The following is a 56,467-nucleotide window of genomic DNA, read 5'->3' as shown; positions in this document are numbered from 1 at the left end:
CCGGATCACCGACACCGTCTGGGCGTCCGCTGTCGCCACGGCCTCCGCGTCCGGGAATGACCTGAAGGCGGAACTCGCGGCCCGCGGACTCATCGGACCGGAGGAGTTCGAAGTGGTCTGCGCCGCGACGGTCTTCGACGGTGCCTTCGCCCTGGCGCTCAACCCGCCCGGAGACTGGGAACTGACCGAGTCCGGTCCGTCCGTCGTCGCGGGCTTCGCCGTACGGCCGCAACGCCTCACCGCGGAGACCACCCGGCGTACGGCCCTGCTGACCGGCCTGTGGGGGCCGCCGTCGGAGTTCGCCCGGACCCGGATCCGTCAGGCGGGCGCCGCGGTCTCCCGTATACAGCCCCGCTACGTGGCGCTGCTGAGCGCGGTGAACGAGCGCCGCAACCCGCGTGACATCGCCTTCGCCGTGGGGCGTGGACTGTACGCGGTGATGCTGGACTTGAGCCGGATGCAGGCACTCGGACTCATCCGCCGCGATTCCCCCGCCCCCGTGGGCCGCCCCAGTACCGCGGCCCGCGCGGTGGGCCCGCGGAAGCCCCCGCCCGTCGCCCCCGCGTCACCGCTTCCCCGGCGTGCCCCGGGAAACCGCCGGCCGCCTCTCCCGGGCACCGCGTGAGTTCGCGACGACGCAGGACCGCCCGGCGGCGCCACCTCGCCATGGCCAGTGCTCTCAAGGCCCGCAAGCCGCCCCGGACTCTCCCACCACCGCTTCCCCGGCGCGACGGTGGAGGGACTCCGGCGCTTCCGCCCCTGGGCGATCTCAAGAAGGACCCTCCCGATCTGGACCTGCTGCGCCGGGTCCGGGCCGGCCTCGACGCACTGTCCTGCCCAGGCGGGCACGTTTCCGCGCACACCACGACCGGCAAGGAACAGCCATGGACGACACCCGCACATCCGACCCCCTCGTAGAGGTTCTGACCGCCCTGCGCGACACGGTCGCGGGGGTGAGCGAGACCGTCATCTCGACGGGCGACGGTCTCCTGGTCGCGGCGGACGCCGACGTGGTCCATCCCGAGTCCGTCGCCGCCCTGGCGGCTGCGGTCCTGGGCGTGGGCCGCCGGCTGGCCGAGCAGGCCAACACCGGCTCACTGCGGGATGTGGTCACCCGATGCGCCGGTGGCCACATCGTGGTTCTCGCGATCGGCGACCGCGCTTTGCTTACCTTGATCGGCGACGAGGGGCTGGACCTCGTCGGCCTCCAGCGCGTCATCCCCACGACGATCGAACAGTTGGAGAAACTGCTGGCCGCGGACGTGGTCTAGGTTCTGTTTCCTGGATCAGGTGCGGAGCCAGATCGTCAGGGCGGCGACGGTGACGGTGTCGAGGTAGACGTAAGCGCGTTTGTCGTAGCAGGTGGCCAAGGCCCGGAAGTTCTTCAGGCGGTTGATCGCCCGCTCGACGACGTTGCGTTTCTTGTACCGCTCCTTGTCGAAGCCGGTCGGCCGGCCACCGGCCGAGCCGCGCCTGCGGCGGTTGGCCCGCTGGTCCTTCGGCTCGGGAATGGTGTGCCGGATATTGCGTCTTCTCAGGTAGCGGCGGTTGCGGCGGGAGCTGTATGCCTTGTCCGCGCTGACACTGTCGGGCCGGGTGCGAGGCCGCCCCGGCCCGATGCGGGGGATGGAGATCTTCTCCATCACTGCCTCGAACTGAGGGCTGTCGCCGTCCTGTCCGGGCGTGAGAAGCAGGGAGAAGGGAGAGGGGACGGCATCGGCCGTCGGCCGACAGATAGATCTCGTGGTGAAACCGCCACGCGAGCGTCCTGAGCACTCGCCTGTCTGACCACCTCCGCCAGGCGGACCGACAGACTCCGAAGCGGAGGATCGGTCCGATTCGCCCTTCGGCGGGGCCCCTTTTGAGGAGCGACCAGAGGCGGGGCGGCGTTCCGCGCGCCGGCCGCGTACTGATGGGCCCGCGTCGTGGTGGAGTCCACCGAAACGTCCCAGTCGATCAGGCCCTGGGCATCCTCGGCTGTCTGAACCCGTGTCAGCAGCAGGTCCCCGGTACCGTCGGCCGACCAGCGGCGATGCCGTTTGCAGACCGTCTCCCAAGGCCCGAAACGCTCCGGCAGGTCCGCCACGGAACCCCTGTCCGCACCCGGAACAGAACGCCGTTGATGACCTTCCGGTGCTCGCTCCAGCGACGCGCGTACGCCCGTTCGTTGTCCGATGAAAGCATCGATCAACATTCCGCTTCCTCGCCGGAACCGGTGGACAGCCCGGAGGGTTTCGGGTACACGGGCGGTGGCTCCTGGCAGGTAATGCGGCGGCTGGTGGCGCATTACCTGCGCACGGCGGACCGGGCCGATCGGCTCGCCTATCCATTCCGTTCGCGGATCGATCTCGATGCGGATCACCTCCCTCGGATGTCACAGCCGGAGATGGGCGACGCACAGGCTGCCGAGCAATGGCTGGTGATCGAAAGCGCCAACTTGCTCAGCGCACTCGACTGGACTCGACAGCATGGTTCGGAACGTCAACTAGCTCTGGCTGCCCATGTGCTGGCCGGATTCCTGGATATGGAGGGTTATCTGGGCACGGCCGAACCGATCCTGCGCCGGGCGGTCGCGTACTGGCGCGCCGCAGGTGATGACGCGGCGCGGGCGCGGGCCCTGCTCGACCTGAGCGGGGTGTGTTCCCACAGTGGCGACTACGACGGGGGTCACGCGGCGGCGAGCGAGGCACTCGGTCTGGCACGGTCTCTCAGTGACTCCGAACTGGAAAGTGAGTCCATTCATCACCTTTGGATTCCGCTGTGGCACACCGGGCAGTTCGTACTCGCTCAGACCCTTCAGGAACGCGCGCTTTATTTGCGTAAGCAATCGGGGGACACTTTGCAGATCGCGCGTAGTCATAATTTACTGGGAATTACCCAACTTCACCTCGGTCGGGATCATGAAGCTCTCGATTTATTTGAGCAAGCGCTTTTGGGATTCGCTGAAGCTTCGGATAATCGCGGGCGCTATCGGCTGGTTCAGGAGGGGCATCGAGGGGGCTAGACTCCTCATCGCAAGCGCGCGGCGGTCAGCTCTCTCCGTGAATCCCGCCGCCCTTTGCCTTCCCCAAGAACTGAGATATAAGGGAAATCTACTGTGTCATAAATCGGTAACCGGGGCCCGCGCGAAGACACCCCGGGAACGGTCCGTCGCCTCCGTAAATTGCGCTTCGGCATTGCATTTGTTTGCATGCCGTGCCTAATATTCCAGGTGACGTCGAACTCGGTCGGGTCCGGCAGTATCTGAGTGAGTTCCGAAGCGGTGCCGGGTCATGGAAACGTGGCCCGGCGCCGTGCTGTCCGAGGCCGGTGAGGTCACGCCTCCCGCGCCGGGCGGCGGGGTCTCGCGGGGAAAGTCGCCGCCGTTGCCAGGGCCGTGAATGCCTCGCGGGTGTGGGTGGACAGCGGGTCCGTGGGGGTGGCGGACCAGGTCGTCAGGGCGCAGTGGAACGCCGCCACCACCATGTCGACCGCCAGTCGGGGGCGCAGGTCGGCCGGGTCGGCGATGTCGAGGCGGCGGTGCAGGGTTTCCATCGCCCTGCGCGTGGTGCGGTCGCAGAAGTGCAGGCCGTGCGCGTCCATCGAGGGGGTCAGTTCGGTCAGGTTGAGGCTGAGCAGTACGCGGTGGGCCCAGTCGTCCGAGGTCGTCCGGTCCAGTGCCGTGAGCAGGGTGTCCTGGATCAGGAGCAGCAGCGGGCGGTCGGCGGGGCCGAGGTCGGTCGTTTCGAGGACGTCGAGGAACGTGAGCCACAGGTCCTGCGTCGGAGCCATCGCCACGTCTTCCTTGCTGGTGAAGTAGCGGAAGAACGTGCGCTTGGAGACCTCTACGGAGTCGCAGAGCTCGTCGAGTGTCACCTTGCCGAAGCCGCGCTCCGTGAAGAGTGCCAGGGAGGTGTCCACCAGGAGCTGACGGGTGCGCCGCTTCTTGCGCTCGCGCAGCGGCAGGGGCGGGGATACGTCAGGGGGCCCGGGTGCGGTGCTCATGAGGCCACCGTACCCGAGAGCGTGCACTGAGGAGCTAATGCCGCTTGTGCGCGTGTGCCACTCAGTGGCACATTGGCGGTGAGCCTCCAGGAAACAGGAAAGGCGTTACTCCCATGCGTGCTCTGCTTGTCGACCGCTCCACGCCCGTCGGCCTCCGCCTCGGCGAGGCCCCCGACCCCGTACCCGCGCCGCACCAGGCCCTGGTCAGGGTGGCCGCGACCTCGCTCAATCACGGTGAGGTCCGATTCGTCCTGCGGGAAGCCGCCGACGGGGCCGTGCTCGGCTGGGACGCCGCCGGAGTCGTCGAACGCGCCGCCGCCGACGGCTCGGGTCCGCCCGTCGGTACGCCGGTGGTCACCCTCGGCCCCGACGGCGCCTGGGCCGAACTGCGCGCGGTTGACACCGACTTGATCGGTACGGTCCCGGCCGGCGCCGACCTCGGGGCCGTCAGCACCGTCCCCGTGGCGGGCGGCAGCGCCCTGCGCGCACTGGCGCGGATCGGGCCGATCCTCGGCAAGCGGATCCTGGTCACCGCCGCGACGGGCGGCACCGGGCGGTACGCCGTACAGCTCGCCCGGCTCGGCGGCGCCCATGTCATCGCCTCCACCGGCGACCCCGATGCCCACGGGGAGAGCCTTCGGGCGCTCGGCGCGCACGAGGTGGTCGCCGGGCCGGCCGGGCTGGGCGCGCCCGTCGACGGTGTGGTCGATCTGGTCGGCGGCGACCAACTCGTGCATGCCTTCGAGCGGTTGAGGCCCGGCGGGACCCTGGTCTCGGTCGGTCATGTCGCGGTCGACCAGGGTGAGAACTTCCCGTACGGCGCGCTCTTCGGCAACGAGGGACGGCACGACCGCTCGCTCGTCACCTTCTTTCTGCTGGACTGCCAGGACCTCGGGCCCGACCTCGGTGTGCTCGCGGCCAAGGTCGCCGCCGGCGAGCTGGACGCGAACGTCTCCTGGCGCGGCGGCTGGGACAAGGCGCCGGACGCGGTCGGGGCCCTTCTCGAACGCCGGCTCCACGGGAAAGCCGTCCTCGAACTGCTCTGAGGGGGGACGGGGATACGGCACCGGCCCCCGGGACAGGTCCCGGGGGCCGGCAGGTCGATCAGGGTGCGGCGGGGGTCAGTTGGCGTCGACCAGGTCGTGGGCCGGGACCTTCACCGTGCGCGCGCCCGGCTTGCCGCCCAGGACGACCTTGCGCAGCGCGCTGTTGTTGTCGAGGTTCGTCTCCTTGAGACGGTTCTCGGGGTTGGCCAGCACCTGGATGTAGTAGGTGCCGTTCGGCAGGTTGGTGATGTCGAAGGACTGGCCCGGCAGGTCCTGGGTGTACGTGTCGCCGGAGCCGACGTCCAGCACCTCGCGGACGGAGATCGAGTTCTCCTGGCCGCACGCGGTGGACAGATCGGTGTTGCCCGGGTGCCAGTTGGCGTTCTTCACTGTGTAGTCGACCGCGTCGGTGTTGGCCAGGCAGAACGCCTCCTTGCCGCTGCGCACCTGCTCCTTCTGGTCCGCCTTCAGGAGCCGGTAGCTGGCGAAGTCGGTGAAGTGCCAGTGCTCGTGGCCCGGCCGCGGGTCCCACTCCATGGTGCCGGTCGGGGTGTAGCCGACCTGCGTACCGTCCGCGTCGTAGAAGTACTGGTAGGCGTCCATCAGTTCCTTGCCGGGGCTGCGGAAGCCGTCCACGACGAGCTGAGCGGGGCCCGCGTTCCAGACGTTGGCGCTGAAGGCGAGGTAGTCCTTGCCCTTGACCTCCTGGCCGCCGTCGCTGATCTCGATGCCGTAGGCCGGCAGCGAACGCAGGTCGGGCTTCGGCACGTCCGGGACCGCCGCCTTGCCGGTCGGACGCTTGGCGTTGGGGCTGGCGGCGGGCGCCTGGCGGGAGCCGTCCGTGCGGCCGGGGCCGTCACCGACGGGTGCCACCGCTGCCTTGAGCGAGGCCTTCTTCAGCGCCCACGGCAGGGCGGGCGGGGCCGGGATGAGCGGACCGTGGCCCACGTTGTACGAGGGGCCGGCGCCGCTCGTCGGGGCCGCGGGGGCGTCGGGGCGCATCGAACCGTGCCCGGCCATACCCTTCATGGCCGCCATGTCGTGGCCGCTGTGGCCGGACATCGCCTTGTTGGCGCGCAGCCCGGCTCCGTCCTCGTCCTCCCAACTGCGCTCGCGCACCGTCAGGTTGATCAGCTGCGGCTTGCTGGAGATACCGAAGAGGTCGCGGTAGCGCTTGTTCACCGTCACCTTGGCGGTGTACTTGCCGGCGGCGAGCTTCACCGGCTCGGAGGAGTAGCCGGCGTACGTGTTGGACGCCCAGCCCTTCTCGACGCCCCACACCGAACCGAGGGTGAACGCGTTCTCCGGGCAGCTCTCCGGGTACTTCGACTTCGCGGGTCCGTCGGGGTCGATCCGGCCCGCCGCGTTGTTCGGGCAGTACTTCTCGGAGCGGTTGACCACGACCTTGCGGTTCGTGTCGGTGATGCTGATCTGGGCGAAGTCCGGCAGACCCGAGAAGTCCTTCACCAGGTCCGCGGGAAGGGCCTTGGTGGTGGTCTCGGTGCCGTTGTGGATGATCTGCTCGGCGACGACCGGGTCCTTGTACGACTTGCGGGTCACCTTGAGTTCGAACGGTCCGCCCTCGGACGTGAGGTAGGTCCCGAGGTCGAGGTAGACGCCCGGGTCCTCCTTCCACGAGTTGAGCGTCAGCGAGTTGGTCGCGGCGATCAGGCTGAGCTTCGGCGTGGTCTGCGCCGAGTCGCCGTCGGGTGCCGCGGCCACGACGCCGGCGGTGACGGCTAGCGCCGCACCGGCGGCCAACGCCGAACGCCGGAGCCGGGCTTGGTGCGTTCTGGTCATCGTTCCTCGTTCTCCGAGTTTCCGAGTGCTTTCCGAGTGCTTTCCGGATGTCTGCGTGGACGGTGGACGGACAGTCGGCGCGACGTACGGACTCGGAATCGCGGAACTGTCTTCCCCGTATCTGAGAGGCCGGGGGAGGGGCTGTGGGTTGTCTGTGAACCGCGGAGACATGGATCGTTGGCCGAAAGCCGCTTCTGGATGCCGTATCCGGCCATCTTTGTGCCGTTTTCGTCTGGCGTGCGTTCCGGCCGGGCCCGGTCCAGGCCGCGCTCGGTCCAGCCCGCGCTCGGGTGAGGTGGCCCACCGGTGGTCGAGCCGGTACACCGTCTCGTAGCCCAACTCGGCGCGAAGATTGGTGAGATGGACGTTGATGTCGGTCCCGGCTCGGTCTCCGCTCGGTTCCGGCGTCGTTCGGGGCGCTAGGCCGTGTCTGACAAATAGCGCCGTCCGCCCGCAGGGCGTCGCGCGCCAGCCGCTATTTGTCAGACACGGCCTAGCGCAGCCGTGCCGTCAGGCTGTGGCCGTGTACCTGGTGGGTGTTGACGTCGATGCGGGTGCCGCCGAGCACCTTGCGGACGCGGACCCCGTCGTCGGACGACACGGCACGCAGCCAACGGCCGTGCAGGGTCACCGAGACCGTGCTCCGTTCCATCGTCGGGTCCGCGACCGCGAGTGAGACCGTGTCGTCGTGCTCCGTCCGCAGCAGCACCGACGCGGCGCCCTCGATCGCGAGCCGGCCCGCGTGGTGGATGCCCGGCGTGAAGGTGTTGGCGGCGAGGAGGGACAGGCCGCGGTGTTCGACGGCCTGTACGCGTGTGCTGTTGGCCACCACGGACAGCGGCCCGCGCCCGTACGCGGTCAACTGCCCCTCCGTGGCGTTCGGTACGAGCGCGTGGGCCATCGACAGCCGCCGGGCGCCCGCCGGTTGGTCGACACGGAGTGAGAACACCCGCTTGGTGACCGGGGTGTCGGGGTTCGACGTACGCACGACGCGCCGACTCCTGGTGACCGTGTCCAGCGCGACGGTCGGCAGACTGCCACGGTCCGCGTCCAGGAAGACGTACCCGACCGAGACCCCCTGCCCGGCGTCCGCGTACCGCAGCCAGGACACCGGGCCCGGAGCCGTACCGCTCCCCGACCACGCCGCGCCGTTCCGGAGCCGCCCGTTGACCGTGACGGTGTCCGGCGCGGCGGCGATCCTGCTGTCCAGCGTGGTCGTCACCGCGCGTCCCGCCGGGTCGCCGACCCCGGCCGCCAGGACGACGATCTCCTCGTCGAACATGAACCACGACTTGGTGGCGACCGCGTTCCGGTAGGTGACGAAGTCGTCGGGCAGCTCGCCTGCCTGCTTCGCCGCGTACGCGACGTCGTCGCCGAGCACGAGTCCCACCGCGCCGTACGTGCCCAGACGGGCCCCGCCGGACAGGGTGTTGGTGCCGCGCGGGAAGTAGACGTACGTGTTCTGCGACTCGGAGGACGAGGTGAAGCCGCGCTCCGGGTTGTCGTACCAGGCCGTGCCGTACAGCCCGGGGATCGTCCCGCGCGTCTCCACCGGCGCGGTGACGCCCGCCAGTTGGTACGGCGACACCGTCGTGTAGTAGTCGACGCCGAAGGCGAGCGTCTGGTCCTGGCCCGCGAGATACAGATAGTGCGCGCCGTCGCCCTGGAACCACGGCATCAGGTTCTCGCCGCTCATGTACTCGTACTTGCTGATCCGGGCCGAGCTGCGGGCGAGCGCGAAAGCGTAACCGGGCCGCCGGTGCACGGTCTTGTCCATCGCGTTGAACGCGGTGTGGCTCTCCGCGTCCCCGAGGTCCCGCGCCGGCACGGACGTGTCGGCGAGGATGTCGGCGTAGCGCGCGACGCTGACCGGTGAGACGAAGACGGCCGGGTCGAGCGCGGCCTTCGACGTCTGCCGTACGAACTTCACATACCCCGCGAGCGCGCCGGCGTCGGTGCCCGTCGCGTGTCCCGAGAGATCGACCACGGCCTCGACGACGACCGCGACGTCCGTGTAGCCCGTCGCCGTCCGCGACACCCCGCGGCCCTTGACGACCTCCATCATCCAGCCCTCGAAGACGAGCGGCGCGAAACCGTCGGCCACCCACCCCCGCACGACGGCCACCAGATCGGCGGTGTCGATGTAGTCGGTGCCTTCGAGGATCTTGACGGTCCCCACGGCGCGGGTGAGCAGGACCTTGCCGTACGAGCCGGTGTACGCGACCGAGTCGTGCTGGATGAAGGAACCGTCGGCGTAGAAGCCGTCGGTGACGCCGTGTTGGGGCCGGTACGGATCGACTGTGGCGTACACGGTCAGCTGGTCGGCGACGGCCTTGGTGACGCGCGCGTCGTCGCCGGTGACGGCGCCCTGGAGGATCCGGTTGGTGGTGATGTCGGCGAGGTTCGCACCGGTGTGGAAGCGCGAGTCGAGGTCGACGTCGCCGTCCTTGCCGTTGCGCAGATAGGCATCCATCGAGGCGAGATACGTGGCGGCCAACTCAGGCCGGTACGCGGCGAGTTCGTCCTTCAGCAGGACGAGGGTCTTGCTGACGCTCGCGGAGATGCCGATCTCCCAGTTGAACCAGTTGCCGTAGTAGCCCTTCGACTGGTCCCCGTAGTACGTGTCGTGAAGCAGCGTCAGGCCGTCGATGACGCGCCGCTGGACGCTCACGTCGTCGCGCAGGTTGGAGGCGGCGGGGCCGGGGGTGCGGGTGGCGAGGGCGATCTCGTACAGGTACTGGTACGAGGTGTTGAGGTTCGCGTCGCTCGTGCCGAGGGGGAGGCCCTTGAAGAGTTCCCCGGCGCCCGCGCCGTCGAGCGCGGTGAGGCGGGTGCGGGCCGTCGACGCGATGGCCGCGAGCTTGGCGGCGACCTCGGGGCGGGCGTTGGACTCGGCGGTTCCGGCGAAGATCGCGAGGGCGTTGGCGAGGATCGCGGCATGGTTGGCGGCCGGGTCCGCCGAGTCGGCCGAGCCGACCCGGCCAACTGCCTGAGCGCGCAATGGCGCGGCCATGGCGAGCAGGGCGGACGCGGGCAACATCGTCAACAGGGTGCGGCGCGAGAGCTGCATGGGAGTGCTCCAAACTCGGCAAACTCGGCCAGAAAGCGCTTGCTGCATCCAAACAACCGGGATTACGCCTGTCAATGAACGGGGCGGGAGTCCGTGACGACCTCGCTATACACGTCATGTATACGTCGTGTGTAGAGTGTCCGCCATGTCAATCGGACACACGCTCCTCGGGCTCCTCGAATCCGGCCCCCAGCACGGCTACAACCTCAAACGCGCCTTCGACGAATCCTTCGGCCACGACCGCCCCCTGCACTACGGGCAGGTCTACTCGACCATGTCCCGGCTGCTGAAGAACGGGCTGGTCGAGGTCGACGGCATAGAGGCCGGCGGAGGCCCCGAGCGCAAGCGGTACGCGATCACCGAAGCCGGCATCACCGATGTCGAGCGCTGGCTCGCGCAGCCGGAGAAGCCCGAGCCGTATCTCCAGTCCACCCTCTATACGAAGGTCGTCATCTCGCTGCTTACCGGGCGCGGCGCGGCCGAACTGCTCGACACACAGCGGGCCGAGCATCTGCGGCTGATGCGCGTGCTGACCGAGCGCAAGCGGCAGGGCGACCTCTCGGACCAGCTGATCTGCGACCACGCGCTGTTCCATCTGGAAGCCGACCTGCGCTGGCTGGAACTGACCGCCGCCCGCCTGGACAAGCTCGCCGAGGAAGTACGCCGATGAGTGCCACGCCCCCCACACCCCCCACGCCCTCCTCCACCACTCCCGTGGCTCCCTCCACCACCCCCGCGGCGCCCGAGGGCTCGCTGCTCGCCGCGTACGACCTGCGTAAGTCGTACGGCGCCACCCCCGCTCTCGACGGGGCCTCCTTCTCGATCCACCCCGGCGAGATCGTCGCCGTCATGGGCCCCTCGGGATCCGGGAAGTCCACGCTGCTGCACTGCCTCGCCGGCATCGTGCCCGCCGACTCAGGGACCATCAGCTACCAGGGCCGCGACCTCACCGGACTGTCCGACAGGGCGCGCAGCGCGCTGCGCCGCACGGACTTCGGCTTCGTCTTCCAGTTCGGCCAGCTCGTGCCCGAGCTGACCTGCCTGGAGAACGTGGCGCTGCCGCTGCGTCTCAGCGGCACCCGCCGTAAGGAGGCGGAGCGGATCGCTCTGGAGTGGATGGAGCGCCTGGAGGTCACCGACGTGAAAGCCCAGCGGCCCGGTGAGGTCTCCGGCGGTCAGGGGCAGCGCATCGCCGTGGCCCGCTCGCTGGTCACCTCGCCCCGCCTGCTCTTCGCCGACGAGCCGACCGGCGCGCTCGACTCGCTCAACGGCGAGCGCGTGATGGAGCTGCTGACCGACGCGGCGCGGTCGGCGGGAACGGCCGTCGTCCTGGTGACGCACGAGGTGCGGGTCGCCGCGTACTCCGACCGCGAGGTCGTCGTACGGGACGGCCGGACGCGCGACATGGACGCCTACGTCAGCGGCGCCGGCTACAGCGGCCACAGCGGCCACAGCGGCGGCAGCGGCGCGGGCGGCGCGGGCGGCGCGGGCGGCCGGAACGGCAGCCACGACAGCGGCGTGGGGCACGCGGCATGACGGTCCTCGACCGGCAGGCGCCGCCGCTCTCCCCGCCCCCGCCACCGTCCCCGGCGACCGCCGCCGCCCCCACCGGTCTCCGCGCCTGGGCACGGGACCTCGCGCTCGGCGCGCGTTTCGCCGTCTCGGGCGGGCGCGAAGGCTGGACCCGTACGGCGCTGACCGCGCTCGGTGTCGGCCTCGGCGTCGCGCTGCTCCTCGCCGCCACCGCCGTACCGCGGATCCTCGACGCCCGTGACGCCCGGAGCCTGGCCCTCGGTATCCCGTCCGCCTCCTCGCAGTCCGCCGCCGACGGCGGTGCGGACACCTTCATCTGGGCCGACGCCGCCACCGAGTTCCGCGGCGACCCGGTGAGCGGCCGGCTGCTGCGCCCGGAGGGGGCCGACGCGCCCCCGCCGCCCGGTGTCACGAAGATCCCGGGCCCCGGCGAGATGGTCGTGTCGCCCGCGCTGCGCGATCTGCTCGCGTCGTCCGAAGGCGAGCTGCTGGCGCAGCGGCTGGACGACCGGATCGTCGGCACGATCGGGGATCCGGGTCTGGTCGACCCCGGCGATCTGCGCTACTACGCGGGCAGTTCGACGCTGAACGCCGAGACCGGCGGCATCCGGTCGTCCGGCTACGGCCGCGAGGCGTCCGGCACACCGTTCAATCCGCTGCTCGTGGTGCTGGTCATCCTTATGTGTGTCGTGCTGCTGGTGCCGGTGGGCATCTTCATCGCGACCGCCGTCCGCTTCGGCGGCGAGCGCAGGGACCGCAGGCTGGCGGCGCTGCGGCTGGTGGGCGCCGACGCCAGGACGGTACGGCGGATCGCGGCGGGGGAGGCCCTGTTCGGGACGGTGGCCGGGCTGGCCGTCGGTGCCGCGCTCTTTCTGATGGCCCGTCAACTGGTGGGCCACATAAGGCTCTGGGGGTTCAGCGCCTTCCCGTCCGACGTGGTCCCGGAGCCCGGACCGGCCCTGCTCATCGTGCTCGCTGTGCCGCTCGCCGCCGTCCTGGTCACCCAGACCGCGCTGAGTTCGGTGGCCATCGAGCCGCTCGGCGTCGTACGCGACACCCGTCCGCGCCGGCGCAGGCTCTGGTGGCGGCTGCTGCTGCCCCTCATCGGCATCGGCATCCTCGCGACGACCGCACGTGTGGACGAGGCGACGCGGTACGTCGGTCAGTTCCCGATCGCGGCCGGTGCCGCGTGCGTGCTGATCGGGCTCGCCGGACTGCTGCCGTGGCTCGTCGAAGCGGTCGTCTCGCGGCTGCGCGGCGGACCGGTGCCCTGGCAACTGGCCACCCGAAGGCTCCAGTTGAGCAGCGGCACGGCGGCGCGGGCGGTGAGCGGCATCACCGTCGCGGTGGCGGGTGCCATCGCGCTCCAGATGATGTTCGGCGTTATGCAGAAGGACTTCCTCCAGCTCACGGGGCAGGACACGGACCGGGCGGACTTCTACGTCTCCGCCGAGTACGGCGACTCCGCGCTCGCCGAGCGGATGATCCAGGACTTCCGCGACACCAAGGGGGTCTCGAAGGTGATCGGCACCGTCGAGACCTATGTGGTCGCCACCGGCGCCCCCACGGAGCAGGGCTGGCAGCCGACCACGAGTCTCACGGTGGGCACCTGCGCGACGCTGAGGGACATCGCCGAACTGCCCTCCTGCCGGGACGGGGACACCTTTGTCGCGCACCTCGACTCCAGGGCGGCGAAGCAGGTCGGCGCGGCCGGGGTGAAGGCGCAGAACTCCCGTACGGACGAGGCCGCCGTCCCCGGCAGGAAGATCGATCTGACCGGTAGCTACGGGGAGGGCAACGGTGAGCCCGTGCTGTGGACGCTGCCCGGGTCGGCCCGGACGGTGACCGCCTTCCCCGACCCGATGGGCGACGTGCACGACGGCATCCTCGTCACACCGGGCGCTCTCGGCTCCGCCGGGCTGCCCGGGGCCACGGCCATGGTCTCGATCAAGGTCGACCAGCGGGTGCCGGACGCCGCCGAGTACGTACGCGGAACGGCGGCGGACATCGACCCCACGCTGCGGGTCCGCGCGCTGAAGAACCTGGAACGGGACAAGCAGTACGCGAGCGTGCAGAGCGGCCTCCAGGTGGGCGGCACCCTCACGATGATGCTGATCGCCGCGAGCATGCTGGTCTCGCAGATCGAGCAACTGCGCGAGCGCAGGCGGCTGTTGTCCATCCTGGTGGCCTTCGGTACGCGGCGTGCGACGCTGGCCTGGTCGGTGCTGTGGCAGACGGCGCTGCCGGTGGTACTGGGCACGGCCCTCGCGATCGCCGGCGGGCTCGTCCTCGGCACGTTCATGCTGGGCATCATCGGGAAATCGGCGGGTGACTGGTGGGTCTTCGCCCCGTACGCGGCGGTCGGCGCGTCGGTGATCCTCCTGGTGACGCTGGCGAGCCTGCCACCACTGTGGCGGATGATGCGGCCGGAGGGGCTGCGTACGGAGTGACGGAGCGGGGGGCGGGCCGGGAGGGGTGGGTGGCGTCGGCCGGATCACTCCGGCGCCTAATTCGGTCGACGCGCCGGTGGCCGGTTCGGCAGGCTCCCGTCATGGACCCTCATCTCTGGCCCCTGTACGGCCTGCGGATCACCACCCCGCGCCTCGAACTCCGGCTCCCGGATCTGGACGCGCTGTCCGGCCTGGCGGCGGTCGCCGCCGCCGGGGTGCACCACGAGGACCGGATGCCGTTCAGCGTGCCGTGGACGGACGGGAGCCCCGAGGAACGGGGCCGGGCGGTCTTCCAGCATGTGCTCGGCACCGTCGCGGGCTGGACGCCGGGCGCCTGGACGCTGAGTCTGGCCGTCCGCCGGGAGGGAGAGATGGTCGGGCGCCAGGACGTGGGGGCCGACGACTTCGCGGTGACCCGCGAGGCGGTCACCGGCTCGTGGCTGGGCCTGAAGTACCAGGGGCGCGGCATCGGCACCGAGATGCGGGCGGCCGTGCTGCATCTGGCGTTCGAGGGGCTGGGGGCGCGGTACGCGACGTCGGGGGCGATGGTCGACAACGCGCCGTCGCTGCGGGTCTCGGAGAAGCTCGGCTACCGCCCGGACGGGCTGACGGTGGAGTCGGTACGGGGCGAGGCGCGCCTCCAGCGGCGGCTGCGGCTGGACCGTGCGGGGTGGGAGGAGCACCGTACCGTCCCGGTCGAACTGCACGGTCTGGAGCCGTCGTTGGCGCTCTTCGGGCTGTAACGGGCGGGTGCGGGCGGGGACGTACGCCCCCGGCCACACCCACCCGTACGTGGATCAGTCCGCCGTCGGCAGGCCCGCCCGGATCTCGCGGGCCGCCGCGACCAGGTGCTCCAGGGACGTACGGACCTCCGGCCAGCCTCGCGTCTTGAGACCGCAGTCCGGGTTCACCCACAGCCGTTCGGCCGGGATCGCCTCAAGTCCCTTGCGCAGAAGGCTCGTCGCCTCGGCCGTGCTCGGGACGCGCGGTGAGTGGATGTCGTACACGCCGGGTCCCGCCTCGCGCGGGTAGCCCTCGGCGGCGAGTTCACCGGCGACCCGCATATGGGAGCGTGCCGCCTCCAGGCTGATGACGTCGGCGTCGAGGTCGTCGATGGCCTCGACGATGTCGCCGAACTCCGCGTAGCACATATGGGTGTGGATCTGGGTGTCCGGACGTACGCCGGAGGTGGCGAGACGGAACGACTCGACCGCCCACCCCAGATACGCGGCCCGCCCGTCCGTACGCAGCGGCAGTGTCTCGCGCAGCGCAGGCTCGTCGACCTGGATGACCGAAGTGCCCGCCGCCTCAAGGTCGTTGACCTCGTCGCGCAGTGCCAGCGCGACCTGCCGCGCGGTGTCGCCGAGCGGCTGGTCGTCCCGGACGAAGGACCAGGCGAGCATCGTGACGGGCCCGGTGAGCATGCCCTTGACCGGGCGGGCGGTGAGCGACTGCGCGTACGACGTCCAGCGCACCGTCATCGGCTCGGGCCGTGAGATGTCACCCGCGAGGACCGGCGGGCGTACGTAACGGGTGCCGTACGACTGCACCCAGCCCTGCCGCGTGGCGACGTAACCGGTGAGCTGCTCGGCGAAGTACTGCACCATGTCGTTGCGTTCGGGCTCGCCGTGCACCAGGACGTCGAGCCCCGCCTTCTCCTGGAAGGCGAGGACGTCGCGGATCTCTTCCCTGATCCGCTCCTCGTATCCGGCGGTGCCGATCCGCCCGGCGCGCAGGTCGGCCCGTGCGGTGCGCAGTTCACCGGTCTGCGGGAACGAGCCGATGGTGGTCGTCGGCAGCGGCGGCAGACCCAGGTGCGCCCGCTGGGCCGCGGTCCGCACCTCGTACGGCTGCGAACGGCGGGCGTCCGCGCCGGTGACGGCCGCCGCGCGGGCGCGCACGGCCGGGTCGCGGGTGAGCGTCGAGCCCGCGCGGGAGGCGAGAGCGGCGCGGTTCGCGGCGAGTTCGGCGGTGATCGCTCCCGTGCCGTCGGTCAGGGCGCGGGCCAGGGTCGCGGCCTCGGCGCTCTTCTGGCGGGCGAACGCCAGCCAGCGCGCGACCTCCTGGTCGATGTCGTGCTCGGCGGTCGCGTCGAGCGGGACGTGCAGCAGGGAGCAGGACGGGGCGACGTCGACGCGGTCGGCGAGGCCGAGGAGCGTGCCGAGCGTGGCGAGGGACTTCTCGAAGTCGTTGATCCAGATGTTGCGTCCGTCGACCACGCCGGCGACCAGCCGCTTGCCGGGCAGCCCGCCGACGGCCGCGAGACCTTCGAGGTTGGCCGCGGCCGGGCCGGTGAAGTCGAGCGCGAGCCCTTCGACGGGCGACTTGGCGAGCACGGGCAGGGCTTCGCCGAGCCGGTCGAAGTAGGAGGCGACGAGCAGCTTCGGCCGGTCGGTGAGGCCGCCCAGGTCGTGGTACGCGCGGGCGGCGGCGGTCAGTTCGGCCGGGGTGCGGTCCTGTACGAGCGCGGGCTCGTCGAGCTGCACCCACTCGGCGCCGGCCGCGCGCAGGTCGGCCAGGATCTCCGCGTACACGGGAAGGAGCCGGTCGAGCAGCGTCAGCGGCTCGAAGTCGGCGGGCACACCGGGGGCGGGCCTGGCGAGCAGGAGATAGGTCACGGGGCCCACCAGGACCGGCCGGGGGGTGTGGCCGAGCGCGAGGGCTTCGGTGAGTTCGGCGACCTGCTTGGCGGAGTCGGCGGAGAAGGCGGTGCCGGGGCCGAGTTCGGGGACGAGGTAGTGGTAGTTGGTGTCGAACCACTTGGTCATCTCCAGCGGCGCCACGTCCTGTGTCCCGCGCGCCATCGCGAAGTACCGGTCCAGCGGGTCGGAGCCGACCGTCTCGGTGGCGGCCGTCTCGGAGTCGGCCGCTTCGGCGGCGACCGCCGCGCGGTACCGCGCGGGGATCGCGCCGACCATCACGCTGGTGTCCAGGACATGGTCGTAGTACGAGAAGTCGCCGGTCGGGACCTCATGGACACCGTCGGCTGTGAGCTGCTCCCAGTTGGCCCGGCGCAGCCCGGCGGCCGTGTCGCGCAGGGCGTCGGCGCCGACGGCGCCCCGCCAGTAGCCCTCGACGGCCTTCTTCAGTGCGCGGTGCGCGCCCTGGCGCGGGTAGCCGTACACGGTGGCGCGTGCTGCCGCGGCTGCGGACTTGTCTGTCACGGAACTCTCCTTCGCGAGTTGTCCTGCGATCCCGGGACGGATCGAGGACACGAAGGGGTACGGGATCGGAAGGGCCTTCGCGCGGATGCGGCTGTACGCCTCTGTTCGCGTCCGCGCCGTGTGTACGTATGCGCACGCCTGTGAAGGTGCGTGCACGCGTCACCACGACTGCCCGACCGATATGTACGCCGACCCGCCCACGAGGTCACCGGGATGTCCGTACCACGATCGGTCGCGTACGGGCAGCGGGCAGGTCTTCGGACTCGCGGGCACATCCGCCGGGTGCGGACACCCGGTGGACATCTACTGGCCGTCGCTTCCCAGGCCCGGCACGGGCCCAGTGCTGATGACGGCGGTCGTTCCCACTCACCGCTGCGGGGCAGTCCCGGATTCCCACCGGGTTCCCTCTTACGACGCTCCCGCCCTGCGGACGGGAACGAACCAGCTGCAAGCCCCAGCCTAGGCCCTGTCCCGCGAAGATCCACCGGACAGGACGTAGCCGTTGTCCATCCGCTCCCTCGAAGCCTCACCAAATATTCATGAACGGGCCAATCCACCAGCTTCCGGGGCGAGTTCGTACAACGCGACGGGCCGACACCTCCTTGACACGCCTATTGGTCTAAGCCAACATCCGATTGGCCTGTACCAAGTTCTATGGGCGGTTCGCTGAGCCGGCCGAGCGATGCGCCTTCGGAGGACCCGCATGGAGTCGAGCAGCCGACCCAGCAGCCGTCACCAGCAACTGACGCGTCTCGCGGAGACCGTGCTCCAGCCCGGGTTCGTGGGGACGACCCTGCCCGACTGGGTCCGCCGCAGAATCGCGTGCGGCCTCACCTCCGTCGTCCTGTTCGGCCGGAACATCGTCGATCCCGAACAGGTGGCGCGCCTCACCGCCGAGCTACGCGCGGAGAATCGCGACCTGATCATCGCCATCGACGAGGAGGCCGGCGACGTCACCAGGCTCGAAGCCTGGACCGGCGCCTCCCGGCCGGGCAATCTCGCGCTCGGCGCCGTGGACGACGTGGAGCTGACCGAGTCCGTCGCCCGCGACATCGGGCGCGAACTGCACGCCGCGGGGATCTCCCTCAACTACGCGCCCAGCGCCGACGTCAACTCCAACCCCCTCAACCCGGTCATCGGCGCCCGCTCCTTCGGCGCCCGTACGGACGTCGTCTCCCGGCACACCGCCGCCTGGGTCCGCGGGCTCCAGTCGGCCGGCGTCGCCGCCTGCGCCAAGCACTTCCCGGGCCACGGCGACACCGCCGTCGACTCCCACCACGGGCTGCCGCGGGTCTCGGGGAGCGCCGAGGAGATCGCGGCCACCGCGCTGCCGCCGTTCGTCGCCGCGATGGAGGCGGGAGTACGGGTGGTGATGACCGCGCATCTGCTCGCGCCCGCGTACGACGCCGAGCTGCCGGCCACCATGAGCCCCCGCATCCTGGTCGACCTGCTCCGCGGTGAGCTGGGCTTCGACGGCCTCGTGGTGACGGACGCCATCGAGATGAGCGCGGTCACCGCCCGCTACGGCATCGGTGGGGCCACCGTACGGGCGGTCACGGGCGGGGCCGACGCGGTGTGCGTCGGCGGCGAGCACGCGGGTGAGGCCACCTTCGACGAGCTCACCGACGCCGTCGTCCAGGCCGTGCTCGACGGCACGCTCCCGGAGGCACGGATCACCGAAGCGGCGGCGCGGGTCGCGGAGTTCGCCGCGTGGTCGGGCAGCCGAACGCGGGCCTTGGCCACCGACGGCGCCGCGTCCGACATCGGCCTCGTCGCCGCGCGGCGCGCGCTGCGTGTGTCGACAGAGGAGGGCCGGGACTCGGTGCTGCCGCTCGTCGGCGCGCCGCACGTGGTGGAGCTGTCACCGACGATGAACCTGGCCGTCGATGGGCAGACCCCCTGGGGCGTGGCGGCTCCGCTGAGCGATCTGCTGCCCGGCACCACATCCGTACGGCTTACGGAGGACGACCTGCTGGCGGACGGTGACCTGCTGGACCGCAAGGTGCTCGACCCGGCGGCCGAGCGTTCGCTGGTCGTCGTGGTGCGTGACGCGGCGCGGCACGGCTGGATGTCGGCGGCGATGACGCGGCTCCTGGGGAGCCGGCCGGACGCGGTGGTTGTGGAGATGGGCGTACCGAACGGCGCGGCGCCCGGCGCGGTTCATCTGGTCACGCACGGGGCGACCCGGGTCTCCGGGGTGGCGGCGGCGGAATTCCTGGCGGGCCGCGGCTGATCCCGGGGCTGATTCCAGGGCGGAGACGGCCGGTTCCGGGCGGCGCCGGGGGCTTTGCCGGCCCCCGACGCCCTTGCTCCGACGGCTAGTCGACGCTCAGCCGACTATTGGTCCGCGTCCGTTTCGGCGTCTACGAGGTTGTCGTACGGCTGCGTGATCACTTCCAGGTAGTGCCCCGCCGGATCGAGGAAATACACGCCCCGCCCGCCGTGGTAGTGGTTGATCTCGCCCGGAAGCTTCCCGTGCGGATCGCCGAAGAAGTCGACTCCGGCGGCCTTGATCCGCCCGAAGATCCCGTCGAAATCCTCTTCGGGAACGAGGAACGCGTAATGCTGCGGAGTGATCGACTCCTGACCGACAGTCGCGAAATCGAGAGTGACGCCGTTACCGGTGTCGACCGGAACGAAGGGGCCCCATTCGGTGCCGATCTCCAGATCCAGGATGTGCGCCAGGAATTCGGCGGAAGCCCGGTTGTCACGGGCGTGAACGATCGTGTGATTCAACTCGACTGACACGGTGGAATGCCTCCAGAGGCATCTCACGGGAACCTCCACGCCTCACCCGGCCGGTGACCGACGCGCGATGCCCACGGCCGAGCGTAATTCCCCCGGGCCGTGCTGCGAAAGCCCCGCCCGGCCCGCTCCCCGTCCCTGGACGGACCACGCTCACTTGGCGTCCGAGTAGCGCTCCACCGTCGCCGTCGTGAAAGGAAACCGCACCGGCGTCTCCCCGAACGCGATACGGCCCGCCAGTTCGCCAGCCTCGCGGATCGCCAGCGCCACGGCCGCCGCCTCCTCGCGCGGGCAGTGCACGATCACCTCGTCGTGCTGGAAGAAGACCAGCTCCGCCCGCATACCGGCGGTCGCGCTCCGCAGCGCGGCCAGCATCAGCAGCGCCCAGTCGGCCGCGCTGCCCTGCACCACGAAGTTGCGCGTGAAGCGCCCCCGCGCGCGAGCGTTCGTCGACGCGTACCCCGGCGTGAACTCGGCGTCGCCGGACGCCACTTCGACGGACTCCTGCGGAATCCCCGCCTCGCCGCCGTCCTCCGAACCGGCCGCCGGCGGACTCGTCCGGCCCAGCCAGGTCCGTACGAGCCTGCCTTCCTCGCCCGCCCGCGCCGCCTCGTCGACATACTCGACGGCCCGGGGGAACCGTCTTCGCAGAGCCGCCAGATTCTTCAGGCCGTCGCCCGAAGTCTGGCCGTAGATCGCGCCCAGCAGCGCGAGCTTGGCCTGCGCGCGGTCGCCGGAGAACGCCCGGTCCGACAGCACCTTGTACAGATCGTCGTCGTGCCCGGCGACCTCCATCAGCCCCCGGTCGCGGGAGATCGCCGCCAGCACCCGTGGCTCCATCTGGTCGGCGTCCGCCACCACCAGCCGCCACCCCTCGTCGGCGACGACCGCCGCCCGTATGACCCGCGGGATCTGCAACGCACCGCCGCCGTTGGTCGTCCAGCGGCCGGAGACCGTACCGCCCGGCAGGTACTCCGGCCGGAAACGGCCGTCCCGTACCCAGTCCTGGAGCCAGCTCCAGCCGTGCGCCGTCCAGATGCGGTACAGCTTCTTGTACTCGATCAGCGGAGCCACCGCCGGATGGTCGATCTCCGCCAGCTCCCACCGCCGCGTCGACCTCACCTTGAACCCGGCCCGTGTGAACGCCTTCACCACGTCGGCCGGCAGATCGGGCCGTACGCGCCGCCCGAACGCCTTCGAGACCTGATCGGCCAGCTCGGCCAGCCGCCGGGGCTCGCCCCCGCCCGCGTACCGCTCACCCAGCAGCTCGTCCAGCAGCGCGCGGTGCACGTCCGCCCGCCACGGCAGCCCCGCGCCGTGCATCTCGGCGGCCACCAGCATCCCCGCCGACTCCGATGCAGTCAGAAGCCGCATCCGGTCCGGATGCTCCGCCGCCTCGTGCCTGCGCTGCTGCTCCGCGTACACCTCCAGCAGCCCGTCGAACGGCACGTCCGCCCCCGCCTGCGGCTCGAAGAGCGACGACTGCGAACCCGGTTCGGCCGCCCGCTGCGGCGGATCGGGCGGTACGGGCCCCTGCCGCAGCCTGGCCCACGCGGCGGCAGCCGACCGGGGCTCCCCGAGCCGCCCCTCGTGGCCGAGCAGCAGCAGCTCCGCCGCCTCGATGTCGTAACACCGCTCGACCCGGACCCCGGCTGTCAGCAGCCGGGGCACCAGCTCCGCGCTGGACCGCCACACCCAACGCGTCACCTCGGGCAGCCGCGCCCGGACCGCATCGACGAGATCGGGCTCGCGCAGCACGGGACCGGCGGGGCGCGCGTCCGCGCCCAGCGGCGCGAGCCACGCGCCGCCACCCTCCGCCGGGGCCAGAGCCCACCGTCCGATCATGCCTCCGAGTCTCCCAGCCGGGTCTGACAACGGGCCGGTGCGCGACCAGGCGCGCGACTGACCCGGCCGGAACATTCGAGAGGCGGACGGGGCTCCGGACAGAGACCATCGAAAGAGCTCATAGGCATGAATTTCCTGAAGACTCGCGGAGGCTGACATGCAGGCGATCGTTTTCAACGAGTTCGGCGGTCCTGAGGTGCTTCAGCTCACGGACATCGAGCAGCCGGAGCCGGGGCCCGGCCAGATCCGCGCGTCCGTACGGGCGGCGGCGGTCAACCCGGCCGATGTGAAGATCCGCAAGGGCTGGATGGCGGAGGTCATGCCGACGACGTTCCCCGCGGTCCCCGGCAACGAGTTCTCGGGAGTCGTGCACGCCGTGGGCGACGGCGTCATCGGGCTCTCCGTAGGAGACGAGGTCCTCGGCTGGGCCGTGGGCGGTGCTTACGCGCAGTACACGCTGGCCAACCTTGTCGTGCCCAAGCCGGCCGGCCTGAGCTGGGACGTGGCGGCAGCCATCCCCGTCGCGGGCGAGACCGCCCGGCGGGTGCTCGACGACCTCGCCGTCAGGGAGGGCGAGACCCTTCTCGTGCACGGCGCGGCCGGATCGGTCGGATCCATGGCGGTCCAGCTCGCCGTGGCGCGCGGCGCGACTGTCATCGGCACCGCCTCACCGGCGAACCACGACTACCTCCGGCTGCTCGGCGCCATCCCTGTGACGTACGGGGACGGCCTCGTCGAGCGCGTCCGCACCGCCGCGCCCCAGGGTGTGGACGCCGTCTTCGACGCGGCGGGCAAGGGCGCGCTGCCGGACTCGATCACCCTGCGCGGCGGCACGACCGACCGGATCATCACGATCGCCGACCCGACGGCCGCCGAGCACGGGGTGCCGTTCTCGGCGGGCGGCTCGACCCCCGAAGACAGCCGCGCGGGCCTCGCCGAACAGGCCCGCGCGGCGGCGGACGGCACGCTGCGCGTCCTGGTGGCGCGGACGTACCCCCTTGCGGACGCGGCCGAGGCGCAGTCGGCGAGCGATTCGGGCCACACGCGCGGCAAGCTGATCATCAAGCCGTGAGCTGACGGGTCCCCAGGGAGGGCGCGGGGATCACGCCCTAGTCCAGCTCGCGGATCACCCGCGCCGGACTGCCGACCGCCAGGACCCCGGCCGGCAGATCCTTCGTGACCACGGATCCCGCGCCGACCACCGTGTTCTCGCCGATCGTCACGCCGGGACAGACGATCACGCCACCGCCGAGCCAGACGTTGTCCCCGATGGTCACGGGCGACGCCCGCTCCCAGCCTGCCCGGCGGCGCTCGGTGTCCAGTTCGTGGGTGGGCGTGAGCAGTTGGACGTTCGGGCCGATCTGGACGTCGGAGCCGACGGTGATCGGCGCGGGATCGAGGAAGACCGCGCCGAAGTTGATGAATGTTCGGGCGCCGATGCTGATGTACGTGCCGAAGTCGCAGTTGAACGGGGGCCGGATCCGTACGCCCTCACCCACCGACCCCAGCAGCTCGCCCAGTATCCGCTCGCGCCCCTCCGCGTCGGGCAGCCCGTGCCCGTCCGTCCCGTTGTACGCGGAGCACAGGTCGGCCCGCCGCCGGGACTCCGCCTCCAGCTCCTCGTCATCCGGCAGATACCAGTCGCCCGCCAGCATCAGTTTCTTGTTCCCGCCCATGCGCGTCCGTGTCCTCTCGTCGCGAGTTCCACCACCGTAGGGCGATCCGCCGGATCGTGTACCGGAACCCTCTCACCTGTGGACAGACGCGCGATCGTGCAGGTAGTGCAGTAGTTCGATATGCACAGCCTGTGGATAAGTCTCCTTCTGGGACCATGGACGGCGGCCCGCCGCCACGACGGCGCGGGCCGGTCGATCAAGGGACAGGGAGAGACGGCTCCATGCCAGGTACGCCAGGCGAGACAGGCGCGGTCGACCGTGCGTTCGCCGCCGCGCTCTACGCCGACCCGGAGGCGGACGGCGGCCGGGGCCTGGACACCGGCGCCTCCCTGCTCGCCGCCGATCCGGCGGCCGACGCCGAGCTGCGCCGGCGGGGCGAGCAGTTCCTGCGCCGGGCCTGGGAACGCGGCTGGCAGCCCGCCGACGTCGTACGGCTCGTGCGCCGCGACCTCGACGAGACGCACGTGCGTCTCGTCGCCGAGCTGATCGCCACGGAGGCGGTCCGCTACGAACGGGTGGCCCCGCGCTGGCACGCCCAGCTCGCGGAGATCGCCGCCGATCTGGAGGCCGACCGCAAGGCCGGGCCCGCGCCCCGGTCCGCCGACCGCTTCTCGTACGCGACCACCGCACTGGAGCTGTACCGCCTGCTTCTCGGGCTCCCGGCCATCGAGGCCGTGGGGCCGGTCCCTGGCACGCCCGTCCACCTCCCGGCGGCCGACGGCGAACCGCGCATGCTCACCCGGATCCGCGCCCTGCTCGCCAAGGCCGAGGGCACCGACTTCCCCGAGGAGGCCGAGGCCCTGAGCGCCAAGGCCCAGGAGCTGATGGCCCGGCACAGCATCGACGAGGCCCTGCTCGCCGACCGCGCGCACCGCGCCGACGTGCCGGCCGCCTGCCGGATCGGCGTCGACGCGCCGTACGAGACGGCGAAGGCGATCCTGCTCGACGCCGTGGCGTCCGCCAACCACTGCCGTTCGGTGTGGAACAGCGCTTTCGGCTTCTCGACCGTGGTCGGTTTTGAGCCGGATCTGGAAGTGGTCGAGCTGCTGCACACGTCGCTGCTTGTGCAGGGGACCGCTGCGATGACCCGTGCGGAGGCCGCCCAGCGCGCGTCGGGCCGCAGACGGACGAAGACCTTCCGGCAGTCCTTCCTCATGGCCTACGCCCACCGGATCGGCGAACGGCTCGCGTCCGCCGCCGAGCAGGCCACGACCGCCGCCGCGCACGCCGAGATCGCCGGCACGGGCGCCGGTGACCCCGCGCGAACGGCCGACGGGGGAGGAGGGCGGTTGCTGCCCGTCCTCGCGGCACGGGAGGTGGCGGTCGAAGACCGCGCGGAGCGGATGTTCCCGGACACCGTACGGACGAGAGTGCGCGGCGTGAGCGACGGCGAAGGGTGGGCGCACGGTACGGCGGCTGCGGACCGGGCCCGCGTGACCGGCTCCCGCCGGACGTGACCTCCTCATGAAGAGGGCGCCGGGTTCAGCCGACCCGACGCCCTCAAAAGGAGAAAGCGGTATCCGTCATGGCACCGGAATATCGGTGGGCAGGCCAGGCGGCAGTTCGCCCGGCTCCGTCTTGGCGAGGCTGTCCTTCGCGCCGCCCTCCCAGGAGAGCACCAGGGTCTTCCCGTCGTTGGAGTCGATCGACCCCATGGTCCGTGCGGTGTCCCCGTCGGCGCACTTGAGCGAGAGCATCGGCTCACCGCCCATGTCCTGGACCTCGCCCTGGCAGATGTGCTCGCCGGCGATGAGAGCCGCCTGGCCTTCCTTTACGGACAGTGCGACGGCCTTGCCCTCCGTCAGTCCGGCCCAGGTGCCTTCGAGGCTGTCGGCGGTGCCGCCGGTCGCCGGGGTGGATTCCTCGGCACTGGCGGCCGGCTCGCTCGTGGCCGGCGCGCTGGAGCCCTTGTCCTTGGCGGAGTCGTCACCGCTGTCACTGCCGCCACAGCCGGTGAGGGTGAGCGCGACCACGAGTCCCGCCGTCGCGACGCTGGATCGTACGATCTTGTGCACGTGCAAGTCCCCCTTCAGTTCTCAAGACCGCGCCAAGCTACCAGCACGGCCGCGAGTGACCCCGGCCGTCGAGTTCCGGACGAGTCCGGGAAACCGCGGCACCGAAAGGGCTTTCCGTTCGTCTCAATGAATGAGGCAAAGGTTCGTGAGTCTGTAGTCAGGGGAACACCCCGCGTGCACGTGCATCTGCTCATGCATTGGCATGTGAACACAGCTATGATCCGAGCTAGTTGACACCTGCACCATGCAACTCGGGGAGCGTCCTGTGCACCACGCGTACAACGGCATGGCGGCCACCGAGCTTCACGGAGTCGTCTGGCAGAAGAGCAGGCACAGTAATTCTCAGGGTTCCTGCGTCGAGTTCGCCAAACTGCCCGGCGGGTCCGTCGCGGTCCGGAATTCACGCCACCCCGAAGGACCCGCCCTCGTGTACACCCGGGCCGAGATCGTGGCCATGCTGGCGGGTGTGAAGGACGGGGAATTCGATCATCTGACGGCCTGAGACCGAGTCCTCACGCCATTCGCCGCCGGCTCTCGGCCGGCCGCCCGCCGTCGAAACACCCACCGTCAACAGCTCACTGTCAACCGCTCGCCGTCGAACGCTCGCCCTCTGCCGGCCGTCCTCATTGTTCGGCCGGCAGCCGGAACAGCGCCCAGACCACTTTGCCGTGCAGTGAGCCGGCGAGCGGATGCCAGCCCCACGTATCGCTGAACGACTCGACCAGGAACAGCCCTCTGCCGGATTCCGCGGCGAAATCCTCGTCCGACTCGCGCGCGGTGGGACCCGCGTAACTCGGATCGCGCACCGCGCACACCAGCCGGGTCGTCCAGCGCATCAGATGCAGCCGTACGGGCGGTTCCTGGGCCTCGCGCGGCGTGTCCGAGGGGAGGGCATGCCGCAGCGCGTTGGTGACGAGTTCGGATACGACCAGCGCGACATCATCGAAACGGTCGTCGAGTTCCCACTGGCAGAGTGTCGTCCGGGTGAACTGTCGTGCCCCGCGTACCGCTTCGTAGCGGGCCGGGAGCGCGCATGACGCCGAGCTGGAGACGGCTGCGGGATCGATCGGCGGAAGCCCCTGCCTTAACGGCTCGAGCACGGTCGATCCATTCGTCCCCATGCGAGGCACTCCCCGGGATTCGCGGCCGTAGCGATACTGCGGTGGTACAGCGTCACAACACGTCAAACACGAACGAGCACGCAGGTGCGGCGAGGACCATGGTTCCCAATGCGTAGAGCAGATGCAAGGGCAGATGCACGTGCACGCGCCCGACTTCGACCAGGATGTTACGTTCCGGTTCTTTTCTTCTGTCGGGTACTTTCTCCCTCTTCCCAAAGGCTTCTCATTTCTGTAATCGAATGAGTACGGGGTGATGCGTTTGATGGCACAATCCGGCTCTCAGGGTTCGGGGGTGCTCCGGGGTTGTCGTGGGAGAAATAGTGGGAGATGGACCGTATGGGGAGGGTTGGAGACGTGACCGCAGTCGAACCGGGCGGATCCGTGGTGCGGCGCATACTGCTGGGCTCGCAGCTGAGGCGGCTGCGCGAGTCGCGTGGCATCACTCGTGAAGCGGCCGGTTACTCGATCCGCGCGTCGGAGTCCAAGATCAGCCGTATGGAGTTGGGGCGGGTGAGTTTCAAGTCCAGGGACATCGAGGACCTGTTGACGCTCTACGGAGTCGCCGACGAGATGGAGCGCGGGTCCCTGATCGGTCTCGCCCGTGAGGCCAACGTCGCCGGCTGGTGGCAGAGCTTCGGCGATGTACTGCCAGGCTGGTTCCAGACATATATCGGCCTCGAAGGGGCCGCCTCACTGATCCGGATCTACGAAGTCCAGTTCGTGCACGGCCTGCTGCAGACCGAGGCGTACGCGCACGCGGTCGTCAAGCGTGGCATGCCGAACGCACCCCAGGCTGAGATCGACCGGCGTGTGGCGCTGCGTCAGGAGCGCCAGAAGGTGCTCGTCTCCGAGCGCGCCCCGCGCTTCCACGCGGTGCTGGACGAGGCCGCGCTGCGCCGCCCGTACGGCGACCGTTCGGTGATGCGCGGTCAGTTGTCCCATCTCATCGAGATCTCCGAGCATCCGACGGTCACGCTCCAGGTGATGCCGTTCAGTTTCGGCGGACACGCGGGCGAGAGCGGCGCCTTCACGATGCTGCGCTTCCCCGAGTCCGACCTCTCCGATCTCGTCTATCTGGAGCAGCTCACCAGCGCGCTGTATCTCGACAAGCAGGAGGAAGTCACCCAGTACGAACGGGTGATGACACGGCTGCACGAGGACAGCCTCGGCCCGGCCGAGAGCCGTGACCTGCTGCGAGGTCTGCTGCAACTCTCCTGAACGATCCGCTGAACGATCTGCGATCGACCGGACTTGACGTCGAGCTTGACGTCGAAGTCGAGGTCGAAGGCGATTGCGAATGACCGTGAATGACTCAGAATGACCGCGATCGACCGAAGCCGTACAGAGCCGTGCGGTTATCGGCGCCCATCGGGATCGGGCCCGTTCTCGAAGGGCCCTCACTCTGATGCAGCGTAAGTATGATGACGTGACATCAGCTTTCCGGTTCTGAGGTTAGGGATCATATGTCCTTCTTCGCCGAACTCGACCAGCAGTTCATCGACGGCGAGTGGCGGCCCGGCAGTGGCTCGTGGGACATCATCGATTTCAATCCCTTCAACGGCGAGAAGCTGGCATCCATCGCGGTGGCGACGGCCGAAGAGGTGGACCAGGCGTACCGCGCCGCCGAGCGCGCGCAGGTGGCCTGGGCCGAGACCAACCCCTACGCCAGGCGGAGCGTCTTCGAAAGCGTCCTGCGCATCGTCGAGGACCGCGAGGACGAGATCACCGAGGCGATCATCGCCGAGCTCGGTGGTACGCGCCTCAAGGCGGCGTTCGAGCTGCGTCTCGCCAAGGAACTCCTGCGCGAGGCCATCCAGCTCACGCTGCGCCCCGAGGGCCGGATACTTCCCTCCCCGGTGGACGGCACGGAGAACCGGGTCCACCGCGCCCCCGTCGGCGTGATCGGTGTCATCAGCCCCTTCAACTTCCCCTTCCTGCTGTCGCTCAAGTCGGTGGCCCCCGCTCTCGCGCTCGGCAACGCCGTCGTACTGAAGCCGCACCAGAACACGCCGATCTGCGGCGGTTCCCTGGTGGCGAAGGTGTTCGAGGACGCGGGCCTGCCGGCCGGACTGCTCAACGTCGTCATCACCGACATCGCGGAGATCGACGACGCGCTGATCGAGCACCCGGTACCGAAGGTCATCTCCTTCACCGGTTCCGACCGGGTCGGACAGCACGTCGCGGTCGTCTGCGCGAAGAACTTCAAGCGCTCCGTGCTCGATCTCGGCGGGAACAGCGCGCTGATCGTGCTCGCGGACGCCGATGTCGACTACGCGGTCCACGCCGCGGTCTTCAGCCGGTACGCGTACCAGGGGCCCGTCTGTATGGCGGCGAACCGCATCCTTCTCGACCGCACGGTCGAGAAGGAGTTCACCGAGAAGTTCGTCGCCAAGGTCAGGACGCTGACCGTCGGCGACCCGGCCGATCCGGAGACGGTCATCGGCCCGCTCATCAGCTCCCAGCAGGCCGACGCCGTCGCGGCGCAGGTCGAGGAGACCGTCGAGGCGGGCGCCACCGCGCTCGTGCGCGGCAGGGTCGACGGCAATCTCGTCTCGCCGACCGTGCTGACCGGTATCGCCGCCGACTCGCCCGTCCTGGCCCAGGAGATACTCGGCCCGGTGGCGATCCTGCTGCCCTTCGACAGCGTGGACGAGGCGGTCAGGATCGCCAACGACACGCGGTGCGGGCTGAGCGGCTCCATACACACCGGCGATGTCGAGCGTGGTGTGCGCGTCGCGCGGCGGATCGACACCGGCATGATCCACATCAACGACGGCACGGGCCACGACGAGCCGATCGTCCCCTTCGGCGGCGAGAAGCACTCCGGCGCGGAGTGGCTGAACGCCGAGTCGATGGTCGACGCCTTCACCACCCAGAAGTGGATCTCCGTTCAGTACGGGCGCTCGACCTTCCCGTTCTGAGACCCGGGCGCCACCGCCGCGCCTTGAGCCAGGGTCTGTCGTTTGGATCAGGCCGGATCAGGGAGCGGGGTCTGGTGCGTGCGATCGCAAGGCGGAGGAGGGAGTCAACGCGGAGCGTTGGCGACCGACGACAACGCGGCGAGCGTGCGTGCCAGGGCTCGCGAGCCCGGCAAGATCCAAACGACAGACCCTACGGCTCTTCGTGCCGGAGCGACTCCAGCAGCTCCGCGGCCCGTTCCCGGTCGTCATCCACCTCCGCGCGCTCCGCCTCCGTCAGTTCGACGGCGGCGGCCCGGCGGAGGAGGCCGCCCGCCTCCTCGATGTCGTCCAGACGCTGCGCGACGTCGCCGCGCAGGACGAGCAGCCGGTAGAGCTGTACGGCGGTCGGCGACGCGCCCCCGCCCGCCTCGGCCTCCTTGAGAGCGTGGTCGAGGACCTTCGCGGCGGCCTCCGGATCCTGCTTCGAGTCGGCGAAGGTCACCGCCAGGTGCAGGGCGCGCGCGTACGGCTCCTTGGGAGGCGGCTGATGGTGCCCGTCGCTCCCGGAGCCGTTCGGCTGCCCGATCCGGATGGTGTTGCCGGCCGGGTCCGTCATGAGGAACTGGCGAACCCCGTACGACATGTCCTTGACCGGGCCGATCCTGGGGAGTCCACGGGCCGGGATCCTCCCGTACGCCGCCTTGAGCCCGGCACGGAAGGCGCTGTGCATCGCCTCGACGTCGTCGGTCAGTACGTAGCAGCCGCTGATCGACGCGGCGGGCTCGTACTTCTTCATCCCGAAGAACTGGAGCTCCACGTCGCCGCGTTCGACGACCGCGTACGGGTTGGGGCTCCTCTGTAGAAAAGTGATCTCGAAGCCGAGTGCCGAGTAGAAGTCGACTACGGGTTGGATGGTCTGACACGGGAGGAGCGGGATGGTCTTCTCTGTCATGTCGAGTAGTCTAGTCAAAGTTGAATAGAAGGGTATGGCGATGTCAGCGATCCGGCTGCTGGTGCTCGGGGCGGTGCGCCAGCACGGCCGCGCGCACGGCTATCAGATCCGCAACGACCTGGAGTTCTGGGGCGCGCACGAGTGGTCGAACGCCAAACCCGGCTCGATCTACCACGCGTTGAAGCAGCTGGCGAAGCAGGGGGAGCTGCTCGCGCACGAGGTCGCGCCGAGCACGGCCGGCGGTCCGCCGCGTACGGAGTACGAGCTGACGGATGCCGGGACCGCGGAGTACTTCCGGCTGCTGCGTGAGTCGCTGGTCGCTTACGACCAGAAGGTGGACGTCCTGTCGGCGGGCGTCGGCTTCATCGTCGATCTGCCGCGCGCCGAGGCGGTCGAGCTGCTCAAGGAGCGCGTGCGGGCGATCGAGGACTGGCGGGCGTCCGTGACCGAGCACTACACGCCCGAGGAGGGCCCGGAACAGCTCGGGCATATCGGCGAGATCATGAATCTCTGGATCAGCCAGGCCGACTCCGGGGCCGAGTGGACGCGCGGGTTCATCAAGCGCATCGAGGGCGGCGCGCACGTCTTCTCGGGTGAGGGAGACCCCTTCGTCGGCGTACTCGCCGAAGGCGAGGAGAACCCGTACGCGACGGGCGTCCCCGCCGAGGGTGACGACGACTGACGGCGCCATCGGTGCTGCTCTTCAGCCTCTCTAATCAAGTTTGACTAATTCACCTCCGGGGTCTACCTTTCGCGACGTAGTCAAGTTTGACTATGTCGTGGAGGGGCTGGAGGCGAAGGCATTGACTGACGCGACGGACGCGATCGTCATGGAGGGCGTACACAAGCGGTACGGCGAGAAGTCCGCGCTCGGCGGGCTCGATCTGGTGGTGGCGCGCGGCACCGTGCACGGGGTTCTCGGGCCGAACGGCGCGGGCAAGACGACGGCCGTACGGGTGCTGGCCACGCTGCTGCGGCACGACGAGGGCGTCGTGCGGGTCGCGGGGCACGACATCCGTACGGAGGCGCGGGAGGTACGCCGGCGGATCGGGCTGCTCGGACAGCACGCGGCGGTGGACGAGGAACTGAGCGGGCGGCAGAACCTGGACATGTTCGGACGGCTCCACCACTTGGGCGCCCGCCGCGCGGCGGCGCGCGCCGGTGAACTGCTGGAGCGCTTCGGGCTCGCCGACACCGGACGCAAGTCGATCAAGCAGTACAGCGGGGGCATGCGGCGCCGGCTCGACCTGGCGGCCTCGCTGATCACCGACCCGGCGGTGCTCTTCCTGGACGAGCCGACGACCGGACTCGATCCGCGCGGCCGGGCCGAGGTGTGGGCATCGGTGCGTTCCCTGGTCGGCGGAGGCACGACCGTACTGCTGACCACGCAGTATCTGGACGAGGCCGACCAGTTGGCGGACCGGATCTCGGTCGTGGACAGCGGGCGCGTGATCGCCGAGGGGACCGCGGACCAGCTGAAGGCGAAGGTCGGCGGTGACCGGATCGACGTCGTCGTCCGCGACGCGGGCCAACTGGCGTCGGCGGCACGGCTGTTCGGGGACGAGGCGACGGTGGACGAGGACCGCCTGCTGGTCGGCGTCCCCGCCCCGGACCGGATGACGGCTCTGACCAGGGCCGTACAGGCGCTGGAGGCGGCCGGGATCGAGGCGGAGGACATCGTTGTGCGCAGGCCGACGCTGGACGAGGTCTTCCTGCAGTTGACGCACCGTACGAAGGAGGCCGTATGAGTACGACGAACGCATCGGTGGTCACCGACAGCTGGACGATGACGCGGCGCGAACTCGCCCACTGGCAGCGACAGCCGGTCCAGGTCGTGGTCGGGCTGATGTTCCCGGTGATGCTGCTGCTGATGTTCGGCTATCTGATGGGCGCGGGGCGCGGTGTCGAGGGTGAGTACATCAACTTCCTCGTCCCCGGGATGCTCGCGCTGACCATGGTTTTCGGGCTTGAGGCCACGATGCTGGCCGTCACCCAGGATCTGGGCAAGGGGGTCATCGACCGGTTCCGCTCGATGCCGATGGCGTCGTCGGCGGTGCTGGTGGGCCGCAGTGTGGCGGACATGTTCCAGTCGGCGCTGAGCCTGGTGGTGATGATCGGGGTCGGGTTCGCGCTCGGCTGGCGGTGGGACGGGGGAGCTGCGGCGCTGGTGGGGGCGGTGGGGCTGCTGCTTCTGCTGCGGTTCGCGATGCTGTGGCTCGGCATCCACCTGGCGATGGTGGCGGGCAAGCCGGAGCTGGTGCAGGCGGTGCAGATCCTGGTCTGGCCGATCGGTTTCTTCTCCAACGCGTTCGCGACACCGGAGTCCATGCCGGGCTGGCTCGGAGCCGCCGTCGAGTGGAACCCGCTGTCGGCGACGGCGGCCGCAGTACGTGATCTGGCGGGCGTTCCCGGGCAGTTGAGCGGGTCGTGGGCGGCGGAGCACGCGTATGCGCTGGCGCTGGCCTGGCCCCTGGTGCTGACCGCGCTGTTCTTCCCGCTCGCGGCACGGCGGTTCCGCAGGCTGAGCCACTGATCGTCCGGCGACAGGCCGGCGGCCGACCGCGTGTCGGCCGCCGGCTGGCACCATTCCGGGGCCCGCGGCGAGCGTGCGTGCCGGGCGCCGTGAGCCGGACGGGACTCCGCGGACACACCCTGGCGCCGGTCAATGGTGGAAGGCCGTGGCCTTCGCCTTGTCCCGGCCCAGCGGCTCGGGCTGGAGCCGCAGTTCGGGCAGCAGCAGCCGCAGATCGGCGAGCAGCAGGGCGGAGAGGTCGGCCGAGAATCCGTTGCGGCACACCACGCGCAGGACGGACAGATCCTCACGATTGGCCGGGAAGGTGTAGGCGGGCATGAGCCAGCCGTGCTCCCGCAGCCGCCGCGAGACGTCGAAGACGTCGAAGTTCGTCACATGCGGGGCGGTGGTGAAGGCGAAGACGGGCAGCTGGTCGCCACGGGTGAGCAGCCGGAACTCGTCGATCTCCCCGATCTTCTCAGCGAGCGCGCGGGCCACGTCCCGCGTGGTCTGCTGGACGGCGCGGTATCCGTCCCTGCCCAGCCGCAGGAAGGTGTAGTACTGGGCGACCACCTGCGCGCCGGGCCGTGAGAAGTTCAGCGCGAAGGTGGGCATCTCGCCGCCCAGGTAGTTGACGCGGAAGACGAGGTCGTCGGGCAGTTCGGCCGACGTGCGCCACAGCGCCCAGCCGACACCCGGGTAGACCAGGCCGTACTTGTGCCCGGAGGTGTTGATCGAGGAGACGCGCGGGAGCCGGAAGTCCCAGACGAGGTCCTCGTCGAGGAAGGGCGCGATCATCGCGCCGGACGCGCCGTCGACATGGACGGGGATGTCCAGCCCCGTGCGCTCCTGGAGGGCGTCGAGGGCCGCGCAGAGCTCGGCGACGGGTTCGTACGATCCGTCGAAGGTTGAGCCGAGTACGGCCACGACGCCGATCGTGTTCTCGTCGCACAGATCGGCCGCCGCCCGCGGGTCGAGGTGGAAGCGGTCGCCCTCCATAGGAAGCAGGCGGGGTTCGACCTCCCAGAAGTTGCAGAACTTCTCCCAGCAGACCTGGACGTTGATCCCCATCACGAGATTGGGCCGGGCGCCGCCCGGATAGCGGTCCCGGTTCCTGGCCATCCAGCGGCGCTTGAGCGCGAGCCCGGCGAGCATGCAGGCCTCGCTGGAGCCGGTGGTGGAGCAGCCGACGGCGGCGGAGGGGTCGGGGGCGTTCCAGAGATCGGCGAGCATCGCGACGCACCGCCGCTCCAGCTCGGCCGTCCGTGGGTACTCGTCCTTGTCGATCATGTTCTTGTCCCGGCATTCCCCCATCAGCACCCCGGCCTGCTTCTCCATCCAGGTGGTGACGAAAGTGGCCAGGTTGAGCCGGGAGTTGCCGTCCAGCATCAGTTCGTCATGGACGAGCTGGTAGGCCGTGGAAGGGGGCATGGGGCCGTCGGGGAGCCGGTGCTTGGGCGGCGCGGACGACATCCCGCCGACCGGGTCGGCCTCCCCGAAGAAGGGGTTGAGCGACAGCCGGCGACGCTCGGTCTGATCGTCCGTCTGGCCGCTCGTGGTGCCCTCGGACTTCTCCGTACCGCTTCGCAGTGCCATCGGTTTCCCTGTCTCCCGTGGTCTCTCGCGTGACGATACGGACAAAACGGGTGGTCGGCTCGCCGGGGATCTGTTCGGGCCGGCCGGCCCCGTCACCGCAGGGATGTGCCGTCCGCGTCGAGCTGCATCTTCGGACGGCCCGTCACCAGCAGCCAGGCGGGGAGGGTGGCCACGCACAGCAGGGGGAGCAGATTCGGGTCCGCGGCGAGGACGGCCGCGGTGAACAGGCTCAGCCAGCCCTGCCGGGTGACGGCGAGCAGCACCCCGAGCACCCCGCAGGTGACTCCCACGGTCGGATGCACGGCGGGCACGAGCGCGTGGGCGCACAGACCGAACGAGACGCCGACGAAGACGGCCGGGAAGATCCGGCCGCCGCGAAAGCCGCACGCCGTCGCGGTCACCAGCGCCGCCGCCTTCACCACGGCCATCAGCGCGAACTGCCCGGCCGACCAGCCGTCCGGGTCGGCGGCGAGCGTCTTCACCTCGTCCAGGCCCTTGAAGAGCGTGAGGAAGCCGCCGAGCGCCCCGAGGAGGCCCAGCAGCAGCCCGCCGGCGGTCAGGGCGAGTACGGGGTGCCCCAGGCGCCGGAAGGCGCTGTGGGCGTACGGGAGGGCGTACACGGCGGCCATGCCGAGGACTGCGGCGAGCGGTGCGATCACGAGCGCGGCCAGCGCGTCGGACCAGCGCGCGCCCGGATGGTTGGGCAGGGACAGATCGAAGGAGGGGTGATCGATCAGCACGGTCGTCAGCCCGGCGGCCCCGGCGGCGACCAGCGGCCCGAAGAGCTTGTCCCAGAGCGAGCCCGGTCCCGGCCGGGTCGCGAAGGTCTCCGTGAGGATCAGCGCGGCGGCCACGGGCGTGCCGAAGAGTGCCCCGACCGTGCCGGCGGCGGCCAGCGAGACCCAGAGCGCGGCCGGGGCGGCGGGAGCGGCCTTGCGGCCGAGCCAGTAGGCGAGCGCGATGTTGGCCGCGGTGATCGGGTTCTCCGGCCCGAGGCTCACCCCGCCCGCCAGCGCCAGACCGCTGGCCAGCAGCAGACCGGGCACGACACCGGGCGGCAGCGGCGGGTCGACGAGCCCGGTCGTGGCGGGGTCGGGTCCCGCGTGCCCGTACACCTGCCGTACGACCAGACCCACCGCGAGCCCGGTCGCCGTCAGTATCACGATCATCCAGAGAGAGGAGTGCCGGCCGACGCCCAGCGCGTCGGGGAGCGTTTTCCAGAGCACGTCCTCCAACAGATCGGCCAGTTCGCTGATCCCGAGCAGCACAAGGCTCGCGACCACACCGACGACCAGGGAGGGGAGGATCAGGGGCAGGAGCGTGCGCCCGGAGGGGGACGCGGGTGCGGACGGAGCGTCAGTGGCCACGCGCATACCGTAATGGGGCGAATGCGACAAAGTGCTCTTGCGAAAGGGAGCTTGCACCTCACGTGGCGTGAGGACCCAGGCTGATGCCGTACCGAACACCACCGGCCCACCACGGGACCGGTGGACGGCAGGGAGCGGGGAGAGGCCATGAGCTATTCCGTGGGACAGGTGGCGGCTTTCGCCGGAGTCACGGTGCGCACGCTGCACCACTACGACGAGATCGCGCTGCTCTCCCCGAGCAGCCGCAGCCACGCGGGTCACCGGCGGTACGACGACGCCGACCTGGACCGCTTGCAGCGGATCCTGTTCTACCGGGAGCTCGGCTTCCCGCTCGAAGGCGTCGCGGCCCTTCTCGACGACCCGGACGCGGATCCGCAGGAGCACCTGCGCCGCCAGCACGAGCTGCTGTCGGACCGTATCGCCGAACTGCGGAGGATGGCCGCGGCCGTGGAGCACGCCATGGAGGCGAGGAAGATGGGCATCGATCTCACGCCCGAAGAGAAGTTCGAGGTCTTCGGGGGCAAGGACCCGGAGCGCCACAGCGAGGAGGCGGAGCAGCGCTGGGGCGGTACGCGGGAGTACGACGAGACTCAGCGGCGGGTCGCCCGTTACACGAAGGACGACTGGAAGCGGATGCAGGACGAGGTCGCCGACTGGGGTGCGCGCTACGACGCGCTCATGGACGCGGGGGAGCCCCCTGCCGGCGAGCGGGCCGTGGCGATGGCCGAGGAGCACCGCCGGCACATCACCAAGTGGTTCTACGACTGCACGCCTCAGATCCACCGGGGTCTCGGCGACATGTATGTGTCCGACGAGCGGTTCCGGGAGTTCTACGACTCGATGCGCCCGGGACTGGCCGAGCACCTGAGGGACGCGATCCACGCGAACGCCGACCGACACGCGTAGCGGCCCGATGAAGAGCCGGTGTGGACCGGGGACGAAAGGCGCGCTTCGGTCCCGGTCCACACCGATCGTGAGCTGTGCGGACCGGGTGGAACCTCAGTCGGGGCTGGAGCGTTGATAGCTTTGGGCAGCCGGCAACCGCTGACGGCGGATGTACGACGCTGATGCAGCGACGGCCGATTTCGACGATCGACCGACTATCGACTCAGGAGCCCGGACCTCGTGACAAACATTGCGCTCGGACCGAGCTGGCTGGACCCGGACTATCTGATCGGGACCTTCGGCCTGATCGGCGTCCTGGTCATCGTGTTCGCCGAATCCGGCCTGCTCATCGGCTTCTTCCTGCCGGGCGACTCGCTGCTCTTCACCACCGGACTGCTCGTGACGGCCGGCACGCTCGACAGGCCGCTGTGGCTCGTCTGTCTCCTCGTCGTGCTGGCGGCGATCATCGGCGATCAGGTCGGCTATCTCTTCGGCCGCAAGGTCGGCCCCGCGCTCTTCAAGCGCCCCGACTCCAAGCTCTTCAAACAGGAGAACGTGGAGAAAGCGCACGAGTTCTTCGAGAAGTACGGGCCCAAGTCGCTGGTGCTGGCCCGCTTCGTGCCCATCGTGCGGACGTTCACGCCGATCATCGCGGGCGTCAGCCGCATGAACTACCGGTCGTTCGTCACGTTCAACATCATCGGCGGCGTGCTCTGGGGCGCGGGCGTCACGCTGCTCGGCGCCGCGCTGGGCAAGATCGATTTCGTCCACAAGAACATCGAGATGATCCTGATCCTGATCGTGGCGCTCTCGGTGCTGCCGATCGTGATCGAGTTCCTGCGGGCCCGTTCCCACTCCAGGAAGGCCGCCGCGGCGGGCGAGCCCAGCGGCCCCGCCGGGTCCCCGGACGCTGCGGGACCCACGGCGCCGGGGCAGTACAGCCACGTACCGCAGGACTTCCAGACCCAGCAGCTGCGCGTCACGCGCGACGAGTACGGCGCCCCCCGGCCGTATGCCACACCGGAGGCGCCGGACGACCCGGAGACCCCGCCGCGCGGGCGCCACGCCAGGCGCTGACGTACGCCAGGCGCTGACGTACGACGCCGGTCGCGGCACCCCCGCGTACGAGACCGGTCCCGCGGCGCCCCCGTCCGTAGCCCGGCCGGCGGGATCAGAAGCCGCGCGTCCGCTTGGCCGCGCGGCGGGTCGAACCGCGTCCCTGGCCGGGCACCTTCAGGAACAGCCGGGAGAGCTCGCCGCCGAAGTTGACCCCGATGGCGATCGCCAGGGCCAGCGCGGCGGCGGTCGAGAGTGAGGCAAGCCCCGCGTTCACATGGTTCTGCGCGAAACCGAGCAGACCGAAGTACGTGGCCGAGCCGGGCAGCAGCGGCCCGATCGCCGCGGTGACGTACGGCAGCGCCGAGGCGAACCGGTAGCGGGAGAACAGCTGCCCGAAGAGCCCCACCACACCGGCGGCGACCGCGGTCGCCGCCACCGGCGAGATCCCGCCGGTGTCGTGCATCGCCCCGTAGACGGTCCAGGCCACGCCCCCGTTCAGGGACACCATCAGCACGGTGGACCGTTCCTGCTGGAGCAGGATCGCGAAGGCGAAACTCAGCGCCACCGCCGCGCAGATCTGGAGCACCGGCCGCCCCGCCGCGGCCCGGAGCGCCTCGTCCGGGTTGAGCTGGGCGTTCAGCTGGACGCCCAGATACAGCGCGATCAGCACCCCCATCACGATCGCGATGAAGAAGTACATGACTTCGAGCAGCCGTGCGGCGGCGGTGATGTAGTAGCCGGTCAGCCCGTCCTGCACACCCGCCACCAGGGCCCGCCCCGGCAGCAGCGCGAAGAGCCCGCCGGTGATCACGGCCGAGGGCCGGATCTCCCAGTTCGTCGCGGACGCGCCCAAGGTCAGCGCCACCCCCATCGCGGCGGGCGGCATGGCCGCGACCACGAACTGGTAGAACTCCGGAATCCCGCGCCCCGCGCACAGCCAGGCCAGCCGGTCGCCGAGCATCGCGCCGATCATCGCAGCGACGAACACGATCAGACCACCACCGACCAGCACCGACGCGGACCCGGCCAGCAGCCCGCTCGCACAGGTCAGCGCCCACCCCGGATACGGATGCCGGTTACGGCGGATCTCGGCCAGCCGCCGGTACGCCTCCTCCAGCGAGGTGTCCGTGTCCTCGGTGGTGATGTCGGTGACGAGCGTGTAGACGGCGGCGAGCCGGGTGTAGTCGGTGCCCCGCCTGCGTACGGTGCGACTGGCCGTCACGGGGTCGTCCACCAGCGACGGCTGGTACGAGATCGACAGCAGCGTGAAGGTGACGTTCGGCTCGCAGCGGTCGAGACCGTACGCGCGGCTGACCGCGAACATCGCGGCCTCGACGTCCTCGGCCCCCTCACCGCCCGCCAGCAGCAACTCGCCGATACGCAGCGTCAGGTCGAGCACGCGTGGCACGGCGGGCCCGGTCTCATCGTGCCGCTGCACGATCTCCACCACCGGCCGGTCCCCGACCGGCATCCGCAGCAGCGTGCGCATCCGGTCCTGCCAGGGCGCCTCCTTGGTCAGCCGGACGATGGGCACGCCTTCCGCGGGCGTGAACGCCGGCGGCGACTGGCGCGCGCGGTAGGTCCGGGGCAGGTCGAAGGCCGAATGGTCGGTCTCCTGCGTGCTCTCCGGGCTCAGGCCCTCCGGAACCGCGAATTCCGAGGTGGTGCTTCCGTCCTCGGATACCGGCACCTGCTCCGTCCCGGACGGGGGAGTGAAGGCGCTGTGCGCCTCGTCGGACGACGGCTTACGCTCCTCCGCCTCGTCCCGCTCGCGCACCACTGTCCTCGCCCTCACTCACTCTCGTCGGTGCCCTTCCGGCACGGTTCGCACAGCAGTTTGTTCAGTATGGGCACTCGCGCGGACACGGGCGCACGCGAGCGGCGGACGGCGCACCCGAATGGTGCGCTGCCCGCCGCTCGTACGCGTCGACTCCCGGTCCCCCAGGGCCCGGCAGCCGCAGGACCCCGGTCCGTGGAGGCGCTAGTGCGCGCCGCCCTGCGCCTCAAGTCGCTTGTACGAGGCCTCGATCTCGGCCTCGGCCTCGGCACGGCCCACCCAGTCGGCGCCCTCGACCGACTTGCCGGGCTCCAGGTCCTTGTAGACCTCGAAGAAGTGCTGGATCTCCAGGCGGTCGAACTCCGACACGTGGTGGATGTCCCGCAGGTGCTCCACGCGCGGGTCCGACGCGGGGACGCACAGCAGCTTGTCGTCGCCGCCGGCCTCGTCCGTCATCCGGAACATGCCGATCGCACGGCACTTGATGAGACAGCCGGGGAACGTCGGCTCGTCCAGGATGACCAGCGCGTCCAGCGGGTCGCCGTCCTCGCCGAGGGTGTTCTCGACGAAGCCGTAGTCGGCCGGGTAGCTGGTCGAGGTGAAGAGACGACGGTCAAGGCGGATCCGGCCGGTCTCGTGGTCCACCTCGTACTTGTTTCGCGAACCCTTAGGGATCTCGATGGTGACGTCGAACTCCACGGGTGGCTCCTCCATGATCAACACAGATGTCGGTGATGCTGCTGTCGGTGGTACCGCACGTCACCGGGGCCGACCCCAGGGGCGAGCAGGTTCGGCCATCGCTGGCCGGGGCACCGTGCTCATGGCAACGCGCAGTGATTAAGTGTCCCCCACGCAGCTGTGTGATCGCGAAAGGGGCTGATCAACCGTGCTTGAGCCGAAAGTGTGGCAGCTCACGGCAGGTTCCGCCGTGTTCGGCCTGGTACTGGCGGCCGGGGCGGTGGCCATGGCCGGCCCCTGGGACTCCGGTCAGCGTAAGGCCGAGCGCGACTGGGCGGCCGCCCAGAGTCCCACAGGTGGCGCACATCACCCGGGCGGGGGCGTACGTGCACCCGCACCCGCACCCGCACCCGCACCCAGCGCCGCCGGCGTGCTCGACGAACTCGGCGCGCCGGTGAAGTCCCTCTCCGTGCCCGCCGATCTCCCCGCCGATCTGCGCGAGACCCTCGGGCCGCTCCTCGGCTCCCCCGACCTCGGACCGGCCCCGGCCGCGTCCGTCGTCGACGTCGCTACGGGTGAACAGCTCTTCGGACAGCGCGCCGACCGGCCGATGGCCCCGGCATCCACGATCAAGATCGCCACGGCGGTCGCCGCGCTCTCCGCCCTCGGCCCCGACCACCGCATCGCCACCACTGTGGTCACCGCCGACACCAAGAAGAAGAGCAAGGGCGACGACAAGGGCGACAAGGGCGGCGACAAGAGCGACAAGAGCAGCAGGAGCGACGACGACAAGGGCGACGAGCGCCCGACCGAGATCACCCTCGTCGGCGGCGGCGACGCCACCCTCGACCGCAAGAGCCTGCGCGCCCTCGCCCACGACACCGCCCGAGCGCTCCGCGACCGGGGCGTGCACCGGGTCACCGTCCGCTTCGACGTCTCCCTCTACTCCGGCCCCCGCGAACACCCGATCGGCCCCAACGACAACATCGCGCCGGTCACCGCGCTGATGACCGGCCAGGGGCGGCTGGACGACTCCGCCCGTGACTCGTTCGGCGGACCGGCGCCGCGCAGCGGTGACCCGGCGGGCGACGCCGCCGACGTGTTCGCCGAGCTCCTGGGCGAAGGCGGTGTCTCGACCTCGAAGACCCCGGCCCTGGGCAAGGCCCCCAAGGACGCCGACCGTCTCGCCGTGACGTACTCGCGCCCGGTCTCCGCCCTGGTCGAGCGGATGCTGACGAACAGCGACAACGACATCGGCGAGTCACTCGTCCGGCAGGTCGCGATCGAGACAGGCAGACCCGCGAGCTTCGCCGGCGCCCAACAGGCCGTACAGGCCGAGCTCAAGAAGCTGAAGCTGCCCGTCGACGGCGCGCTCCTGCGCGACGGCAGCGGTCTCAACCGCCACGACAGGATCACCAGCGGTCTGCTCACCGCGCTGCTCGCCCGAGCGGCCGACCCCGAACGGCCGGAGTTGCGGCCGGTTCTCACCGGGCTCCCGGTGGCCGGATTCAGCGGCACGCTCCAGGGCCGGTACGCCGACGGCGACGCGATCACCGGCAGCGGTCTGATCCGCGCCAAGACCGGCACGCTGACCGGTGTGAACTCCCTTGCGGGCACGGTCGTCGGCCCCGGCGGACGCCTGCTCGCCTTCGCCTTCCTGGCGGAGGACGCCCCGGCCCCCGACACGGCCCAACAGGCCCTGGACCACCTCTCGGCGGAACTGGTCTCCTGACCGCCCCCCGGCGGTGGCGCGGCCGGAATCTCGCGTCCGACACATCACCGCCTTTCGGCGCGAGCACGTACGGTTGACACATGACGAGCATCGGTGGGGCCGAGATGGTGGACTGGAATCTCGCGGTCGCAACCGCGACCCGCCTCGCGCGGCCGGGACCGGAAGTGAGCCGGGACGAGGCCCGCGAGATCGTCGCCGAGCTGCGGCGGCACGCCAAGGCGGCCGAGGAGCATGTGCGCGGCTACACGCGGATGATGCCCGAGGGCCACGAGCCACCGGACACCCCGGTCCTGGTCGTGGACCGGGCCGGCTGGATCAAGGCGAACGTCGCGGGCTTCCGTGAGCTGCTCAAACCGCTCCTCGACAAGATGCAGGACCGCCGGTCGGGCACCCCGGGCGGCGCCGTCCTCGGCGCGGTGGGCGGCAAGGTGACCGGCGTCGAGCTGGGCATGCTGCTGTCGTTCCTGTCCTCGCGCGTTCTCGGCCAGTACGAGACGTTCGCCCCGCCCAGCCGGGATCTGCCTTCGAGCGACGGCGGCGGCGGCCGGCTGCTGCTGGTCGCGCCGAACATCGTCCACGTCGAGCGCGAACTGGACGTCGACCCGCACGACTTCAGGCTCTGGGTCTGTCTGCACGAGGAGACCCACCGCACCCAGTTCACCGGCGTGCCGTGGCTCCGTGACCACCTTGAGGGTGAGATCCAGTCATTCCTGGAGGAGACCGAGGTCGACCCCTCCACCGTCGTGGAACGCCTGCGTGAAGCGGCCCAGTCGCTCACCGGCAACCGTCCGGAGGGTGAGGACGAGGACGACGGCCGGAGCCTGGTCGAGCTCGTCCAGACCCCCGCCCAGAAGGAGATCCTCGGCCGGCTCACCGCCGTCATGTCCCTGCTCGAAGGCCATGCCGACTACGTGATGGACGGCGTCGGGCCGCAGGTCGTACCGACGGTGGCCGAGATCCGCGAGAAGTTCCAGCAGCGCAGGGCCAAGGGCGCCAGCCGGCTCGACCAGGCGCTGCGCAAGCTGTTGGGTCTGGACGCGAAGCTGCGGCAGTACCGGGACGGGGAGCGTTTCGTACGCGCCGTGGTGGAAGAGGTCGGCATGGACGGCTTCAACCGCGTCTGGACATCCCCCAACACCCTTCCTACCAAGGCGGAGATCGCCAAACCGGCGGACTGGATCGCGCGGGTGCACCGCAAGGCCGAGTCGTAAGCCTCCTGGGTCCTGAGCCTCTTCAGAAGGGGCGCGCGGGGCTCCGCGCCGGGTGTCAACGCCCATAGGTGTCCACCGGAATGGGCAAGCATCACCCATCCGAGGGACCGTGGGCGGTGGGTAGGCGTGCAATGCTCGGGGAACGGCCCGGTTCTGTCACCATCGACGCACTCTGTGTGACTGAACCCCGTCCCAACTCCGACCGAGGCACCCCCCAAACATCACGAAGGGCACCGGACATGGGTCCCCATCCTGCGGTCGCGGCGATACGCCTGGCGGTCCGCCGCGTACTCCACGACGTCATCAGCGAATGCTCCGAACTCGCGAGCTCCGACACCGAGCACTCCCGCCCCATCCCGGCGGCCGGAGCCGGCAGCGCCGCCGCACCGCCCCCGGCCGACGGCCGGCCGCTGGTGCTCGTCGCCTGCTCCGGCGGCGCCGACTCCATGGCCCTCGCCTCCGCCCTCGCCTTCGAGGCCCGCAAGCTCTCCGTCCGCGCGGGCGCCGTCACCGTCGACCACGGCCTCCAGCCCGGCTCCGACCTCCGTGCCGCCGAGGTCGTCAGCCGGCTCGTCGCGATGCGGCTCGACCCGGTCGAGTCCGTGGCCGTGACCGTCGGCCGTGACGGAGGGCCCGAGGCCGCCGCCCGCGACGCGCGTTACGCGGCCCTCGACGCCGCCGCCGAGCGGCACGGCGCCGTGGCCGTCCTGCTCGGCCACACCCGCGACGACCAGGCCGAGACCGTCCTGCTCGGTCTCGCCCGCGGCTCCGGCACCCGCTCGCTCTCCGGCATGGCCCCCGTCTCCGGCGCCACCGGCCGCTATCGCCGCCCCTTCCTCCAACTCGACCGGCAGACCGCCCGCAAGGCCTGTCTGGTCCAGGCGATCCCGGTCTGGGACGACCCGCACAACGCCGACCCCGCGTACACGCGTTCGCGGCTGCGCCACGAGGGCCTGCCCGCCCTGGAGAAGGCGCTCGGCAAAGGCGTCGTCGAGGCCCTGGCGCGTACGGCGCAGCTCTCCCGTGACGACGCCGACGCCCTCGACGCCTGGGCGGCCGACGCCGAGTCGGCTGTACGGGACGACGCCGGGCAGCTGGAATGCGCCAAGTTGTACGCGCTGCCGCCCGCCGTCCGCCGCCGTGTCCTACGCCGGGCCGCCGTCGTCGCCGGGGCTCCCGCTGGGTCGCTCTTCGCCCGGCACATCGAGGAGATCGACCGGCTGATCACGGGCTGGCGGGGCCAGGGAGCCATCAACCTGCCGGGCCGCGTCGAGGCCCAACGGCAGGGTGGCAGACTGGTCATCCGGCAGGGCTGAAGGGCGGAAGCACGACGGCTGTGTCTCCCGGGCGGCGAGTTCCGGCCTCCTGGCCGACAACGAAAGTGATGCGGGTGGACCACAAGGACATGGGCGCCGACCTCAAGTCGGTGCTCATCACCAAGGAAGAAATCGACGCGAAGCTCGTCGAACTGGCCGCCAAGATCGACGCGGAGTACGCGAACAAGGACGTCCTTCTTGTCGGCGTCCTCAAGGGCGCCGTCATGGTGATGGCGGATCTGGCGCGTGCGCTGTCCACCCCCGTGACGATGGACTGGATGGCCGTGTCCTCGTACGGAGCCGGGACCCAGTCGTCCGGTGTGGTCAGGATCCTCAAGGATCTGGACACCGACATCAAGGGCAAGCACGTCGTGATCGTCGAGGACATCATCGACTCGGGTCTGACGCTCTCCTGGCTGCTGTCGAACCTCGGCTCACGCGAGCCGGCCTCGCTGGAAGTCTGCACGCTGCTCCGTAAGCCGGATGCCGCAAAGGTCGCGATCGATGTGAAATGGATCGGTTTCGACATTCCGAATGAGTTTGTTGTCGGCTATGGCCTTGATTACTCGGAGAAGTACCGCAATCTTCCATTCGTCGGCACACTCGCCCCCCATGTCTACGGCGGCTGAGCCCGGCACCGGGCCTGTGGTGCCGGGCCGGGAACCCCCGCACCCTTCCCGCCGTTGGAGCATGGGAAGACCGGTTTACCGGCAGTCCCGTGCGGTCGCGGGTGACAATGCTGGGGTACCGTCCGAAGAACAGTCTTTTCTCACAGCAGCATTTACCTACGGGCAGGAGGGACGGGGCGTTCTCGCTCCGTATGGATGGACGTGAAGCGATACTTCCGTGGGCCTGTCATGTGGATCGTGCTGGCCGTCCTCGCCGTAGTCGTGTTGATGCAGGTCGTCGGCTCGTCGGGCGGCTACAAGACGGTGGACACCGGCGAGGTTGTCCGTGCGATCGACAAGAACCAGGTCGACCAGGTCAAGCTGACCACAGGCGACGAACAGATCATCAAGATCGACCTCAAGGACGGCCAGAAGGTCCAGGGCGGTGACAAGGTCCAGGCGAGCTACATCGGCTCCCAGGGCTCCCGTCTCGCCGATGAGTTGCAGCGCAAGTTCGAGAACGGCGACATCAAGCAGGGCTACACGGTTTCGCCCTCCAAGCAGAGCCCGTTCGTCTCCGTGCTGCTCTCCCTGCTGCCCTTCGTCCTTATCGTCGTGGTCTTCCTGTTCCTGATGAATCAGATGCAGGGCGGCGGCTCCCGAGTCATGCAGTTCGGGAAGTCCAAGGCCAAACTCATTACGAAGGACACTCCCAAGACGACGTTCGCCGACGTCGCGGGGTCGGACGAAGCCGTCGAGGAACTCCACGAGATCAAGGAGTTCCTCCAGGAGCCCGCGAAGTTCCAGGCTGTCGGCGCCAAGATCCCGAAGGGTGTGCTCCTCTACGGCCCGCCCGGTACGGGTAAGACGTTGCTGGCCCGCGCGGTCGCCGGTGAGGCCGGCGTCCCCTTCTACTCGATCTCCGGTTCCGACTTCGTCGAGATGTTCGTCGGTGTCGGTGCCTCCCGAGTGCGTGACCTCTTCGAGCAGGCCAAGGCGAACGCCCCGGCGATCGTCTTCGTCGACGAGATCGACGCCGTCGGCCGGCACCGCGGTGCCGGCCTCGGCGGTGGCCACGACGAGCGCGAGCAGACGCTGAACCAGCTGCTTGTCGAGATGGACGGCTTCGACGTGAAGGGCGGCGTCATTCTGATCGCCGCCACGAACCGGCCCGACATCCTCGACCCGGCGCTGCTGCGCCCGGGACGTTTCGACCGCCAGATCGCCGTCGACCGCCCGGACATGCAGGGCCGGCTGGAGATCCTCAAGGTCCACCAGAAGGGCAAGCCGGTCGCCCCGGACGTCGACCTGGGCGCTGTCGCCCGTCGTACGCCCGGCTTCACCGGCGCGGACCTGGCGAACGTGCTGAACGAAGCGGCGCTCCTGACGGCGCGCAGCGACAAGAAGCTCGTCGACAACCACTCCCTGGACGAGGCGATCGACAGAGTCGTGGCGGGCCCGCAGAAGCGGACCCGGATCATGTCCGAGAAGGAAAAGAAGATCACCGCCTATCACGAGGGCGGCCACGCCCTGGTCGCGGCGGCGTCTCCGAACTCCGACCCGGTGCACAAGATCACGATCCTGTCCCGCGGCCGGGCCCTGGGTTACACCATGGTCCTGCCCGACGAGGACAAGTACTCGACCACGCGCAACGAGATGCTGGACCAGCTCGCCTACATGATGGGCGGGCGCGCGGCGGAGGAGCTGGTCTTCCACGACCCGACCACCGGCGCGGCCAACGACATCGAGAAGGCGTCGGCGACGGCACGGGCCATGGTCACGCAGTACGGAATGACCGAGCGGCTCGGCGCGATCAAGTTCGGCGGTGACAATACGGAGCCCTTCGTCGGACGTGAGATGGGCCACCAGCGCGACTACTCGGAAGAGGTCGCCGCGCTGGTCGACGAAGAAGTCAAGAAGCTGATCGAGACCGCGCACAACGAGGCCTGGGAGATCCTCGTCGAGAACCGCGACGTTCTCGACAACCTGGTCCTCGCGCTGCTGGAGAAGGAAACGCTCAACAAGGATCAGATCGCCGAGATCTTCTCGACGATCGTGCGGCGCCCGGCCCGTCCGGCGTGGACCGGCTCCTCGCGGCGTACGCCTTCGACCCGCCCGCCGGTGCTCTCGCCCAAGGAACTCGCCCTCACCAACGGGGCGACCGGTTCCAACGGCACGATCCCCGGAGTGACGACCGGCGACACCTCGTCCGAGGCTGTTCCGGAGGAGCGGCCGGAGAGCTGACCTCGCGCGTCTCACCAGGCCCGGAATAGATGCCGCGCCCCACAGGTCTTAGCCTGATGGGGCGCGGCATTCTTGTTGCCGCGCATGGAACGGCAGAGGAACGAGGCCCAGATGACCAATCCCGTGAGGCTCGACGGCGAAGGTGTGATCGGCGAGTTCGACGAGAAGCGGGCCGAGCACGCCGTACGGGAGCTTCTGATCGCGGTCGGTGAGGACCCCGATCGCGAGGGCCTGCGCGAGACGCCGGGGCGGGTGGCCCGCTCGTACAAGGAAATATTCGCCGGGCTCTGGCAGCGGCCCGAGGACGTGCTGACCACGACGTTCGACATCGGGCACGACGAGATGGTCCTGGTGAAGGACATCGAGGTGCAGAGTTCGTGCGAGCACCATCTGGTGCCCTTCCACGGTGTCGCGCACGTCGGATACATCCCGTCGTCCGACGGGAAGATCACCGGGCTGTCGAAGCTGGCGCGGCTGGTGGACGTCTACGCCCGCAGACCGCAGGTCCAGGAGCGGATGACCACGCAGATCGCGGACTCGCTGATGAAGATCCTGGAGCCGCGCGGTGTGATCGTGGTCGTGGAGTGTGAGCACATGTGCATGTCGATGCGCGGAGTGCGCAAGCCCGGTGCCAAGACGATCACCTCGGCGGTACGGGGGCAGCTGCGCGACCCGGCGACCCGCAACGAGGCGATGAGCCTGATCATGGCCCGCTGAACCACCGCGAGCAGGTCAGACGCGGGCGGTGCCGTGGCTGTCGTCGTCGTGCCCGTCGTCGTCCGGCAGCTTGAGGACACGCTCCAGGAAGAACGCGGCGGCTATCACCGCGATCCCGGCGACCACCGAGGCTCCCGCGTAGTAGGCCTGGTCCCGCCGGGCGGGGATCTCCAGGGAGCCGAGCAGGAAGACGCCCGTCCCGCCGTACATCCCGGAGACCAGCGCCGCGACCAGCGCGCTCGCCTGACCGAAAACGACCGCTCGGGCGGCCATCAGCGGGTCCACACCCTTGGCGCCGGGCCGGCGCTCACGCTGGGCACGCAGCCGCGAGCGGAGCGAGAGGGCCGTCGCCGCGAGGACGACGGCGATCACCGCGAGCACGATGGGCGCGGCCAGAGGCACGCTGGGCAGGGTGCCGAGCGAGTCCCAGAGGCGGGCGGCGCCCCAGGCGAGCACCCCGGCCACGGTGAAGAGGCCCGCCAGAACCCCGATCCGCAATTGCCTCACCGCGAGAGCCCGCCCTTCACCCTTACTCGTCACCGACACACGTATTTCCGGCCTACCGGCTCGCAGAGCCTAACGACTAGTCGGGCAGGCGGAGTTCCAGGTCCGCGCGAGGTTCCACGCCCGCCTGCTCGACCAGGGCGAGCAGTTCGGAGACCGTACCCCGGCCGGTGAGCCGCGCCTCCGGCTCCACGTCGTGCCAGGGCACGAGCACGAAGGCCCGCTGGTGGGCGCGCGGATGGGGCAGGGTGAGCACCGGGTCGTCCGAGACGACGTCCGCGTACGCCACGATGTCGACGTCGATCGTGCGCGGCCCCCAGCGCTCCACCCGGACACGGTCGAAGGCCTCCTCCACGGCCTGGGCCCGCTCCAGCAGGGACGAGGGCGGCAGTGTGGTCTTCACCACGACGACGGCGTTGAAGTACGAGGGCTGGCTGCCCGGTTCGACGCCCCAGGGCACCGTCTCGTACACGGGGGACACCGCCTTCACTCGCAGACCGGGGGTGTCCTCCAGCGCGTCGATCGCACCCTGGAGAGTCTCCAGCCTGTTGCCGAGATTGGAACCGAGGCTGATCACGGCGCGCTTCGGATTGGACAGGGTGACGTCCGCCGCGTCGACCTGGGCCACCACCGAGGCCGGCACCGGCTGAACGGTCGGATCGCTCTGTGGATTCATACTCGGCTCCGGGTGATGGTGATGGTCACGTCGTCGAAGGGCACCGTGATCGGGGCGTCCGGCTTGTGGAGCGTCACCTCGACCTCGTCGACGGCGTCGTGTTTCAGACACTGGTCCGCGATGCGCTCGGCGAGGGTCTCGATCAGATCGACGGGCTCGCCCCGTACGACGGCCACGACCTCCTCGGCCACGATTCCGTAGTGGACGGTTCTCGTCAGGTCGTCGCCCGCCGCGGCGGGGCGGGCGTCGAGGCTCAGCACCAGATCGACGATGAAGGTCTGCCCCTCCTCGCGCTCCCGGGGGAAGACGCCATGGTGCCCACGGGCCTTGAGCCCGCGCAGCGCGAGACGGTCCACGCGAATCACTCCTGCTGTCGTTGGTCAAGTGGGGCACTATGCCGTATGCGGACGACGCGTGTCCCCGGTCGAATCTACTCGCGGGCACCGACACGGCCTGCCCGTGGGGGCCTCGGGCACCGCGGGCGACGTCCGTGGCGGGCTCCGCGCGACGGGGAACCGCAGGGTAGTTCCGAGGGCGCGGGGCCGGCCCTTGTAGGTGGCCTACCCACTCACGCGGGAGATTCGTCGTCCTGCTCGTCGTCGGTTTCGGCCAGAACGGGGGAGCCGTGGTGGGACCAGACCCGCCAGCCCTCGGGGGTGCGACGGAAGACGTTGGTGGCGACCACCAACTGCCCGACGAGCGGGCCGAGCGCACCGCTCTCCTCGGCCGGTCCGCCGCTGAGGATGTTCTCGGTGCAGGTCACGAGAGCGGTGTCGCCGGCGACGGAGACCACGACATCCGTAAGGAAGAACTGGATGTACTCGGTGTTGGCCATGATCAGCGCGTACGAGCGCAGCACCTCGCCGCGGCCGGTGAGCACCGGCCAGCCCGGGTGGACGCAGCTGACGCCGGGGCTGTCGCCGTCCAGCCAGAGTCCGGACAGCTCGTCGAGGTCGCCGCGCTCCATGGCTTCGTAGAAGGCCGTGTTGAGTGCGTCGACCTGTTCCCTGTCGGTTCCGCTCGGCGTGCTCTTCACCAGGCTCCCTCGACGGCGCGGGCCACGCGGACGGCGTCGGCGGTCGCGCGTACCTCGTGGACCCGTACCGCCCAGGCGCCTTCGTGGGCGGCGATCGCCGAGACGGCGGCGGTCGCGGCGTCCCGTTCGCGCGCGGGTGGCGGGGCGCCGTCACCGGCCAGGACGCGGCCGAGGAACCGTTTACGGGACGCGGCGACCAGCAGCGGCCTGCCCAGCGCCCGCAGGTCGGCCGTGTGGGCCAGCAGCGCGAGGTCGTGCTCGGCGGCCTTGGCGAAGCCGAGGCCGGGGTCGATCACCAGGCGCTCGGCGGCGATGCCGCCGGCGATCACCGCCTCCATGCGCTCGCGCAGTTCGGCCACCACCTCGGCGACGACGTCCGTGTAGACGGCGCGGCTGTTCATGTCCAGGCTGAGACCGCGCCAGTGCATGACGACGAAGGGCACGCCCGCAGCGGCGACGGCGGGCACCATGGCCGGGTCCGCGAGGCCGCCGCTGACGTCGTTGACCAGCACGGCTCCGGCGGCCACGGCCTGCTCGGCGACGGAGGCCCGCATGGTGTCCACGGACACCGTCACGCCCTCGGAAGCCAGGCCACGCACGACGGGCACGACGCGCCGCAGTTCCTCGTCCTCGTCGACCCGCGAGGCGCCGGGGCGTGTCGACTCGCCGCCGACGTCCACCAGGTCGGCGCCCTCGGTGACCAGATCGAGGCCGCGCTTGACCGCGGTGGTGGTGTCGAACCAGCGGCCGCCGTCGGAGAAGGAATCGGGCGTCACGTTGACGACTCCCATGACCGCGCAGCGGTCCCACTCCGGCAGGCCGTCGACCGTGCCCCTTCCGCCCTGCGGGCGCAACGTACTCATACGTCCCACCCTAGGCCCGCAGGTGCTTCGGTACGCCCCCACCGGGCGGGGACGGCCCCCCTCCGGGGGACGCCGTCGGGACCGCGGGGAGCGGTCGGGGCGCGGCGCGCCGTCAGGACGCCGAGATCTGTGCGACGGTCTCCAGTTCCACCTCGGTGCGTGGGATGGCGTGCGCGTCGGCGTCGATCGAGCGGCGCAGCGCCTCGTGCAGCCGGGCCGGGGTCAGCACACCGAGGAAGCGGCCCGTCTCCTCCTTGTCGATGACGGCGATCCAGCCGGCGTCGTGCTGGAGCATCGTGGAGAACGCCTGCTTGAGCGAGGCGCCGACGGGCAGCCACGCCTCCATACGACGGGCGTGCTCCCGTACGGTCCCCGAGGAGCCGGTCTGCTCGGTGGAGATCCAGCCGTGCAGATTGTCCTGGGCGTCCAGGACGACTGCCCAGCGCGCGCCCTCCTTGGAAAGCTTCGCCGCCGCGGTCCGCAGTTGGTCGTCCAGGTGCAGGACGGGGGGCTGTTCCAGGTCGCCCTCCTCGATCGGCGTGACCGAGAGCCGCTTGAGGCCGCGGTCAGCGCCGACGAAGTCGGCGACGTACGGCGTGGCGGGCGCGCCCAGCACGGCGGCGGGGGCGTCGAACTGCTGGATGGTGCCCTGCCCGTAGACCGCGATCCGGTCGCCGAGGCGGACCGCCTCCTCGATGTCGTGCGTGACGAAGAGCACGGTCTTGTTGACGGCGGCCTGGAGCTTGAGGAACTCGTTCTGGAGGTGTTCGCGTACGACAGGGTCGACCGCGCCGAAGGGCTCGTCCATCAGCAGGACGGGCGGGTCGGCGGCCAGTGCCCGTGCCACGCCCACGCGTTGGCGCTGTCCGCCGGAGAGCTGCTCGGGGTAGCGGTCACCGTAGACGGAGGGGTCGAGGCCGACCAGGTCGAGGAGTTCGGCGGCGCGCTCACGGCTCTTGGCGCGGGGCCGGCCGAGGAGATGGGGGACGGTCGCCGTGTTCTCCAGGATCGTCTTGTGCGGGAACAGGCCGACCTGCTGGATCACATAGCCGATCCGGCGCCGGAGCTGGACGGGGTCGACGGTCGAAATGTCTTCGCCGTCCACGAAGATCCGGCCTTCGGTCGGGTCGATCAGCCGGTTGACCATTTTCATGGTGGTCGTTTTGCCGCAGCCGGACGGTCCGACGAGCGTGACCAGCTCGCCCGCTCCGACCTCAATGCTGAGGTCGTCGACGGCCGTCGTGCCGTCCGGGTACCGCTTGGTGACGTGCTCGAATCGGATCATGATTTCCCCATTGTGACCGGTCTTGTGTGAAGGCAATGTTGCTGGAATGTGGCGACCATCCGCGATTGTCAGTGGTCGGGGATAGGGTCGCCGAGACAAAGACACCAGACATACGTTCGGGGAGATAGGGGAGGCGGGGGTGGATGAGCGCTCAAAGCTGTCTGGCGGCGAACGAATGGATCTGCGGAGAGTACCTCCGCTCCCGTAGCCAGGAGTTGATGGATGCGACGGTCCAGCACATCTGGATCACTGTTGTCTCGGTCCTCATCGGGCTGCTCGTGGCCTTTCCGCTCGCCCTGCTCGCCCGCGCCAAACCGGCTTTCGCCGGCCCTGTGCTCGGACTGACCACACTGCTCTACACAATCCCGTCGCTGGCGATGTTCTCGCTGCTGCTGCCGTTCTTCGGGCTGTCGTCCGCGCTGGTGATCACCGGCCTGGTGCTGTATTCACTGACGATCCTTGTGAGGAACATCATCGCGGGCCTCGATTCCGTTCCGGCGGAGGCCAAGGAGGCCGCCCGCGGGATGGGGTACGGGTCGGGGCGGCTGCTCTGGGAGGTCGAGCTGCCGCTCGCACTGCCCGCGCTGATGGCGGGCGTGCGGATCGCGACGGTCTCGACGGTCGCGCTGACGACCGTCGGCTCGATCGTGGGGCGCGGCGGGCTCGGCAATCTCATCGAGGACGCGCTGCCCAGCCTGTTCAAGGCACAGGTGCTCGCCGCCTCGGTGCTCTGCGTGCTGCTGGCGGTCGCCGCCGACCTGCTCCTTCTCGGACTCCAGCGGCTGCTCACACCCTGGACCCGTACAGGTACGGGCAAGGGCCGCGCGGCACGTCCCGCGCGCGAGGGCCGGACCGGCGGCCCGGTGAAGGTGGGGGGCTGACCGATGGACGTTCTGGCAGACGCGTGGACCTGGCTGGTCACCGGCTCCAACTGGTCAGGCGATGACGGTGCGCTGGCCCGGCTCGGTGAGCATGTGTACGTCAGCGGGGTCGCGCTCGCCCTCGCCTGTGTGATCGCCCTCCCGACGGCCTTCTACCTGGGGCACATCGGCAGGGGCGGCGCGCTCGCGATCAACATCTCCAACGTGGGGCGGGCGGTCCCCGTCTTCGCGGTGCTCGCCCTGTTCATGCTCTCCCCGCTGCGCAACGCGGGCTATGTGCCGACGATCGTCGCGCTGGTCCTCTTCGCCGTGCCGCCGCTGCTGACCAACGCCTACGTGGGCATGCGGGAGGTGGACCGCTCGGTGGTCGAAGCCGCCAGGGGCATGGGGATGTCCGGGCGCCAGCTCTTCGTACGGGTCGAGCTGCCCCTCGCGTACCCGATGGTGATGACCGGTCTGCGGTCCGCGTCCGTGCAGGTGATCGCCACCGCCACGATCGCGGCGATGGTGGGGCAGGGCGGCCTCGGGCGGATCATCACCGCCGGCTTCAACACGTACGACACCCCGCAGGTGGTCGCCGGGGCCCTCCTGGTGGCGCTGCTCGCGCTGGTCGTCGAGGGTGTGCTCGTGGCGCTGGACCGGGTGCTCGACCCGTCTCCGTCCGCCACCGCCGTCCGGGCACCGGTGCCCGGCGCGCGGGACGGCGCGGCGGGCAAGACCCTTGGCGGCGACGTGCTCCCGCGGGACCGAACGACCGTGTGACGACCGACTTTCCCGGCCCTCTCCTCGGGCCACCCTCAACGGATGGTGAACTTTCATGAGCAAGACCTCGCGCATCGCGGGTGCGGTAGTCGGCGTTGTCGCCCTGACCGGGTCGCTCGCCGCCTGCGGCGGCGACAGCCTGGAATCCGACGGCGGCTCGGACAAGGGCTCGGGCGCCGGCAAGAAGGGCTCCCTCGTCGTCGGCGCCGCGGCCTTCACCGAGTCCAAGGTGCTCGCCGAGCTCTACGCGCAGATCCTCGGTGACGGCGGATACGACACCTCCGTCACGACGGTGAAGAACCGTGAGCTGTACGAGCCGTCCCTGGAGAAGGGTGAGATCGACGTCGTCCCCGAATACGCGGCGACGCTCACCGAATTCCTCAACGCCAAGGTGAACGGCGCGGACGAGGCCGTGAAGAAGCCGCTCGCCTCCAGCGACACGGCCGCCACGGTCGCCGCCCTGGAGAAGCTGGCGGAGCCGCGCGGACTGAAGGTGCTCCCCGCAGGCAAGGCGGTCGACCAGAACGCCTTCGCGGTGACGAAGGAATACGCGGAGGAGAACAGCCTCAAGACCCTTTCGGATCTGGGCGCGTCGAAGCTCAAGGTGAAGATCGCCGCGGGTGACGAGTGCGAGGTACGGCCGTTCTGCGCGCCCGGTCTCAAGGAGACGTACGGAATCGACGTCACCGGCATCGACCCGCAGGGCGTCGGCACTCCGCAGGCCAAGCAGGCGGTCAAGGACGGCAAGGACCAGCTGGTCCTCAGCACCACCACCGACGGCACGCTCGACAGCTTCGGTCTGGTGGTCCTGGAGGACGACAAGAAGCTCCAGAACGCGGACAACGTACTTCCCGTGGTCAATGCCAAGGACGCCGGTTCTCAGGAGATCGCGGACATTCTCGGCAAGCTCACCGACATCCTCACGACAGAGGATCTCGCGAAGCTCAACCTGAAGGTCGACGCCGAGCGCGCGAAGCCCGCGGATGTCGCCAAGGAGTATCTGGAGTCAAAGGACCTGATCGGCAAGTAGCGACAAGCGGGGCCAAGTAGGGGGAAGCGGCGGGAAGTAGAGGGACGGGAGTGGAGTCGGCAACGGACGGGGAAAGATTGTCCGGCCGACCCCCATTCCGGCGCGACGCGCGGTAAATTCTGGCCATGCCACGTGGACGCCACCGCCATTCCCCGCCCCTCCACAGGATTCTGCCGCCGTCGGCCGTGGCGGGGGCCGCGGCTCTCTGCGCCGCGAGTGCCTGGCTCCTCGCGGAACCCGTGGCGCTCCGCGGCCTGGTGGTCGTCACCGCGGCCACCGCCGCCACCGGCGCCTATCTGATGCGCAGTTGGGACCGGGCCGCGGGCCGGCGCGTCGCCGAACTGCTCCGCGCGCAGGCGAGCGAGGAGTGGAAGACCGAAGAGCGAGTAGCCGAACTCGAAACCGATATCGAGGAATCGCGCGAGATCCGCACCCGGCTCGACACCAAGCTGCGCGCCAAGCGGGCGGAACTCGCGAAGCTGCGCGGCGAGCACGCCGCGCTCCTGCGCCGGTACGCGACGGCGGAGACCGCGCGCGCCAGCGCGCTGGAGGGCCGGCGGCAGCTCGCCATCGAAGCGGCCGCCGAGCCGAAGGCGCTGCCGCCCGCGGGCAGTACACCCACCGCGTCCGCGTACTACCGAGCCGCGCAGGCCCTTGAGGACCTGACGCGCAACGGCGTGACACAGCAGACGAAGCGGATCCTCGAAGAGGCCCGCCGGCATCAACTCGCCGAGCGTGCGGCCCGCGAGGCCGCTGCGGAGGAGGAGCGGGCGAAGCAGGCGGCGAAGGCCGAGCAGGCCCGCGCCGAGAAGGCCGAGCAGGAGAAGGAAGCCAGGAAGCGGCGCGCGGCGGAAGCCGCGGCGGCCGGCGAGCACGTACGCCCCTCGTCCGCGCTTCCGCTGAAGGTCAGGCCGTCGGCATCGCTGCCCGCCACCCGCCCCCACCCGGGCGCGTCGGCGATCGTCCCGTACAACCGGCGGCACCGGCTGCAACGGGGTCCCGAGGGAGGTTTCGACTTCTTCGGCACGCAGAAGGGCGGCGCCGCCTCGGCCGAACCGCCCGCCGCCGACGCGGAGGACGGCCCTGCCGGCCCGGAGACCGTGGAGACCGAGGGCAGCCAGTCCGCGGCGGCTGAGCTGGAGCGGGCGCGGCGCGAGGACCTCGCCGATGTGACCGGCGAGGAGGCCCTTGAGGAGCGGCGCAGGACGGACGACCGGGCGGTGGGCCAGGTCATCGACCTGACCGAACACGACGAGACCGAGCCGCTGCCGCTCGGCCAACTGCGCAGCGCGATCGGTTCCTAGGCTCCGGGGTCCTGCCGGGCGGACACGCCCTAGGTGTATTGATCACGAGCGTTGTTGACACTGGTCGGGCTTGATCATGGCGAAGACCTCCGGTGTGGTGGAGCTGTCTAGGACTGCACCACT

48 protein-coding genes, 2 pseudogenes and 1 riboswitch (1 of these 51 cut by a window edge) are annotated in these 56,467 nt (G+C 70.1%); of the genes and pseudogenes, 29 read left to right on the top strand and 21 right to left on the bottom strand.

Features of this window, described 5'->3' with window-relative positions:
- Positions 1-625 carry the 3' portion of a DUF4388 domain-containing protein gene (locus ACFWV8_RS10915; protein WP_384199718.1) on the top strand. Its footprint begins 188 nt before the window's first position, so 625 of the gene's 813 nt are visible here — the last part of the coding sequence; the start codon falls outside the window, past its left edge; its stop codon occupies positions 623-625.
- A gap of 259 nt (positions 626-884) precedes the next feature.
- Entirely contained in the window at positions 885-1,271 is a 387-nt protein-coding gene (locus tag ACFWV8_RS10910; protein ID WP_384199716.1) for a roadblock/LC7 domain-containing protein, read from the top strand.
- A gap of 15 nt (positions 1,272-1,286) precedes the next feature.
- Here the strand turns inward: ACFWV8_RS10910 and ACFWV8_RS10905 are convergent.
- A pseudogene (locus ACFWV8_RS10905) lies at positions 1,287-2,148 on the bottom strand (IS5 family transposase); the annotation flags it as partial.
- Positions 2,149-2,167: 19 nt separating this feature from the next.
- Between ACFWV8_RS10905 and ACFWV8_RS10900 the strand changes: the two are divergent.
- Positions 2,168-3,004, top strand: a complete 837-nt coding sequence (locus ACFWV8_RS10900; RefSeq protein ID WP_384199714.1) for a tetratricopeptide repeat protein — start codon at positions 2,168-2,170, stop codon at positions 3,002-3,004.
- A gap of 311 nt (positions 3,005-3,315) precedes the next feature.
- Here ACFWV8_RS10900 and ACFWV8_RS10895 read toward each other — a convergent pair whose 3' ends face one another.
- Complete coding sequence (locus ACFWV8_RS10895; protein ID WP_384199712.1) at positions 3,316-3,984, bottom strand: TetR/AcrR family transcriptional regulator; 669 nt, start codon at positions 3,982-3,984, stop codon at positions 3,316-3,318.
- 113 nt (positions 3,985-4,097) lie between these two features.
- Between ACFWV8_RS10895 and ACFWV8_RS10890 the strand changes: the two genes are divergently transcribed.
- Entirely contained in the window at positions 4,098-5,030 is a 933-nt protein-coding gene (locus ACFWV8_RS10890; RefSeq protein ID WP_384199710.1) for a zinc-binding dehydrogenase, read from the top strand.
- A gap of 75 nt (positions 5,031-5,105) precedes the next feature.
- Here ACFWV8_RS10890 and ACFWV8_RS10885 read toward each other — a convergent pair whose 3' ends face one another.
- Together ACFWV8_RS10885 and ACFWV8_RS10880 are read right to left on the bottom strand one after the other, a co-directional pair.
- Positions 5,106-6,830, bottom strand: a complete 1,725-nt coding sequence (locus tag ACFWV8_RS10885; RefSeq protein WP_384199708.1) for a lysyl oxidase family protein — start codon at positions 6,828-6,830, stop codon at positions 5,106-5,108.
- 493 nt (positions 6,831-7,323) lie between these two features.
- Complete coding sequence (locus ACFWV8_RS10880) at positions 7,324-9,900, bottom strand: polysaccharide lyase family 8 super-sandwich domain-containing protein (protein ID WP_384199706.1); 2,577 nt, start codon at positions 9,898-9,900, stop codon at positions 7,324-7,326.
- A 145-nt stretch (positions 9,901-10,045) separates the two neighbouring features.
- Here ACFWV8_RS10880 and ACFWV8_RS10875 point away from each other — a divergent pair, with 145 nt between their 5' ends.
- From ACFWV8_RS10875 to ACFWV8_RS10860, 4 genes and pseudogenes are all read left to right on the top strand, one after another.
- Positions 10,046-10,570 carry a PadR family transcriptional regulator gene (locus ACFWV8_RS10875; protein ID WP_384199704.1) on the top strand — a complete coding sequence of 175 codons (525 nt, stop codon included), beginning with the start codon at positions 10,046-10,048 and terminating at the stop codon, positions 10,568-10,570.
- Positions 10,567-11,310 (top strand): annotated as a pseudogene (locus ACFWV8_RS10870) (ABC transporter ATP-binding protein); the annotation flags it as partial. The gene ACFWV8_RS10875 and the pseudogene ACFWV8_RS10870, both read left to right, overlap by 4 nt.
- Before the next feature lie 122 nt (positions 11,311-11,432).
- Complete coding sequence (locus ACFWV8_RS10865) at positions 11,433-13,883, top strand: FtsX-like permease family protein (RefSeq protein WP_384199702.1); 2,451 nt, start codon at positions 11,433-11,435, stop codon at positions 13,881-13,883.
- 101 nt (positions 13,884-13,984) lie between these two features.
- Positions 13,985-14,626 (top strand): GNAT family N-acetyltransferase, encoded by a 642-nt coding sequence (locus ACFWV8_RS10860; RefSeq protein WP_384199700.1) that lies wholly within the window; start codon positions 13,985-13,987, stop codon positions 14,624-14,626.
- A 54-nt stretch (positions 14,627-14,680) separates the two neighbouring features.
- Here ACFWV8_RS10860 and metE read toward each other — a convergent pair whose 3' ends face one another.
- The gene (gene metE, locus ACFWV8_RS10855; protein ID WP_384199698.1) at positions 14,681-17,047 is read right to left on the bottom strand and encodes a 5-methyltetrahydropteroyltriglutamate--homocysteine S-methyltransferase; all 2,367 of its coding nucleotides are present in this window, start codon (positions 17,045-17,047) and stop codon (positions 14,681-14,683) included.
- 230 nt (positions 17,048-17,277) lie between these two features.
- Positions 17,278-17,508: riboswitch (cobalamin riboswitch) on the bottom strand.
- A gap of 242 nt (positions 17,509-17,750) precedes the next feature.
- Between metE and ACFWV8_RS10850 the strand changes: the two genes are divergently transcribed.
- Positions 17,751-19,280 carry a glycoside hydrolase family 3 protein gene (locus ACFWV8_RS10850; protein ID WP_384199696.1) on the top strand — a complete coding sequence of 510 codons (1,530 nt, stop codon included), beginning with the start codon at positions 17,751-17,753 and terminating at the stop codon, positions 19,278-19,280.
- A gap of 104 nt (positions 19,281-19,384) precedes the next feature.
- Here the strand turns inward: ACFWV8_RS10850 and ACFWV8_RS10845 are convergent, their stop codons facing one another.
- Complete coding sequence (locus tag ACFWV8_RS10845; protein WP_384199694.1) at positions 19,385-19,795, bottom strand: VOC family protein; 411 nt, start codon at positions 19,793-19,795, stop codon at positions 19,385-19,387.
- A gap of 150 nt (positions 19,796-19,945) precedes the next feature.
- Entirely contained in the window at positions 19,946-21,637 is a 1,692-nt protein-coding gene (locus ACFWV8_RS10840; RefSeq protein WP_384199692.1) for a bifunctional 3'-5' exonuclease/DNA polymerase, read from the bottom strand.
- Between the two features lie 157 nt (positions 21,638-21,794).
- Between ACFWV8_RS10840 and ACFWV8_RS10835 the strand changes: the two genes are divergently transcribed.
- The gene (locus tag ACFWV8_RS10835) at positions 21,795-22,709 is read left to right on the top strand and encodes an NADP-dependent oxidoreductase (RefSeq protein ID WP_384199690.1); all 915 of its coding nucleotides are present in this window, start codon (positions 21,795-21,797) and stop codon (positions 22,707-22,709) included.
- Positions 22,710-22,746: 37 nt separating this feature from the next.
- Here the strand turns inward: ACFWV8_RS10835 and ACFWV8_RS10830 are convergent, their stop codons facing one another.
- Positions 22,747-23,313 carry a sugar O-acetyltransferase gene (locus ACFWV8_RS10830; RefSeq protein ID WP_384199688.1) on the bottom strand — a complete coding sequence of 189 codons (567 nt, stop codon included), beginning with the start codon at positions 23,311-23,313 and terminating at the stop codon, positions 22,747-22,749.
- Positions 23,314-23,534: 221 nt separating this feature from the next.
- On the opposite strand from ACFWV8_RS10830, the gene ACFWV8_RS10825 reads away from it, so the two are divergent.
- Positions 23,535-24,770, top strand: coding sequence for a DUF2786 domain-containing protein (locus ACFWV8_RS10825; protein ID WP_384199686.1), 1,236 nt, complete (start codon positions 23,535-23,537; stop codon positions 24,768-24,770).
- A gap of 66 nt (positions 24,771-24,836) precedes the next feature.
- Here ACFWV8_RS10825 and ACFWV8_RS10820 read toward each other — a convergent pair whose 3' ends face one another.
- Positions 24,837-25,328 carry a hypothetical protein gene (locus ACFWV8_RS10820; RefSeq protein WP_384199684.1) on the bottom strand — a complete coding sequence of 164 codons (492 nt, stop codon included), beginning with the start codon at positions 25,326-25,328 and terminating at the stop codon, positions 24,837-24,839.
- Between the two features lie 265 nt (positions 25,329-25,593).
- Between ACFWV8_RS10820 and ACFWV8_RS10815 the strand changes: the two genes are divergently transcribed.
- Entirely contained in the window at positions 25,594-25,830 is a 237-nt protein-coding gene (locus ACFWV8_RS10815) for a DUF397 domain-containing protein (protein ID WP_189108945.1), read from the top strand.
- Positions 25,831-25,951: 121 nt separating this feature from the next.
- Here ACFWV8_RS10815 and ACFWV8_RS10810 read toward each other — a convergent pair whose 3' ends face one another.
- Entirely contained in the window at positions 25,952-26,449 is a 498-nt protein-coding gene (locus tag ACFWV8_RS10810) for an ATP-binding protein (protein ID WP_384199682.1), read from the bottom strand.
- A 336-nt stretch (positions 26,450-26,785) separates the two neighbouring features.
- Between ACFWV8_RS10810 and ACFWV8_RS10805 the strand changes: the two genes are divergently transcribed.
- On the top strand, positions 26,786-27,667 hold the full coding sequence (locus ACFWV8_RS10805) for a helix-turn-helix domain-containing protein (protein WP_384199680.1): 882 nt from the start codon (positions 26,786-26,788) through the stop codon (positions 27,665-27,667).
- Positions 27,668-27,912: 245 nt separating this feature from the next.
- Positions 27,913-29,370 carry an aldehyde dehydrogenase family protein gene (locus tag ACFWV8_RS10800; protein ID WP_384199678.1) on the top strand — a complete coding sequence of 486 codons (1,458 nt, stop codon included), beginning with the start codon at positions 27,913-27,915 and terminating at the stop codon, positions 29,368-29,370.
- A gap of 190 nt (positions 29,371-29,560) precedes the next feature.
- Here ACFWV8_RS10800 and ACFWV8_RS10795 read toward each other — a convergent pair whose 3' ends face one another.
- Positions 29,561-30,301, bottom strand: coding sequence for a VOC family protein (locus ACFWV8_RS10795; protein WP_384199676.1), 741 nt, complete (start codon positions 30,299-30,301; stop codon positions 29,561-29,563).
- 40 nt (positions 30,302-30,341) lie between these two features.
- Between ACFWV8_RS10795 and ACFWV8_RS10790 the strand changes: the two genes are divergently transcribed.
- From ACFWV8_RS10790 to ACFWV8_RS10780, 3 genes are all read left to right on the top strand, one after another.
- Entirely contained in the window at positions 30,342-30,983 is a 642-nt protein-coding gene (locus tag ACFWV8_RS10790) for a PadR family transcriptional regulator (protein ID WP_384199852.1), read from the top strand.
- Positions 30,984-31,131: 148 nt separating this feature from the next.
- Entirely contained in the window at positions 31,132-32,049 is a 918-nt protein-coding gene (locus ACFWV8_RS10785) for an ATP-binding cassette domain-containing protein (RefSeq protein ID WP_384199850.1), read from the top strand.
- Complete coding sequence (locus ACFWV8_RS10780) at positions 32,046-32,834, top strand: ABC transporter permease (RefSeq protein WP_384199674.1); 789 nt, start codon at positions 32,046-32,048, stop codon at positions 32,832-32,834. The genes ACFWV8_RS10785 and ACFWV8_RS10780 overlap by 4 nt, the downstream gene beginning before the upstream one ends.
- 129 nt (positions 32,835-32,963) lie before the next feature.
- Here ACFWV8_RS10780 and ACFWV8_RS10775 read toward each other — a convergent pair whose 3' ends face one another.
- Entirely contained in the window at positions 32,964-34,409 is a 1,446-nt protein-coding gene (locus ACFWV8_RS10775; protein WP_384199672.1) for a glutamate decarboxylase, read from the bottom strand.
- A gap of 92 nt (positions 34,410-34,501) precedes the next feature.
- Positions 34,502-35,782: an ion channel protein gene (locus tag ACFWV8_RS10770; RefSeq protein WP_384199670.1), complete on the bottom strand. Its 1,281-nt coding sequence runs from the start codon at positions 35,780-35,782 to the stop codon at positions 34,502-34,504.
- Between the two features lie 141 nt (positions 35,783-35,923).
- Here ACFWV8_RS10770 and ACFWV8_RS10765 point away from each other — a divergent pair, with 141 nt between their 5' ends.
- Together ACFWV8_RS10765 and ACFWV8_RS10760 are read left to right on the top strand one after the other, a co-directional pair.
- The gene (locus tag ACFWV8_RS10765) at positions 35,924-36,682 is read left to right on the top strand and encodes a MerR family transcriptional regulator (protein WP_384199668.1); all 759 of its coding nucleotides are present in this window, start codon (positions 35,924-35,926) and stop codon (positions 36,680-36,682) included.
- A gap of 219 nt (positions 36,683-36,901) precedes the next feature.
- Positions 36,902-37,738 carry a DedA family protein gene (locus ACFWV8_RS10760; RefSeq protein WP_384199666.1) on the top strand — a complete coding sequence of 279 codons (837 nt, stop codon included), beginning with the start codon at positions 36,902-36,904 and terminating at the stop codon, positions 37,736-37,738.
- A gap of 94 nt (positions 37,739-37,832) precedes the next feature.
- Here ACFWV8_RS10760 and ACFWV8_RS10755 read toward each other — a convergent pair whose 3' ends face one another.
- Together ACFWV8_RS10755 and ACFWV8_RS10750 are read right to left on the bottom strand one after the other, a co-directional pair.
- Positions 37,833-39,515: a threonine/serine exporter ThrE family protein gene (locus tag ACFWV8_RS10755; RefSeq protein WP_384199664.1), complete on the bottom strand. Its 1,683-nt coding sequence runs from the start codon at positions 39,513-39,515 to the stop codon at positions 37,833-37,835.
- A gap of 186 nt (positions 39,516-39,701) precedes the next feature.
- Positions 39,702-40,196: an inorganic diphosphatase gene (locus ACFWV8_RS10750; RefSeq protein WP_003968257.1), complete on the bottom strand. Its 495-nt coding sequence runs from the start codon at positions 40,194-40,196 to the stop codon at positions 39,702-39,704.
- 187 nt (positions 40,197-40,383) lie between these two features.
- Between ACFWV8_RS10750 and dacB the strand changes: the two genes are divergently transcribed.
- The 6 genes from dacB (at position 40,384) to folE (ending at position 48,003) form a co-directional block, all read left to right on the top strand.
- The gene (gene dacB / locus ACFWV8_RS10745) at positions 40,384-41,907 is read left to right on the top strand and encodes a D-alanyl-D-alanine carboxypeptidase/D-alanyl-D-alanine-endopeptidase (RefSeq protein ID WP_384199662.1); all 1,524 of its coding nucleotides are present in this window, start codon (positions 40,384-40,386) and stop codon (positions 41,905-41,907) included.
- Between the two features lie 80 nt (positions 41,908-41,987).
- The gene (locus ACFWV8_RS10740) at positions 41,988-43,118 is read left to right on the top strand and encodes a zinc-dependent metalloprotease (RefSeq protein WP_384199660.1); all 1,131 of its coding nucleotides are present in this window, start codon (positions 41,988-41,990) and stop codon (positions 43,116-43,118) included.
- 239 nt (positions 43,119-43,357) lie between these two features.
- On the top strand, positions 43,358-44,434 hold the full coding sequence (tilS, locus tag ACFWV8_RS10735) for a tRNA lysidine(34) synthetase TilS (RefSeq protein WP_384199658.1): 1,077 nt from the start codon (positions 43,358-43,360) through the stop codon (positions 44,432-44,434).
- A gap of 68 nt (positions 44,435-44,502) precedes the next feature.
- Positions 44,503-45,063, top strand: coding sequence for a hypoxanthine phosphoribosyltransferase (gene hpt / locus ACFWV8_RS10730; RefSeq protein ID WP_384199656.1), 561 nt, complete (start codon positions 44,503-44,505; stop codon positions 45,061-45,063).
- A gap of 195 nt (positions 45,064-45,258) precedes the next feature.
- The gene (ftsH, locus tag ACFWV8_RS10725) at positions 45,259-47,286 is read left to right on the top strand and encodes an ATP-dependent zinc metalloprotease FtsH (RefSeq protein ID WP_384199654.1); all 2,028 of its coding nucleotides are present in this window, start codon (positions 45,259-45,261) and stop codon (positions 47,284-47,286) included.
- Between the two features lie 111 nt (positions 47,287-47,397).
- Positions 47,398-48,003, top strand: a complete 606-nt coding sequence (folE, locus tag ACFWV8_RS10720; protein ID WP_384199652.1) for a GTP cyclohydrolase I FolE — start codon at positions 47,398-47,400, stop codon at positions 48,001-48,003.
- 15 nt (positions 48,004-48,018) lie between these two features.
- On the opposite strand, the gene ACFWV8_RS10715 is transcribed toward folE, so the two are convergent.
- From ACFWV8_RS10715 to ACFWV8_RS10690, 6 genes are all read right to left on the bottom strand, one after another.
- Complete coding sequence (locus tag ACFWV8_RS10715) at positions 48,019-48,510, bottom strand: DUF3180 domain-containing protein (protein WP_384199848.1); 492 nt, start codon at positions 48,508-48,510, stop codon at positions 48,019-48,021.
- A 76-nt stretch (positions 48,511-48,586) separates the two neighbouring features.
- On the bottom strand, positions 48,587-49,183 hold the full coding sequence (gene folK / locus ACFWV8_RS10710) for a 2-amino-4-hydroxy-6-hydroxymethyldihydropteridine diphosphokinase (protein WP_329383672.1): 597 nt from the start codon (positions 49,181-49,183) through the stop codon (positions 48,587-48,589).
- On the bottom strand, positions 49,180-49,539 hold the full coding sequence (gene folB / locus ACFWV8_RS10705) for a dihydroneopterin aldolase (RefSeq protein WP_384199650.1): 360 nt from the start codon (positions 49,537-49,539) through the stop codon (positions 49,180-49,182). Before folB ends, folK begins: the two co-directional genes overlap by 4 nt.
- Before the next feature lie 212 nt (positions 49,540-49,751).
- Positions 49,752-50,150, bottom strand: coding sequence for a nuclear transport factor 2 family protein (locus tag ACFWV8_RS10700; protein WP_384199846.1), 399 nt, complete (start codon positions 50,148-50,150; stop codon positions 49,752-49,754).
- A gap of 65 nt (positions 50,151-50,215) precedes the next feature.
- The gene (folP, locus tag ACFWV8_RS10695; protein ID WP_384199648.1) at positions 50,216-51,082 is read right to left on the bottom strand and encodes a dihydropteroate synthase; all 867 of its coding nucleotides are present in this window, start codon (positions 51,080-51,082) and stop codon (positions 50,216-50,218) included.
- Positions 51,083-51,194: 112 nt separating this feature from the next.
- Positions 51,195-52,367: an ABC transporter ATP-binding protein gene (locus ACFWV8_RS10690; protein ID WP_384199646.1), complete on the bottom strand. Its 1,173-nt coding sequence runs from the start codon at positions 52,365-52,367 to the stop codon at positions 51,195-51,197.
- Between the two features lie 143 nt (positions 52,368-52,510).
- Here ACFWV8_RS10690 and ACFWV8_RS10685 point away from each other — a divergent pair, with 143 nt between their 5' ends.
- From ACFWV8_RS10685 to ACFWV8_RS10670, 4 genes are all read left to right on the top strand, one after another.
- A complete protein-coding gene (locus ACFWV8_RS10685) occupies positions 52,511-53,248 on the top strand; it encodes an ABC transporter permease (RefSeq protein WP_384199645.1) in 738 nt (245 codons plus the stop codon).
- Positions 53,249-53,251: 3 nt separating this feature from the next.
- On the top strand, positions 53,252-54,010 hold the full coding sequence (locus tag ACFWV8_RS10680; RefSeq protein WP_384199643.1) for an ABC transporter permease: 759 nt from the start codon (positions 53,252-53,254) through the stop codon (positions 54,008-54,010).
- Positions 54,011-54,065: 55 nt separating this feature from the next.
- Complete coding sequence (locus ACFWV8_RS10675; RefSeq protein WP_384199641.1) at positions 54,066-55,040, top strand: glycine betaine ABC transporter substrate-binding protein; 975 nt, start codon at positions 54,066-54,068, stop codon at positions 55,038-55,040.
- Positions 55,041-55,165: 125 nt separating this feature from the next.
- Positions 55,166-56,344, top strand: coding sequence for a hypothetical protein (locus tag ACFWV8_RS10670; protein ID WP_384199639.1), 1,179 nt, complete (start codon positions 55,166-55,168; stop codon positions 56,342-56,344).
- The last annotated feature ends 123 nt before the right edge of the window (positions 56,345-56,467 follow it).

Source organism: Streptomyces sp. NPDC058665, assembly GCF_042714995.1.
Lineage (GTDB): Bacteria > Actinomycetota > Actinomycetes > Streptomycetales > Streptomycetaceae > Streptomyces.
The sequence above is the reverse complement of the archived record's forward strand: the minus strand, read 5'-3'. Positions and strand labels throughout refer to the sequence as shown.

Excerpts from the sequence above, each read along its gene's own strand:
- ACFWV8_RS10910 (WP_384199716.1), top strand. The coding sequence starts at position 885 with ATGGACGACACCCGCACATCCGACCCCCTCGTAGAGGTTCTGACCGCC.
- ACFWV8_RS10895 (WP_384199712.1), bottom strand. The coding sequence starts at position 3,984 with ATGAGCACCGCACCCGGGCCCCCTGACGTATCCCCGCCCCTGCCGCTG.
- ACFWV8_RS10890 (WP_384199710.1), top strand. The coding sequence starts at position 4,098 with ATGCGTGCTCTGCTTGTCGACCGCTCCACGCCCGTCGGCCTCCGCCTC.
- ACFWV8_RS10885 (WP_384199708.1), bottom strand. The coding sequence starts at position 6,830 with ATGACCAGAACGCACCAAGCCCGGCTCCGGCGTTCGGCGTTGGCCGCC.
- ACFWV8_RS10880 (WP_384199706.1), bottom strand. The coding sequence starts at position 9,900 with ATGCAGCTCTCGCGCCGCACCCTGTTGACGATGTTGCCCGCGTCCGCC.
- ACFWV8_RS10875 (WP_384199704.1), top strand. The coding sequence starts at position 10,046 with ATGTCAATCGGACACACGCTCCTCGGGCTCCTCGAATCCGGCCCCCAG.
- ACFWV8_RS10865 (WP_384199702.1), top strand. The coding sequence starts at position 11,433 with ATGACGGTCCTCGACCGGCAGGCGCCGCCGCTCTCCCCGCCCCCGCCA.
- ACFWV8_RS10860 (WP_384199700.1), top strand. The coding sequence starts at position 13,985 with ATGGACCCTCATCTCTGGCCCCTGTACGGCCTGCGGATCACCACCCCG.
- ACFWV8_RS10850 (WP_384199696.1), top strand. The coding sequence starts at position 17,751 with ATGGAGTCGAGCAGCCGACCCAGCAGCCGTCACCAGCAACTGACGCGT.
- ACFWV8_RS10840 (WP_384199692.1), bottom strand. The coding sequence starts at position 21,637 with ATGATCGGACGGTGGGCTCTGGCCCCGGCGGAGGGTGGCGGCGCGTGG.
- ACFWV8_RS10835 (WP_384199690.1), top strand. The coding sequence starts at position 21,795 with ATGCAGGCGATCGTTTTCAACGAGTTCGGCGGTCCTGAGGTGCTTCAG.
- ACFWV8_RS10830 (WP_384199688.1), bottom strand. The coding sequence starts at position 23,313 with ATGGGCGGGAACAAGAAACTGATGCTGGCGGGCGACTGGTATCTGCCG.
- ACFWV8_RS10825 (WP_384199686.1), top strand. The coding sequence starts at position 23,535 with ATGCCAGGTACGCCAGGCGAGACAGGCGCGGTCGACCGTGCGTTCGCC.
- ACFWV8_RS10810 (WP_384199682.1), bottom strand. The coding sequence starts at position 26,449 with ATGGGGACGAATGGATCGACCGTGCTCGAGCCGTTAAGGCAGGGGCTT.
- ACFWV8_RS10805 (WP_384199680.1), top strand. The coding sequence starts at position 26,786 with ATGGGGAGGGTTGGAGACGTGACCGCAGTCGAACCGGGCGGATCCGTG.
- ACFWV8_RS10800 (WP_384199678.1), top strand. The coding sequence starts at position 27,913 with ATGTCCTTCTTCGCCGAACTCGACCAGCAGTTCATCGACGGCGAGTGG.
- ACFWV8_RS10795 (WP_384199676.1), bottom strand. The coding sequence starts at position 30,301 with ATGACAGAGAAGACCATCCCGCTCCTCCCGTGTCAGACCATCCAACCC.
- ACFWV8_RS10790 (WP_384199852.1), top strand. The coding sequence starts at position 30,342 with ATGTCAGCGATCCGGCTGCTGGTGCTCGGGGCGGTGCGCCAGCACGGC.
- ACFWV8_RS10785 (WP_384199850.1), top strand. The coding sequence starts at position 31,132 with ATGGAGGGCGTACACAAGCGGTACGGCGAGAAGTCCGCGCTCGGCGGG.
- ACFWV8_RS10780 (WP_384199674.1), top strand. The coding sequence starts at position 32,046 with ATGAGTACGACGAACGCATCGGTGGTCACCGACAGCTGGACGATGACG.
- ACFWV8_RS10775 (WP_384199672.1), bottom strand. The coding sequence starts at position 34,409 with ATGGCACTGCGAAGCGGTACGGAGAAGTCCGAGGGCACCACGAGCGGC.
- ACFWV8_RS10770 (WP_384199670.1), bottom strand. The coding sequence starts at position 35,782 with ATGCGCGTGGCCACTGACGCTCCGTCCGCACCCGCGTCCCCCTCCGGG.
- ACFWV8_RS10765 (WP_384199668.1), top strand. The coding sequence starts at position 35,924 with ATGAGCTATTCCGTGGGACAGGTGGCGGCTTTCGCCGGAGTCACGGTG.
- ACFWV8_RS10740 (WP_384199660.1), top strand. The coding sequence starts at position 41,988 with ATGACGAGCATCGGTGGGGCCGAGATGGTGGACTGGAATCTCGCGGTC.
- tilS (WP_384199658.1), top strand. The coding sequence starts at position 43,358 with ATGGGTCCCCATCCTGCGGTCGCGGCGATACGCCTGGCGGTCCGCCGC.
- hpt (WP_384199656.1), top strand. The coding sequence starts at position 44,503 with ATGCGGGTGGACCACAAGGACATGGGCGCCGACCTCAAGTCGGTGCTC.
- ftsH (WP_384199654.1), top strand. The coding sequence starts at position 45,259 with ATGGACGTGAAGCGATACTTCCGTGGGCCTGTCATGTGGATCGTGCTG.
- folE (WP_384199652.1), top strand. The coding sequence starts at position 47,398 with ATGACCAATCCCGTGAGGCTCGACGGCGAAGGTGTGATCGGCGAGTTC.
- folK (WP_329383672.1), bottom strand. The coding sequence starts at position 49,183 with ATGAATCCACAGAGCGATCCGACCGTTCAGCCGGTGCCGGCCTCGGTG.
- ACFWV8_RS10700 (WP_384199846.1), bottom strand. The coding sequence starts at position 50,150 with ATGGAGCGCGGCGACCTCGACGAGCTGTCCGGACTCTGGCTGGACGGC.
- folP (WP_384199648.1), bottom strand. The coding sequence starts at position 51,082 with ATGAGTACGTTGCGCCCGCAGGGCGGAAGGGGCACGGTCGACGGCCTG.
- ACFWV8_RS10690 (WP_384199646.1), bottom strand. The coding sequence starts at position 52,367 with ATGATCCGATTCGAGCACGTCACCAAGCGGTACCCGGACGGCACGACG.
- ACFWV8_RS10685 (WP_384199645.1), top strand. The coding sequence starts at position 52,511 with ATGAGCGCTCAAAGCTGTCTGGCGGCGAACGAATGGATCTGCGGAGAG.
- ACFWV8_RS10680 (WP_384199643.1), top strand. The coding sequence starts at position 53,252 with ATGGACGTTCTGGCAGACGCGTGGACCTGGCTGGTCACCGGCTCCAAC.
- ACFWV8_RS10675 (WP_384199641.1), top strand. The coding sequence starts at position 54,066 with ATGAGCAAGACCTCGCGCATCGCGGGTGCGGTAGTCGGCGTTGTCGCC.
- ACFWV8_RS10670 (WP_384199639.1), top strand. The coding sequence starts at position 55,166 with ATGCCACGTGGACGCCACCGCCATTCCCCGCCCCTCCACAGGATTCTG.